We start from the raw sequence: 57,671 nt of genomic DNA, 5'->3' as shown, positions 1-57,671 counted from the left end.
CACCTTGATGGGCGCCGGCAGCAGCGAGATCAGGGCGCGTGTTGCCAGCGTCTTGCCCGATCCGCTTTCTCCGACGATGCCGAAGATCTCGCCCGGCGCGATGTCGAAGCTGACGTCCTTGACGACCTCCACGCCGGTCCCAGTGACCTGAAGCGACAGGTTGCGGACATTCAAAAGCGTTCTATTGGTCATTTCAGCCCCCTCATCCGCGGATCAAGCTTGTCCCGAAGAGCGTCGCCCAGAAGATTGATGCCGAGGAGCGTCAGGGCAATCGCCATGCCCGGGAAGAGACCCAGCCAGACAGCCTGCTCGATGAATGGCCGGCCGGCAGCCAGCATGTTGCCCCAGGTCGGCGCCGGTGGCGGAACGCCGAGACCGAGAAAGCTGAGTGCGCTTTCCGAAAGGATCGCCCAGCCGAACATCGAGGTCGCCAGCACGGTGATCGGGGCGATGCAATTGGGGAGGATATGGCGGAACATGGTGTAGAGCTCGCCATTGCCCATCACCTTGGAGGCCTCGATGAACTCCCGCTCGCGCAGCGATAGGACGGCACCCCGGACAACGCGGGCCATGGAGGGAGAATAGGCAATGCCCAGCGCGAAGATGATGCCATATTGGTTGGCGCCGAAGACGGCGAGCAATCCCAGCGCCAGAAGAATGCCCGGAAAAGCGAGAAGCGCATTGTTGACGGCCATGATGACGGCATCGACCCAACCGCGGGCATAACCGCTGACGAGACCGATCAGCGTGCCGCAGACCGTCGCGAATGTGACCGTCAAGGTGCCGATCCAGACGCTCGCCCGGGCGCCGACGATCAGGCGGCTGAGCACGTCGCGGCCGAATTCGTCGGTTCCGAGCCAGTGGGCGCCGCTTGGTGCCGCCAGCCGTGCCGTGAAGCCGAGCTTCATCGGATCATAAGGGGTCCAGAAAAGGCCGATCGCAGCGGAGATGAGCAATGCGGCAATGAGAATGCTGCCGATGAAGCCGTTGAAGGTGACGTTTTTCATTCGGCCACTACCCGCGGATCGAACAAGGGATAGAGCAGGTCGACGACCAAATTGACCAGCACATAGGAGAGCGAGACGAACAGCAGGCAACCCTGGATCACGGGGTAATCGCGGGCAAAAATACTGTCGACCATCAGTCGCCCGAGCCCCGGAATGGTGAAGACCGTCTCGATGACGGCAATGCCGCCGAGCAGATTGCCGAGGATCAGACCGATGACTGTCCAGGTCGGGCCGAAAGCATTCTTGAAGGCGTGCCGCCAGAGGACGGCGCTCTCGGAAAGCCCCTTGGCCCGGGCGTGGGTGATATAGTCGAGACGCAGCACTTCCAGCGTCGAGGCGCGCGCCATGCGGATCAACACACCCATCTCGTGAATGACCAGGGTCATGATCGGCAGCACGAGGTAAAGCAGGCCGCCGGTGACGTTGCTGCCGATCGAGACATAGCCGAGGACCGGTAGCCAGCTGAGTTTCAAGCCGAAGAAAAGCAGAAGCAGGAGGCCGAGCCAGAATGTCGGGATCGACAGCAGGATCGTGGCCGTGCCGACCAGTGCCAGGTCCGTCAGACTGTTCTGCCGCCAGGCGGCGATGACACCGGCCGGCACGGCGATGAGGCTCGCCAGAAGCACGGCGACGACGACGATTTGGGCACTGACCAGAAAGCGTGATGCGACGAGCGGCAGAACCGGCTCGTCATTGACAATCGAGCGGCCGAAATCACCCTGGACGACATTGGCGGTCCAGATCAGGAACTGTTCCGGCAGCGATTTGTCGAGGCCGAGTTCCGAGCGCATTGCCGCGATCTGAGCCGGCTCAGCCATATCACCCAGCATCAGTGCCGCCGGATCGCCGGGTATGAAGCGGATCAGCGTGAAGACGGTCACCGAAACGAGGACGATCGTCGGCAATGCCATCAACAGGCGGTTTAGAACGAATTTCAGCATTTTTGTTCCCCGCGATGGGCGACGGACAGTGCCCGGCGCCATCGGTTTCGTTGCCGCAAACTATGATCGAATGAGGAAATATCCGCAATATTATGCGATTCTGTCATAAGTCTATGCGGAATACGACCGCAACCAAAACGGCTGCGTTGGCGTAAGTGATAACGCTAAAGATTTGATTTTAAATGTCTTTTTGCGAAAGTTGGATCTGCCGCTTCAAGGCATCGCTCAGAGCGTGGGCGGCAATCGAGAGTGGCGTCCCGACCGCCCTCGCCAATCCGAATTCCTGGGTCGCGCGTGGCACGAAAGGACGGTGAACCACCGGCAGGTGGCGATAGAGATTCGCATAAAAGCTGCTGATGATCGTGACCCCAAGGCCATGCGCGACGTAGGAACAGGCGGAACTATTGGTATGCGTCTCGATCTTGACGATCTGCTTGACGCCGGCCCGCCGGAAGGTCTGGTCGAGTGCCATGCGGTTCGGCCGTTGGCGGCCAATCAGAATGAGGGGCACGTCGCGCAGATTCCTGACTGTGATTTCCTCCAGTTTCGCAAGAGGATGGTCCTTCGGAACGACGCAGACACTTTCGCCGGTGGCGACGCGCTCGACCTCAATGCCCGGTCCGCTCTCGCCCTCCATGCGCAGAAAGCCGAAATCGATCACTCTCTGCTCGACGAGCTTGTTGATCGCGGTCGTCGTCTCGAAGAAGGTTTCGATCCGCACACCGGGGAAATCGCTCATGTAATCGGCCAGCATTGCCGGCGCGAAGTGCTCCCACATGCTGCTCGGCAGGCCGATGCGGACGATCTCCGGGCCGGCGGCGCCGCTTCTTAAGTCCTCCGCATGACCCGACATCCGATCGACCGCGAGCAAGATGTTCTCGGCATCGCGGGCAAGAAGTAGGGCCTCGGGGGTGGGGATGAGACGGCCTTTGTCGCGCACGAAAAGCGACATCGAAAGGTCCGCCTCGAGCTGCTGGAGAAGGCGGCTGACGCCGGACTGGCTGAGCCCCATCGTCTTTGCCGTGGCAATCGTCGATCCTGTCGCCAGAAGCGTGCGCAGGACTTCCAGTTGCTTGATATTCATGCGTTTGCGATCTCCCGGGACGGTTCAAGCACCGTCATCATGCCCAGTCCGAAATGCTTTGAAGGAAGAGGTTGGCGGCCTTGGGCATCGGAAATTTCTCTCCGCTGATCAGCGCGTAGGCAACCGGCAGTTCCGGTTCGAGCGGAATGAACTGCAGCGGCAGCGTCGCATATTCGCGGGCGATGATCTCGCCGACCAGCGCAATGCCGAGCCCCTGCGCGGCCAGCGCGCAGGCACTCGCCACCGAATGCGCTTCGAGCAAGGGGCGTTGGCGGATGCCGGCCTTGTAGAACAACGCCTCAAGCTCATGACGAACCGGTCGCTCCCTGTTCAGCATGATCAGATCCTGCCCCTTCAGGTCGGCGACCGACAATTGGCGGCTGCCGGCCTTGGGATGATCCTTGTGCAGGGCGCAAATGACCCGCGACGACAGGATCTTCTCCTGTTTCAATCCCGGGCTCATCAGCGGCAGACGCGCGAAGCCGAGATCGGCCTCGCCGTCGGCCACCATCCGTTCAATTGCCAGATAGCTGCCGGATGCGACTTCGACGCGCATTGGACCATTCGCCGCGAGAAAGTTCTTCAGCAGCTTCGGAATGCGCGTCGAGGAAAGACTGGAGGGAAAGGCGAGCCGCAGCATGATCTCGCGCGACCGACCGCTCTCGAGCTCCATCGCCGCGGTTTTCAAGGCGCGTAGCCGGTCGGAAATGGCACGGATTTCCGGGCCGAGCTGCAGCCCCTCGCGGGTCGGTTGCAGCCGGTTCTTTTCCCGGTCGAAAAGCCTGACGCCGAGATAGTCTTCCAGTTGCTGCAACAAACGGCTGGCGTTCGATTGCGAGATCCCAAGCTCGACGGAAGCGGCAATCGTCGAGCCCGTCGCGGCGATGGCGTCATAGGCCTCGATATGCTTCAGGCTGATCGCCGCACTCGTGTCTCGCGCCATTCTATCTCCAACATCGATAGCCCTACCCGCAAACCGCATAAGATTGCGGACCTGCGGAAAGTTGAACATTTTCCGCTGAGAACCAAACTCACGGAAAGACTTTCGTCAATGGCCACCATTCTCCGGAAGATCGCGGAACAGCTCCTGTCGCGAACGACGTTCTCAGACCTCGCCATGGACCGGGCAAGAGATGCTGCGGCGGACACCATCGGCTGTATGATTGCAGGCAGCGGCGATGAAAGCGTTGCCGCGCTCACCCGCGCCTTCAACGGGGAAATCGCCGGAGGCGGCGAAGCGCGGCTCGTCACCGGCGGCTCCGCCTCGCCCTCTTTCGCCGCACTCATCAGCGCAACGGCGGCTCATGCGCTCGATTTCGATGACAATTTCCATCCGGCAAGGGCGCATGCTTCCGCGGTGCTGGTGCCTGCGCTGCTGGCGGTTCTGACGCGCGGCAAGGCAACAAGCGGAAGACGGTTTCTCGAGGCCTACCTGGCCGGGCTGGAGGCGCAAGCGGCGGTCGGCTTCGGCGTCAATCCCTCTCACTACAACAGAGGCTGGCACGCAACGGCGACGGTCGGCAGCATCGGGGCCGCGGCTGGCGTGGCACGGCTTCTCGGCGCCGACGAAAACGGCTTAGTCGCGGCGATGAGCCTCGCGGCGAGCTTCGCCTGCGGCCCGAAAGGGCAATTCGGCACGATTGCCAAACCGCTTCACGCCGGGATTGCCGCGCGCAATGCCGTGGATGCGGCGCGCATGGCGCTTGCAGGCATGAGCGGGCGGCCGGATATCCTCGAACGGCCGCAAGGCTTCCTCGATCTTTTCGGCGGCGATGATGCCAAGGGCTGGGAGGGCCTGACATTCGAGGCGGAGCATATCATCGAAAGCCGGGGCGTGGTGACCAAGCGCCATCCCTGCTGCGCCTCGACCCATCGCGTGATCGATGCGCTTCTGGATCTGAAGCAGGAACATGGGCTTTTGGCGCACGACATTGCCAGGATCGAGACGAAAGTCGGAATATCCGCTGCCCGTAACCTCGCCTATCCCGAGCCCACCGACGAGATGCAGGCCCGCTTCTCAATGCAATATTGCCTGGCGACAGCTTTCCTCAAAGGCTCCCTTAGCCTTTCGGATTTTACACGGCAGGAGATTGGGCGGCCGGAAATCCGGGAACTCATGCCGCGCATCGAAATGCAGTCCTATTCGGCTGAGGAGGAAAAAGGCGTGGAGCGCCTCCCACATGTCGTCACGGTCACGATGCGCGACGGGCGCATTTTGAACAAGTCCCGTTTGCATGCGAAGGGATCGCTCGAAGCGCCGATGAGCGTTCATGAACGTGAAGTCAAATTCATCGACTGCTTGCGCTGGGGAAATCGGAATGTGTCCGGCGCCGCTTTCCTGCAGCTTCGCGGGCTTGCCGATTCTGAAAACCTGTCCGGTGACGGGCCCTTCTGGAGCCTGATCACAGGCCATCAGTCGCCTTGACAGGGCCGCGGGAACGGATAGGCGGCGGGGAATGGCTCCCCGCCGCAGCTCGTTCAAGACCGGCCTTCTCAGGCGAGGTATTTCGTAAACCAGTCGACCGTCCGCTGCCAGGCGAGCTTGGCTGCCGCTTCGTCGTAGCGGGGCGTGGAATCATTGTGAAAGCCGTGGTTGACGTCAGGGTAGACGTAGGCCTCGAATGTTTTTCCTGATGACTTCAGCGCAGCTTCATAGGCCGGCCAGCCCTCGTTGATCCCCTTGTCCAGTCCGGCATAATGGAGAAGCAGTGGCGCCTTGATCTTCGGCACGTCTTCGGCGCGCGGTTGCCGGCCGTAGAAGGGCACGGCTGCGGCAAGCTCCGGATAGGCGACCGCCGCGGCGTTGGAGACGCCGCCGCCATAGCAGAAGCCGGTGATGCCGACCTTGCCGGTGGTGAGATCGCTTTGCATCAAAAATTCGACCGCCGCGAAGAAGTCGTTCATCAGCTTTTCCGGGTCGACCTTCTGCTGCAGTTCCCGTCCCTTTTCGTCGTTGCCAGGATAGCCTCCGACTGACGTGAGGCCATCCGGCGCAAGTGCGATGAAACCCGCCTTTGCCACGCGCCGCGCCACATCTTCGATATAGGGGTTCAGGCCCCTATTCTCGTGAACGACCACCACGCCCGCGACTTTGCCGGTCGCGTTTTTGGGCCGGACGAGATAGCCGCGGACATCGCCATTTCCCTTTGGCGAGGGATAGGTGATGTATTCGGCTGATATATCGGGATCAGTGAACTCGACCTGGGTCGCCAGCGCATAGTCAGGGCTCAGCGATGAAAGAATGGCGGCTGCCGTAAGCCCGCCGACGGCGAATTTGCCGGCCCGGTCGAGAAACTCGCGCTTGGTAATTTTCCCGTGCGCGTAATAATCGTAGAGTTCGAGAAGTTCCTGAGGGAAATCCTTGGCTGTCATACGGGTCATGATGGCTCCTCCGTGCCTTCGGGTCTCGCATCATCCTACACACGTAAACTCACGAGTCTTTTCAACATTTCGCGAGTCCCGCGTGTGCTTGCCATAGCGATCGCTGCCTATGGCGACGGGCGCTGAAATCGCCGCCCCTGCTTCAAGCGGCGCGCCCTCTTCCCTTTGGCAATCCGCGTCCGGCCGGTTGCAGCCAGCAATCGACCACCGGCTATCGATCTATGAAAATTAATTTCATGCTCGCGCTTCGATGCCCGTTTTCTATTGACGCCTCCCGATTTTTGTCCCAACTTAAAGAAAATAAATTACTAAATGGGAACTTGATCGGCATGAAAGTGGGAATCATCGGGCTAGGATTCCGGCTCGGCTATCTCGGCTATGTTTTCAAGGCAATCGATGGCAGCTTCGACATTGTCGGCTATGTGGATCCGGAACCCGCCGGACTTCCGGGATTGACGGAAAAGGGAATTTCAGTCGGCAAGGCCTATGGTTCGCCGGAAGAGCTTCTTGCCTCCGAAAAACTCGATCTGCTGATGATCGGCTCCCCCAATCACCTGCATCTCGACCATATCAGGCTCGGGCTTCAAGCCGGTCTCAAGGTCTTTTGCGAAAAACCGATCGTCACGACGATCGCCGAAAGCATCGAACTTGCCCATCTGATGGCAAAATTCGGCCATGAGCGACTGATGGTCGGTCTCGTGTTGCGCTATTCTCCTCTTTATAAGGATCTCCGCGCCATCCAGGCCGAGGGCAAGCTTGGTCAGATCGTGTCGATCGAGGCCTCCGAACATATCGAGCCTTATCACGGCGCCTTCTTCATGCGCGACTGGCGCCGCTATGAGCGCTATTCCGGCAGCTTCATGCTGGAGAAATGCTGCCACGACCTCGATCTCTATAATGGCGTCGCCGGCGCACGGCCGGAGCGCGTCGCCAGTTTCGGCGGCCGCAAGAGCTTCATTCCGGCCAACGACCCGGCGCGCGAGGGCATCAACGACCTCGAGCTTTTCCACCGCAAGCCGAGCGGATGGATGGGATCGGACAAGGTCTTCGACAGCGATGCCGATATCATCGACTATCAGGTCGCGATCGTCGAATATGCCAATGGCGTCGGCATGAACTTCCACACCAATCTGAACGTGCCCGACCAATTCCGCCGTTTCGCCATCATGGGTTCGCGCGGCATGGCCGAAGGCGATTTCGTGCGCGGCTATCTCGACGTTCACGAACAGCTGACCGGCAACAAGATTGTCGAAAACAAATATGCCGCCACCGAGCTCTCCCAGCACTACGGCGCCGATGAACAGATGGCGAGCGACCTGCTTGAAAGCGTGCGCACCGGGCTCGAACTTCCCGTGTCCACCCTGAATGCGCTCGAAGCCGGCATCCTCGCCTTGGCGATGGACGAAGCGAGGATGAAGAAAGCGGTCGTCGATCTCAGACCCATTTGGGATCGCTTCGACGAAGCCCTTCACGCAAGAGCGGCTTGAGGAGGGCGGCAGGATGAGTGTTCAACGAAGCACCTTCATCTTCGCTTGGATCCTCCTTCTTCCGGCTGTGCTCTATGTTCTAGCGATCGTCGCCTATCCGCTGGTCGATACCTTCATCCTCTCCTTCACCGATGCGTCTCTCAGGAAGACCACAAATTGGGTCGGCTGGATCAACTACGAGAAGATCTTCAACGAGCGGTTTGCGGAAGTCATCATCCGCACCTTCATTTGGACGTTCTTCTCGGTCGCCCTGAAAATGGTGATCGGCACGTTCGGCGCATGCATGCTGAATGCTGCCGTACCCGGCCGCTCCCTGTTCCGGCTTTTGACCATGCCGCCATGGATCGTGCCGATGGCGATCGGCATCTTCATGTGGGGCTGGATGTATAATGGCCAGTTCGGGATGATATCAGGCATGCTGCAGCGCTTCGGTCTCGTCGACGGCCCTGTCGCCTTCCTCGCTTATGGAAACACCGCCTTCTGGGCAACGATCATCACCGACGTGTGGATCGGCGTGCCGTTGGTGACGATCTACTTCCTGGCGGCGATCCAATCCATTCCGAAGGATCTCTACGAGGCCGCCTGGACCGACGGCGCCGGCCGCTGGTACCGCTTCCGCCGCATCACGCTGCCGCTGATGGTTCCGGCGATCATCACCATGTCGATGCTGTCGCTGATCGCCACCTTCAACTCGTTCGACATCATCTGGATCCTGACGCAGGGCGGACCGAGCGGCGAGACGACGACGATGATCATCGACACCTATCAGACCGCGATCGGCTCGAAGAAATACGGTGAAGGTGCAGCGCGCGCCGTTTTGATCTGCATCTTCCTGTCGCTCTTCTGCTTCGCTTATTTCCGCGTCACCCGCCGCCTCAATCCGGAGAAGCGCGCATGAGCAATGCAGCCATGATCGACCGTTACCGCTGGTGGGAAATCATCCTGATCTATTGCGGCATTGCGCTGTTTCTTTTCTTCGTGCTGTCGCCCTTCGTCGAAGGTTTCCTGGTTTCGCTGAAGCCGCTCAGCCAGCTCTTCTCCTCGCCCTACCGTTTCTGGCCGGAGAACGGCTCCTTCGAAGCCTACCGGACGATGTGGATCAGCGTGCCGGGCTTCGGGCGCTATATCTTCAACTCGTTCTTCATCTCGATCATCGTCACGCTGATCGTCCTCTGCCTCGTCATTCCCGCGGCCTATGCCTTCGCGAAGTTCGAATTCAGGGGCATGGGCATCCTGCTCGGCGCGTTCCTGACGGTGAACATGTTCTCCGGCGCCGTGCTTTTGATTCCGCTCTTTCGGCTGATGCGCAGCATCGGCGTGCTCAACACCTATCTCGCCATGATCGTGCCGGGCGTCGCCTTCCTGATCCCCTCGGCGATCTGGCTGCTGCGCACCTACATGATCCGCATTCCACAGGAACTCAACGAAGCGGCCTACATGGATGGCGCCAGCCATTTCTACACGCTGCGCCGGGTCATCCTGCCCATTGCGATGCCGGGGATCATCGTCGTCGCCATCACTACCTTCATCGGCGCTTACGCCCAGCAATTCATCTTCGCGCTGACGTTCAACTCGAAGACCGAATACATGCCCTTGCCGGTGGGGCTCTTTGCTTACTTCGGCAAGCAGGAGGTCATCTGGAACGAACTGATGGCGGCTTCCTTCGTCGGTATCGCGCCGGCGATGGTCGTCATCTTCTTCCTTCAGCGCTACCTTGTCGGCGGGCTGACCGCCGGTGCGGTGAAACAATAAGACCAAAAAACGAGTGAACAGCTAACACAAGAATGGGAGTCACGACGTGAGCATTACCATCAAGACAGGCCTTATGGCGCTCGCCCTGCTCGGTTCGACGGCACTGACCGCCGTCACTGCCCAGGCGGCCGACAAGGAAATCAGCTGGATCTATTGCGGCGACACGATCGACCCGGTCCACACCAAATACATCAAGCAATGGGAAGAAAAGAACACAGGCTGGAAGGTCGCTCCCGAGGTCGTCGGATGGGCACAGTGCCAGGACAAGGCAACGACGCTCGCTGCCGCCGGCACGCCGGTGGCGATGGCCTATGTCGGCTCGCGCACGCTGAAGGAATTCGCGCAGAACGACCTTATCGTTCCTGTGCCGATGACGGACGACGAGAAGAAGACCTACTATCCGAACATCGTCAACACCGTGACCTTCGAGGGCACGCAGTGGGGCGTTCCGATCGCCTTCTCCACCAAGGCGCTCTATTGGAACAAGGATCTCTTCAAGCAGGCTGGCCTCGATCCCGAGACGCCGCCGAAGACCTGGGCTGAAGAAATCGAGATGGCAAAGACCATAAAGGAAAAGACCGGCATTCCGGGCTTCGGTCTCTCCGCCAAGACCTTCGACAATACGATGCACCAGTTCATGCATTGGGTTTACACCAACAACGGCACGGTGATCGATGCCGACGGCAAGGTCACGCTCGACAGCCCGCAGATTCTCGCCGCGCTGAAGGCCTACAAGGACATCGTCCCCTACTCCGAAGAAGGCCCGACCGCCTACGAGCAGAACGAAGTCCGCGCCATCTTCCTCGACGGCAAAGTGGCTATGATCCAGGCAGGCTCGGGTGCAGCCGACCGCCTGAAGGCAACGAAGATCAGCTGGGGCATCACGACGCTGCCGCTCGGTCCCGACGCCAAAGGCCCCGGCACGCTGCTGATCACCGACAGTCTGGCGATCTTCAAGGGTTCGGGGGTCGAGGACAAGGCGACGGAATTCGCCAAGTTCATCACCTCGCCGGATGTGCAGTCGGAATACGAACTGCAGGGCGGCGCCGGCCTCACCCCGCTGCGGCCGTCCGCAAAGGTCGATGAATTCGTCGCCAAGGATCCCCACTGGAAGCCGCTCATCGACGGCATCAGCTACGGTGGTCCCGAGCCGCTCTTCACCGACTACAAGGGCTTCCAGAACTCGATGATCGAGATGGTACAGTCCGTGGTGACGGGCAAGGCCGAGCCGGAGGCAGCACTCAAGAAGGCCGCCGGCGAAGTCGAGGCGTTCAAGTAAGCCTCTTTGGGGTCGCGGGATCGCGGACGGCAACAGCCCGCGATCCCCCTCCTGCAGCGCCGCATGTCTTTTCGAAGTGCGGCGCTGTAACACCTTGAATTGCTGCATAATTCCTTAAATCGAATCCAATGTAAGGAATCATGCAGTCACGATGATCGAATGTGCGACGAAGGCCGCCAGCGGAGACAGATTTTTGGGACAGCTCCTTCTCAACAAAGTTCAGAAGTTCTATGGCGACTACGAAGTTCTGAAGGGCGTGCAACTCGATGTGAAGAACGGCGAGTTCGTCGTCTTCGTCGGGCCCTCAGGCTGCGGCAAATCCACCCTGCTGCGCATGATTGCCGGTCTCGACGCGACGACGGCGGGCGACATCGTCATTGATGGTATCAGGGTCAATGATCTGCCGCCGGTCAAGCGCGGCATCGCCATGGTGTTCCAGTCCTACGCGCTTTATCCGCACATGACTGTTTTCGAGAACATCGCCTTCCCGCTTCGGGTCGAAAGGATGGAAGAGGAAAAGCTCAAGGCCAAGGTGGAAAACGCGGCGCGCATCCTTCACCTCGAACAGCGGCTGCAGCAGAAACCCGGCATGCTGTCCGGCGGCCAGCGCCAGCGCGTCGCGATCGGTCGCGCCATCGTGCGCGAACCGAAGATATTCCTGTTCGACGAGCCGCTTTCCAACCTCGACGCAGCACTTCGCGCCGACATGCGTATCGAGCTTGCCAAGCTGCACAGGCAGTTGAAGGCAACGATGATCTATGTGACGCACGACCAAGTCGAGGCGATGACCATGGCCGACCGCATCGTCGTGCTGGATTCCGGCGATATCTCCCAGACGGGCGCGCCGCTGGAGCTTTATCACAAGCCCGCAAATCAGTTTGTCGCCGGCTTCATCGGCAATCCGAAAATGAATTTTCTTCCCGTGACCTGCAAGGGCGTCAGCGCCAATGGCGTCGAGGTGGATTATCAGGGCCAGACAGCCGTGCTGCCGGTGACGCCGCGTGACGGCATGGCCGGCAAGGCTTTGACGCTCGGCATCCGGCCGGAGCATATCCAGCTCGGCGGCGGCGATATCGTCTTTAAGGTGACGCCGACGGTCATCGAGCGCCTCGGAGCAAATACGGTCGCTTACGCCTCGCTGAATGGAGAGTCCGAGAATTTCTGCGCCATGCTGCCGGGCAGCGTCGGCATCCGTGCGGACGCGCCTGTCGCAACCGGCATCAATGCCGCAGATTGCCATCTCTTCGACGAGGCGGGCATTGCTTTCGAGCGGCGCGTCGAGCTGACCGAAATCGATATGAATGTGATCAATCCGACGGCGGCTTGAACCGGCGGCCAGGGCGGCGTTTTTCCTACCGGGGGTCGGCTCCGGATACGGGCCAAACGACGCCCTAAGCAATTTTGGCTGCTCGCCGGTAGGGTTCGGGTGATTTTCACCCCACGAACGTCGTTGGACAATCTCCTGCAGATGGCAGAGTCGGGCCCATTTGCGTCATAACAACCTTCGGCCCAAAGCGGACATTTTTCCGTTGTCGACCTTCGGCGGCTTTGCGCTGTCATTTCGGCCGTTGAAGCATACCTTGCACCTGCCGGAAGGCAGACATCGTCTAGTTTCAAGGTAACGGCATCTTTGCGCCGCCGATAGCGGAAGTAAGCGTCGTCGCCTTCATGTCTCGGCGAAGCTGCTTAAATGTTTCGCAAAGCATCCTGTCTTCATTCTGGGCTACGGGCTCATCGCCACCATGATGCAAGGCGGTCCAGCGGAAAAGTCATGCGAGACTCGGGCTGGTTGACGCGTTTTGTGGAGCGTCTGAATAAGCTTGGCACTGCGATCCAGACCGCCGTTCTCGCACAGCGCATATCCCGTTGATCAAGTCCTCGAACGCGTCGGGATTGTCCCCACCCGCTGTCACATCTCCGGCAGGCCGGCCTTTCGGAAGCCGTCAACAAAGTGGTCTCGTACAGATGCATCGCGCAGCGGCTGGGAGCTGAGCCAATGGCCGATCGTGAAATGAGGGTGGGCGATCAGGAACAATTCTGCTTCTCGCCGCGCCTCCTCATGGTGGCCCAACTGCGCAAGCGTAGCAGCCAGGAATTTGCGTGAGTTGGTACGATACGTGTCTTTCCTGCGGAGCGTAGCGGCTGCCGCCTCATAGTCACGCGCGGCGTATTGCGCCTGCCCAAGATGACAAAGATACCAGCAGGCTGGGTAGGGATTGAGCCGCAGAGCTTTTTCGATCTGCGCCAGTCCGTCGGCAACCCTGCCGTCCAGCACGGACATGTCCGACATGGCGGCCCAGGTGTCGGCGTGGTTGGGGTCCAGCTCCAGGGCCTTGGCGAAGGCGGCCTCCGATTCCTCCCATCGCCGCTCATAAGCCAAAATGGTCCCCAGAACATAACGGCAGCCGGCATCGTTGGGATCCAGGTCGACCGCCTTCTGCGCGAACGTCGCCGCCATCCGACGGTTAGGATCTTCGGGCTCGCCGAAATGAGTCCAGGCAAGCCAACGGTTATAGGCGAGCAGACCGAGCGCCTCGGCATATGATGGCTCGAGCTCAACCGCGCGTTGGAGCAGCATATAGGCCTCACGCTCAGTTTGCGGCGACTCTTCCGTCAGCAGGCGGGCGCGCACACACAGATCGTACGCCTCAAAGTTCTTCGGCCGATTGCGCGGCGTCGGGATGGTCAGCCGGCCAACGAGGGCTTCAACAATCTTGGCGTTAACTTCATCCTGTAGTTCGAAAACATCTTCCACCGTCCTGTCAAACCGGTCGGCCCACAAGTGCTGGCCGGCAAGCGTGTCGACCAATTGGGCATTGATGCGGACACGGCCCATTGCGCGTCTGGCGCTCCCCTCGAGGACATAGCGGACGCCGAGTTCCTGGGCGACCAGCCGGACGTCGACCGGCTTGCCCTTGTAGACGTACACGGAATTGCGCGCGATGACGAACAGACCAGCCGTACGGGAAAGGTCGGTGATCAGGTCTTCGGTCAAGCCGTCGACGAAAGGCGCGTCCGCTTCATCCCCACTCATATTCGTGAACGGCAATACAGCGATCGAGGGACATTCGGGCAGCGGCAATATGCTCTGCAGCGCATCCGGCCAATGCCACACGTGGACCGGGCGAGTCAGGTTCTTCAGGTAGCGTTCGCCTGCATCAATGAACCGGTCGCTAATCTTGCCGACGATCTCGCCGTGAACATTGGCTGAAATGCAGATGCCTCCCGGTGCGGCCTGCGTCTGGAGGCGCGCCGCGACATTGACGTCGTCGCCGAGGACGTCTGAACCGTCGTCAATGACATCTCCCAGATTGACGCCTACACGCAAAAGCAGGCGCCGGTCTCCGGAAGCCTCAACAGCGGTGGTGGCCCGTTGCATTTCCAACGCTGCTGCGACCGCGTCCACCGCGCTACCGAATTCGATTAGGAAGCCGTCGCCCATGACCTTGAAGATGCGACCGTGGTAGCGCATCACAGCCGGCTCGATAACGCCGGAACGGAGTTCCCTGAGGTTCGCCAGCGTTGCGGCTTCATTAGCTTCCATCAGGCGTGAATATCCCACCACATCGGCAACGACGATGGCGGCAAGGCGACGCTGAATAGATTGATCCGTCATGTGAGGACAAGCCTAACGACCGAGTTCGCAAGTTATTGTTCAACCGCGGGTGAGTCAACAAGTGGTAAAGAGGTAATGTCCCGGCGATCTCCACCTCCATCGAGCCGTCATCCTTCTTTGTGACCGACGGCGTCGAGGTGGACGACACGGAAATGAGTATCCACGGAAAGCGGACGGTTCTTGAACGTCTGGCGATGGGCGGCGAGCGAGGGCCTCGGCGGAAGTGCCCAGTTCTGTCCCGGGGGAGACCCGAGCTGCAACTGCGCTAAGTCTGCATTTCTGGCTAACTTTCCAGATGCGGCCAGTCTCCTTCCGGCCCCAAATCGGTCACTCACTCAATCTCGCCAAATGTCAGCCCTTGGCGCAACCAGGTCATCCCTTGCGCGCACGTCTCGCAACATCAGCTACTGTATTTTGCTGATACGGAGATCGCGAGCGATCCACCGATAACCGCAGCCTTCGGCAATCGGCATCATTTTGCTCCAGCCGGAACCGCCCCCTACCAGACGAGACCGCGGGCGGCGACCTGCTCGACGCGGGTGACGATGCCGCCCCGATGGAAGACCATCGTATCGAACAGATTGGACACCACGCAGGTGTGGTTCGGGATGATGAAGAGCTTCTCGCCGATCTGCGGCCGGGGGCCGGTGCAATTCGACAGGTCGATCACGCCGTGTTCTTCCGAGAGGCTGCTGATCCGCGCCTCGGGATAACCGACGATCAGCCCGTAGTCGTTAAAACCCTGAAGATCCGATGTCAGCGCCTTCGACCCGGCATCGATGACGGCGCGGTCGGCGTTTGGCCGCGACACGACGGTCGCCAGCACATGCATGGCGCAATCGTCCTCGGTGCAATGGCCCATGCGCACCATCTGGCGATCGTTGTAAATATAGGTGCCGGCGCGGTGTTCCGTGGCTGAGGTGACGAGATGCGCCTCGAAGAGGCTCGGTGTTCCGCCGTTGCTGACGATCGGGCAGGTTATGCCTTCCGTTTTCAGCTGCTTGAGCGCCTCTGTGATGAAGGCTTCCACGGCGGCGGCCGATTGTGGCTTCGGATAGGTCACGATGCCGCCGAAGGTGAGGCCGTCGGCAGCGGCGATGCGCTTGGCGAGCGAGGCCGCCTCACCCGGCGTCTGCACGCCGCAGCGGCTGCCGCCGGTATCGCATTCGACCAGAACCGTGAGCGGCTTGTGGCCGGAGAAATGTGCTGCCAGCCCGTCGACCGTCACTTCGCTGTCGGCGACGACCTTGAGGGCCGAAATTCTCTCGTTCAACTTGGCCAACCGCTCGAGCTTCTGCGGTCCCAGGATGTTGAAGGTGATGAGGATATCCTCGAAGCCGGCTTCGGCAAAAACTTCGGCTTCCGTCACCTTCTGGCAATTGATGCCCTTGGCGCCCGCGGCAACCTGCGCGACGGCGAGAGCCGGGATCTTGTGCGTCTTGATATGCGGGCGGAAGTTCAGCCCGTGCTGATTCATATAGGATTGAACGCGGTCTATGTTTGCAGCCAGCCTGTCTTCGTCGATCACAGGACGCGGCGTCGAGAGATCGGCGATCCTGTCGCCTGCCTTGGCGATGACGGCAAACCGGTTGTCATGCATCTAGGCGGCTCCGCGTTCTGGTCCATGTGGATCGGCGATGATCGGCCATATGGTCTTCGGTGCCCGCCGGTATGGCGTCGTTGCCGGATTATTGGGATAAGGCGTTCCGGCGGAGCAGTAAAGGATCTCCGCCGCGATCTTCGAGAAGGACGCGAAGAAGTGGTTGGTGGATTTGATCACCAGGATCTTCTGCCTGGCGGGATCGATGCCCATCGCCGAAAAAAGGCTCGGATCGAAGCTTTGAGCGCGCGTCGAATTGAGGATGATGTCGATACCGTTGAGGACGATATGTGCGGCATCGCCGAAAGGTGCGAGGCTCTCGCCGAACTGCATCTCGGCGTTCTTCACCAGCTTGACGACCTTGACGGTGCCGTCGACGGGATTGCCGGTGCCGGGCGCCGACTTGGCGCCGAAGCGCAGTGGAATTTCCGCCCCCTCGCCTGCCGCAAAACAAATCTGGACGGCCACCGGATCCCAGATGGTGCCGATCGCAGCACTCCTGACGCCGTGGGCCATGAGCTCCCCGAGGATGACAGTCGCATCGCCTGCGGTGCCGCCACCCGGATTGTCCCAGACGTCGGCAATGACAACAGGCCATGCGGTGGCAGTCATCGCGCGCGCGACGGCTTCCTTCTCGTCGATCTGCGGGACCATGAAGGTACCGCGCTTCGAAAATAGTTCGAGGCCGAGCTCACGCGCCAAAGCCGCGCCCTTTTCCGGCTTGTTATCAGTTACCACCAGCAGCTTTGTTCCCATTTCGGGAACGTCGCCCACCATGAAGCCGTGGATCACCGAGATCGACAAGACGTCCGGATCATCTTTCTCGATCTGCATGATCTTGTCGACGAAGGAACGCATGGGCTCGCGCGATGTCGGGAAGACGTCGATCATCTTGCAGTCGAACACCGACATAACAGGCTTGATCCTGCCTTCGAGCGTTTCGACCGCAATGCGCCAGAGATCCTCGGCGCGGTCGACAAAGTCCGTATGCGGAAACTCCTTGAAATAGACGGCGAAATTAAGCGCTGCGACACGTTTTGCGGTGAGATGGCTGTGCGGATCGAGTTCGGCGCAGATGAGAACGTCAGGTCCGACGATCTCGCGGATGCGCGAGAGAAGATCGCCTTCCGTATCCTCGTATCCAGCGGCCACCATGGCGCCGTGCAGGCCCATGACGACAGCGTCTACAGGCATTGCCGCGTTGAGTTGGCCGAGGATTTCGTCACGCAATTCCTCGTACGTTGCCCGGTTGACGAGGCCTGCGGGGTCGGCCCAGGTGGCGGTTCCCTCAATCAGTTGCCAGCCCTTTTCAGCCGTGACGCGTCTTCCGACGGTGATCGGCGCAGTGCAGAGCGTTGGCGTTTCGGGATGCTGGCCAGGCGGGGCATAAAGAGAGGCTTCGAATGCGCGACGATCCACGCAGATCGGGGAAAAAGTGTTGGTCTCGGTCGCCAGTGCTGCCGTGAAAATGCGCAAGAAAGTCGCCTTCGTGTTGTCGGCCCCGCGTCAACCCATCGGGTTCGGCAGATAGCCGGTGAAACCTGAGATCTTCCAGCGTCCTTGGTGAAGCCTGCAATAATAGAGCGTCTGCCATTGCATGACGTCTCTGGTCCCGTCAGGCTTGGAAATGCCGCCGTCGAATTTCTTGCGGACAAGCGCCATATCGCCTTCGATTTCGATGTCTTCCAGCGTCGTCGTGGTGAAGATCGCCGTACGAGCATCTTCTGCGAAACTCTGTTTGGCGAAATCCTCCGCCTGCCTCAGCCATTCCTGGCGATAGGCAGACAGCGTCGGAAATGCGAGGCGCCAGTTGTCGGGGCTGACTTCCTTTCGGCCGTCAATGCCGATGAAGCCCTCTTCCACGAAGTCATGTTCGACCATCGACCAATCGGCGGCGAGAAAGGCATCGATATCGCGCGGAACGAGCATCTCCCAGATAGCGTGCCGGGCGCTGTCGGACGGGAAAGGATTCTTGAAAGGATCGCGCATATCTGCCCCAGATTGAAATTCTTTTCATAAATCGCGTTTTTCACTGGTCAAATTCTGCTTTCTATGGTCACTTGTCAACTTATCAAGAAAATAATTTGCAAGGACTTCAGCATGCCGATCAAGCGCTATGGCACTGTTCAAACGGGCGCCGGCGGCAAGGCGCTGCCTTTCGCACGTGCAGTCGAAGCCGACGGATGGCTGTATGTTTCCGGGCAGGTTGCGATGGAAGATGGCGAAATCATCGACGGCAACATCATTGCCCAGACCCACAAGACGATTGCCAATGTCTTTTCGATCCTCGATGAAGCCGGATACGGTGTCGAGGACGTCGTGCGCGTCGGCGTCTGGCTCGATGATCCGCGTGATTTCTGGACCTTCAATAAAATCTATCAGGAGTATTTCGGCGAACATCCGCCGGCACGAGCCTGTGTGCAATCGTCGATGATGGTTGATTGCAAGGTTGAGATCGACTGCGTGGCCTATAAGAAGAAGGATAGATAGCGAACTATCGGGGGGGACGGGCTTGGATATCTTTTCAACGCTGCAGGAAGACAAGGGCCGGCTCTCTCCCTCCGAGAGCCGCATCGCGGAGATCATCGTCAACGACTTCGAGTTTGCCGTGAATGCCTCGATCATCGAGCTCGCGGAACGGGCCGAGGTATCGCCGCCGACCGTTACCCGCTTTTGCCGGCGGCTCGGTTGCGAGAGCTTTTCCGACTTCAAGGTGCAGCTTGCCCGCACCGCCCATATCGGTGTTCGCTATCTGAAGCCGGAATCGAAAAGCACCGATCCGGCCGATGTCGCCCAGGATATCATCACCAAGGCGCAGAACGCGCTCTTTCTGCTGCATCGGTCGCTCGATCTTGCCGCGATCGAAGCCGCCGTTTCGCATATTGCCAAGGCCGATATGATCTATGCGTTCGGGTCGGGCGGCAATTCGTCGATGATCGCCGACGAGCTCCAGAACCGCCTGTTCCGTCTCGGGCTTCGCATCACCGCAAGTTCCGACCACAGCATGCAGCTGATGATGGCTGCCGCGGCAAGGCCCGGCGATGTGCTGATCGGCTCGTCCTTCTCCGGGCGCAATATGGAGCTGGTGCGCGCCTTCGAGCTTGCCCGCCAGACCAAGGTGAAGACGATCGCGCTCACGCAGACGGAAAGTCCGGTTGCCAAGGCCGCCGAAATCGTCGTGCCGATCGACCTTCCCGAGGGCCACAATATCTATCGCCCGACCTCGACGCGCATAGCCTACATCGCGACGATCGATATCCTGTCGAGCCTGGTTGCCTATGCCGTTCAGCCGAAGGCGACGACCACGCTTCGGCGCATCAAGCAGCAGCTGGTCATTCACCGCGATGGCGACGACCGGCAATTGCTTGGAGATTGAGGTTCATGAACGGGAGCGACAGAAAATGACGCAGTCGATAGCCATCGTTACCGGCGCTGCAGGCGATATCGGCGCGGCGATCGCCGCACGGCTTGCCGATGACCACGACGTCGTGTTGCTCGCCGATATCGATGCTGCGGCTGCGGCTGCCGTGGCATTGAAGCTCGGGCCGGATAATCGCTTCGTCGCCATCGAATGCGATGTAACCAGCGAGACGAGCATAGCGGAATTGGCAAGACGCGCCGCCGACGTCGGCGTGGTTAAAACCCTGGTCAACAATGCGGGTGCCGCCCGCGCGACCAGCCTGCACGACACGACGCCCGAGATCTGGCGGGCGGACAATGCGCTCAATCTCGAAGCGGCATTCTTATGTTTCCGCGCATTCGAGCCCATGCTGACGGTTTCGAAGGGGTCAGTCGTCAATATCGCCTCGGTCAACGGCATGCATGTCTTCGGACACCCGGCCTATAGCGCCGCCAAGGCCGGCCTTTTGCATTTCACCCGGCTGGTCGCCGTGGAATACGGCAAGTTCGGCATCCGGTCCAACGCCGTCGCACCCGGCACGGTGAAGACGCAGGCCTGGGAAGCACGCGCGGCCGCCAATCCAAATGTTTTCGAGGAAGCGCGCCGCTGGTATCCGCTGCAGCGCGTCGTCGATCCGAAGGATGTTGCCAATGCCGTGGCCTTCCTCGCCGGCCCCCAGGCCGCCTCTATCACCGGTGTCTGCCTGCCTGTCGACTGCGGCCTCACGGCAGGCCAGGCAGAACTCGCGCGGACCTTCTCCCAATCGGAACATTACTGACATTCAGATGCCCGCATGAGCCGCCTTTTCCCCGACGTCTTCCGCAATCCGGCGATCCGCGCCAGCATGATCGCCATTTTCACCTTCGGAATGGCGGGGGCGATGACCGCACCTTACCGTTCGGTCGTGGGTATCCGCGAATTGGGCTTGAGCGACGGCCTCTATTCCTTCCTGAGTTTCGTCTCGGCGGCGGTGAACGTCGTCATCAGCATTCTGCTCGGCAATCTCGCCGACCGGCTGGGCGAGTACCGCTCGACGATGATCGGCGCCTGCCTCTTCGGCATCGTCGGCTACGGCATGGTCTACGCCTTTCCCACTGCGGCCATATTCGTCATCAGCGGGTTGCTGCCCCTGCCGATCTACGGGGCGCTGAACTCGCTGCTGTTTGCCAATGCGCGCGCGGCCATGCACGGCATGAACCGAAGCGACATGGTGACGGCCAACTCCGGCGTACGCGCCATGATCTCGCTGTCCTGGGTGCTGATCCCAGGGATAACTGGCCTGCTGCTGTCTGGCGCATCGAGCATGCTGCCGGCCTACCTCTTTGCCAGCATCTCATGTCTGCTCTGCCAGGGGATCATCGTCTTCGCCCTGCCGAAGCGGGCGGGAACGGAGATGGCAGCAGTTCATCATCTCAGCTATCTCGGCGCGCTTCGCCAGGTGGTTTCGCCGCGCATCTCGGCGCATATTTGCGGGGTGGCGCTCATCACCAGCACGCTGCATCTCAATGACGCCCTTCTGCCATTGATCGCCACCGGTGCCGCGCATGGCAGGCTGAGCGACGTCGGCATTCTCGTTGGCATAGTCGCATTGCTGGAAGTCGTCTTCATCATCGTCTGGTCGCGGATCGCGCGGAAGACCGGCCAGATGACGGCGCTGGCCGCCGGTACCATCATCTATGCCGTGTTCCTCAGCCTGCTCGGCTTTGCCTCCGAGCCGTGGCACCTCTATGCGCTCACCTTACTTGCAGGCATCGGAGCGTCGGCGATCATCACCATTCCGATCACCTATCTGCAAGATCTGATCGCCGACCGGCCGGGCCTCGGCAGCGCCCTGATCTCCGTCAATATCTTTGCCAGCGCCGGGATCGGCGCGCTGGTCTTTGCCGCAGGCACCTTTGTGACAGGCTATTCGGGAACCGCGATCCTGAGCGCCGTCACCGGATTGTCCGGAATAGCGATCATCGGCCTCTTGCACAGACGCGGTGTCCGTTGAGCAAATAAGTCGTTCCGAAGAATGGAGCTTTCATCGGTGTTCGTCTTGTGACAAGGGTGACGCACCATTTCCTTTGAAGGCGACATGAAGGCGATCTCCGGCACGAATCTCGAGCAGGCCAAGTCTCACAACCGGCGTGTGGTGATCGAGGCTGTCCGCACGAATGGTCCCTTGTCGCGGGCGGCGATCGCCCGGATGACGGCGCTGACCGCCCAGACTGTGTCCAATATCGTCGAGGAACTGGAGAGATCCCACCTTCTCGTCCCGTCCGAGGCGCAGAAGCTGGCGCGCGGCCAGCCGATCATCCCCTACACCATCAATCCGCGCGGCGCCTATTCGATCGGCCTCGAACTTGGCCGCCAGCGCGCAAGTGGGATCCTGACGGATCTCTCCGGCGCCGTTTGCGCGCGCATCGAGCGCCACGTCGAACATCCGGATCCGCAACGGGCCATGCCGGCTCTCCAGTCCATCGTCGAGGATCTCCAGCAAGCCTTCGCATTCGACCGGAATAGGCTGCTCGGCGTCGGGATGGCCCTGCCCGGCCGCTATGCCGATGGCGGCACCACCTCTCTCAGCCCGCTGAACCTGCCCGGCTGGCAGGATTTTCCCGTTGGGCACGAGCTGGAACAGCGGGTAAAAGTGCCGGTGCTGGTCGAGAACGATGCGACGGCAGCAGCGATCGGCGAGCGTCTTCATGGTGTCGCCCGCGGTTTGGGCAGCTTCGTCTATCTGTTTCTCGCCGGCGGCGGGGGCATCGGTGCCGGAATGTTCCTCGACGGCCACCTCTACAAGGGTAGCCGCAACAATGCCGGCGAGATCGGGCATATTATCGTCGAACCGCATGGCAAGCTCTGCAGCTGTGGCAAGCGCGGCTGTCTGGATCGCTACGTCTCGCCGGCCGTTGCCTATGAATACATGGGCATTGCCAACGCCGAGGAGCTGTCGCCCGACGATCTCGACGCGCTGATCGCCAAGGGCAGCGAAGGTCTCGACGCCTGGCTGGATCAGGCCGTCCAGCCGCTACGGCAGACCGTCGATTTTCTGGAGCTGGCCTTCGATCCGCAGACCATCGTACTCGGAGGCAGCATCTCGACGTCGCTGATGCTTCGGCTTGCAGAGCGGCTGGAGCCGTTGCACACCCCGATCGACCCCAATCAAAAACGGGCGGTACCCCGCGTCATGATCGGCACGACCGGCAAGGATACGGCAATCCTCGGCGCCGCCGCCCTGCCGATCTTTTCCGAAACCAATCCGCGCTTCGACGTCCTGCAAAAGCCGCTCGGCTAGCTACCTTCGCCCGGGAGATTGCCGAGGCCAGCCTCTCATCCGCCTGCGGGCAGCCTCGCATCTGACTGCGGCGGGCGACGGGCTAGAGGTCGCGCAAAGATGACCACGTTGCCGAGAAGCGTCAGCGCCAGGCCGATCAGGCCTAGGCCGGTCCAGTGGTAGCCCTCGAATACCGTCGACAATGACAGGGCGACGATCGGGAACAGGACGGTGGCATAGGCGGCGCGTGAGGAGCCGATGCGCGACACCAGCATGAGGTAGGTGGTGAAGCCGATCACCGATCCGATTGCCGCGAGATAGAGCAGGGCGGCAAGATAGGTGATGTTAGGCGGCGCGACGATCGGCGTTTGCGTCACGGCAATTAGGAAGAGGAGGACGATCGCGCCATAGGTCATGCCCCAGGCATTGGCGGTCAGCGGTGAGATTCCGACCGCGCTGTTTCGACGCGATGCCATATTGCCCAGCGAGAAGAACAGCGTGCCAAGCGCTGCGAGCCCGATCCCTTTCAACGTACCCATATCGAAATCGACGACAACGTCCTGTCCGAAAAGGAGGAGAAGGCCGGTTGCTCCGAGCGCCGCTGCGAGAAGCGTGCGGCCTGTAATGCGGTCGCCGAAGAAGAGGCGCGCGTTGACGGCATTGTAGATCGTTGCGAGCGAGAAGATCACGGAGATTAGCCCGGACGGGATAGAGGCGGCGGCGTTGTAGAAACAGATGAAATTGAGGCTAAACAGGCAGAGCGCTTGCGCAAGGATGAAAGGTTGATCGCGCAAGGCAGGGAGCTTGAGCCGCCGCATGACAGCCAGGATGGCGACGAGGATCACGGCTGAAACCGCAAATCTGTAAAAGACAGAGACCAAGACCGGCACGGGACCGACCTGCATCGCAATGGCGATCCAAGTCGTCCCCCATATGAGGACGGTCGCGATGAAGAGAGCGGCATTTGCCATGGAGTGATCCTCGTTTTCCCGACCAATAGGCGAACCGTGCGCAGGCCTCTTGCAGATTCTTGCTATCAAATCGATTTGCCCGGACTTCCGGCTCGCCATGCGGGTCGTCCGCCGTTATTGTTCGCGCGGCATGGTCAGGTGTGGGAAAGAATTGGTGAAATATAGTCACCCCTCGGTTTTCAGGTTTTTGTCCGCATCTCCCACTGCGCGGATGTCACAATCCATCGATTTGGGGTTCGGACGATCAGCTGCCATCTGGAGCAATGCACACGACAGGATGAGCTATCAGCGGCCGAACGGTCATACGTTCAGTCTTTATCTTAAGGGCGGCGTCGGAACGCGTCGTCTGGATGGCAGCCCCGCCGCGCGCGGCCGTCCGGGAGTGCTGTGCATCATGCCACAGGAGCACTCGTCCGAATGGGAAATCACCGACTTCTCTCAATTCGTCCATCTGTATGTTCCCGACGACCAGATGCGCCGGATGTTTGCTGAGACGTTTGACCGCGATGCTCGGCTCATGGCTCTTCCCGAAGTAACCTTCGCAGATGCACCCGCCTTGGCGCACACGCTTCGGCAGATGACGAAAGCGATGTTGGCGGGCGGCCATCTGCTGGCTGAGGAAGCGATGACGCAGGCGATCAACGATTTCTTCGTTGATCCGCGTTATGGAGGGATGCGTCCCTGTGCGATCAGCGGCGGGCTTGCTCCTCATGTGCGGCGCCGGAGTCTGGAGTATATCGAGGCCCATCTCGGTGAGACAATCCGCTTGCAGGATCTGGCGGCGATCGGGCAGCTCAGCGCGTTTCATTTTCAGCGGATGTTCCGGGCAAGCTACGGTGTGTCTCCGCATGGCTGGGTGGCCCACCGGCGTGTCGAGCGCGCCAAATCGATGTTATCAGACATGGACCCAATAGCGCAGATCGCTTCGGCCTGCGGCTTCAGCAGCCAGAGCCACATGACACGGGCATTTAAGTTGGGCACAGGCATCACACCCTCTGCCTACCGGCAACGACAGTGAAGCCCCTTCGCTCGACCGCACTTCTCTTTTCCGAAACCAATCCGCGCTTCGACATCCTGCAAAAGCCGCTTGGCTAAACCTGGGCTCTTCGGCCTTCCCAGGCCTCACTTCACCGCGATGACGACCTTGCCCTTCGCGCGTCCCGTTTCCACATAGTCCAGCGCTTCGTTGGTCTTCTCGAACGGGAAGGCCCGGTCGATGACGGGGCGGATGGCGCCCGCCTCGATCAGCGAAGCGATCTTGCCGAGCTGCGCGCCGTTTGCCGTCATGAAGAGGAAGGAATAGCCGATCCCCCGGCGTTTCGATTTCCGCCGGATGCCGAAGCTCAAGAAGCGCATGACCTGCTGCAGCAGCCAGCCGAAGCCGCTTTCCCTGGCGAAATCGGGATCGGGCGGACCTGATATCGAGATCAGCTTGCCGCCGGGCTTCAGGACGGCGAGCGATTTCTCCAGCGTATCCTTGCCGAGGCTGTTCAGCACGACGTCATAGCCCTTCAGCACCTTTTCGAAGTCGTCCGTCTTGTAGTCGACCACCACGTCAGCGCCGAGGCTTTTCACCAGATCGATATTTGCCGTGCTCGCCGTTGTCGCCACATGAGCGCCGAGATGCTTGGCAAGCTGGATCGCGATGGTGCCGACGCCGCCGGAACCCGCATGGATCAGCACCCTCTGGCCTTTCTGCAGCTTGGCGCGCTCGACCAGCGCCTGCCATGCGGTCAGCGCCACAAGCGGAACGGATGCGGCCTCTTCCATGCTGAGATTGGCGGGCTTCAGCGCAACATCGGCAGCGTCGATGGCGATATACTCGGCGAACGTGCCAATGCGATCCTGATCAGGACGCGCATAGACCTCGTCACCGGGTTTGAATTGCCGGACATTGGCGCCCACCCGGACCACGACGCCGGCGACATCGTTGCCGAGCACCAGCGGAAGCCGGTAGGGCAGGATGAGTTTGAACTCTCCGTCCCGGATCTTGGCATCCAGCGGGTTCACGCTGGCGGCATGGATCTCGACCATGACGTCGTTCTTGCGCAGCTGCGGTTCAGGGCTCTGGCCGAGCCTGAGGGCGCCACCTTTCTTGTAGCGATCGATCAGGAATGCTTTCATGAGGGCGAACTTTCGTTTCTGGGATGAGCCGGCACTGCGGCAAGGCAGGCTCAAGCGGGAAGTTTGTTGAATTTCCGGAGGCTCTTGTCGACGAAGGACTCGGGCAGGAAGCGGCGGATGAAGCGCACCTGGCCTGCTGCTTTCCCGGCCGTGTAGCGTCTTTTCGGCGAGGCCGCATTGGCGGCCCGGATGACGGTTGCGGCGACCACCTCGGGCGCATCGCCTTTTGAGACGATCTCGCGCATCAGCTTCTCCGCGTCGGCGCGCACTGCGTCATAGACGGCAAGCGGCCGGTCGGGGCGCGTGATGTTCTCCTCGAAGGAGGTGCGGGTGACACCCGGTTCGACGAGCACGACGCGGATGCCCTGTGTGCGCACTTCATGATCGAGGGATTCCGAATAACCTTCGACCGCGTGCTTGGTCGCTGCGTAGAGCGCGTTGAAGGGCGCCGGGATCAGCCCAAGGATCGAGCTCAGGTTGATGATCCGACCGCTGCGCTGCCGCCGCATCACCGGCAGCACCGCATTGGTCATGCGCATCGTGCCGAAGACGTTGACGTCGAATACGGCTTTGGCCTGCGCCGTCGTCGATTCCTCGGCGCCGCCGAGCAGGCCGATTCCGGCATTGTTGACCAGAAGATCGATCCGTCCCGTGCGTTTTAGAACCTCGTCGACGACGCTCTGCACGGACTGATCGTCGATGACGTCGCAGACCAGCATGGTGATCCCATCGGCGGTGTCGGCCATCGGCTTTCGGCTGGTGCCGAACACCCGGTAGCCGTCGCGCCGCAGCGCCTTCGCCGTCACCAGCCCGATGCCGGAGGAAGCCCCGGTGACCAGGGCAATGCCGCGTTCTCTTTTGCTCATTGACGTCTACCTTCGTTTTTGTCGTGGAACATCCATGCGCATTCTGTTACTATCAAATCGATAGCAAGTCACTACTAAAAAGATATCAACATGAAGAATCTTTCCGAACAACCCTGCCTGATCGCCCGCAGCCTGGCGCTCGTCGGCGACGCGTGGAGCATGCTGATCATGCGCGACGCCCATGCGGGGCTGACCCGCTTCGATGAATTTCGCAAAAGCCTCGGCATCGTCCCGACAATGCTGACGGGGCGGCTGTCATCGCTGACCGAGGAAGGATTGCTGGAAAAGCGTCGCTATTCCGAGCGTCCGCCGCGCGACGAATATGTGCTGACGGAAGCCGGCCGCGACTTTCTGCCGGTGCTGTTTGCGATCGGCGCCTGGGGCCGCAAGCACCGCGGCGGCGGTGCAGTCACCCGCTTCTTCGACGCCGAGACCGGAACCGAGATCGATCCCGTCACCATCGACCGCGCGACCGGCGCGGAGATTGGAACACGTCCTATTCGTATCGCCGCACCCGAATGTCAGCTGCCAGCGGCAGATGAAGCGGCACCTGACAACACCCGTTGAAAGCGATGTCGGTATCCTTGCCATCGCCGCCTCCGGTGATGGCAAGGGTGATCCTTAAATCAAAATCCAGCCCGATCCGGGCGCTAAGACTGCTGCAGCCCGTAGAGCAGCGGCATCAGTCCTGCGAGCGCCCTGAAACGCTCCCACGACTTGGATGACGGCTTCGTCCAACCCGTTTCGGCAAGCGCGGAAAGGCGCGGGAAGACGAGGCGGTCGAAAACGGCCCGATCCGTCATCGGCTCGGACCAGATGCAGGCCTGGATGCCGAGGAGTTTCTGTTTCTGGCTCGCCGTCCAGCCGCCGATGGGGTCGAAATTGTAGAGCTTCTCGGCATCCGAAGTCCCCGCCCAGCTGGCGCCGGGCTCGTCCCAGTCGGGCCTGAGCGCCATGTCGAGGTAATAGACCTGTCCGGGGCAGACGACGATTTCGTAGCCGCGCTCGGCAAGTTCGGCCGAGACCTCGACATTGCGCCAGCTGCAGAGATAGCTCTTGGATTTGTCGATGACATCGCCGTGGGCCGCCTCTTCCCAGCCGCCGGTGATGCAGCCCTTGCTCGCAAGGAAGCGCTGGACGCGGTTCAGGAATTCCGCCTGCAGGATGGCGGCACCCGAGCCGTGGATGTCGTCGGCGCCATGGGTATTGGTCACGACGTTCAGCCGCTTGGCATGTGCATCGGCAACCTCGTCGCCCGCCACGCTACGCAGGCGTTCGAGCGCTTCCGGCGAACCGGACCATGCACCAAGCGGAACCTCGTCGGCGCCGAGATGGATGATCTTGAACGGAAAGAGCTCGATGAGTTCGGAGAGGATCGTCTCGATGATCTCATAGGTCTTCTCGCGGGCCGGATTGATGCAATTGTCGGGAAAGCCCTGAACCGAATAATAGCTGCCGACCTCGGCTGGATCGCGCAGTTCCGGTATTGCCTGCAGCATGGCGTAGCAATGGCCGGGGACATCAATCTCCGGCACGATCTCCACGCCGAAGCTCTTGGCATGGGCGACGATCTCGCGGATGGCAGCCTTGGTGTAGTAACCGCCGGTGCGGGCCGGGCTCGAACCGAGCAGCGGCGGAACGGCAAGGCCGTGGCCACGCCAGGCGCCGACCGCGGTCAAATCAGGATAGGCGTCGATCTCGACGCGCCAGGCTTCGTCGTCGGAAAGGTGCCAGTGGAAGCGGTTGAGCTTATTCCAGGCAAGCACCGCCAGCAGCTTCTTGACTTCAGCCGCGCCATAGAACTGGCGGGCGACGTCGAGATGCAGGCCGCGCCAACCCATCGACGGCTCATCGACGATCTCGCCGGAGGCCGGAAACTGGAAGACCTCGGGATGCAGCCTTGCACCGCGCCAGATCTGGCCGAGTGTGACGAGGCCGTAGAGGAAGCCGGTCTGGCTGCTTGCCTCGATCGTGATCGTCTCACCCTCGAAGCTCAGCCGATAGGCCTCTGGCCCGAAGCCGGCGGCATCCTTCAGGGCAACCGGAACCGCGCCTTCCGCCTCGCTCCGCACGATGCCTTCGACGGCGAAGAGATGCTCGACCAATGCTGCGAAACTGCGGGCTGCCGCCTCCCCTTCAGCGCTCTGCGCCTGCGGCGCAAAACCGGCCGGCAAGGGCCGACGGGAAGTGACCGCCACATGGTTCGGCCAGGGGATGATCGACACCTGAACGGGCGCATTGACGGGAACCGGATAGATCTCGGCGCCACGCTTCAACGGCGCATTGCTGACCGAAGATCGCGTCGGCTCTATGGTGAGCAGGATCGTGCTGCCGTCGGAAAGCGCGAGATAGCCGCTCGTCGCGCCGTCCGTCCAGTGACGGAACTGCCAGCTCAGCGCGTAGACCGAGATCGTCCACGTCTCGCCGGCGCCGAGAACGAAATTGGCCGGCGGCTGGAATTCGGTGAAATTCGAGAGCCGCTGCGAGACAGTGGCGCCTTCGACGCGCCCGGCCGGATCGACACGACCTGGGCCGCTCACGCACAGCGAAAAATTCGAAAGCGGCTCGGTGCCGAGGTTCTTGAGGCGCAGGACGTAGGAAAATTCCTTACCATCCGCAGGCGGATTCCAAAGGGTTTCAAGCCGCAGGGTTTTCGGTCGCGATGTGGGCATGGTCACTTTTTCCTTTTGAAGATCGGGCTTTTACAAATCAGGTCTTGAGCATTCCGGCGTAAATGCCGGGAGCGGAATTGGGGATCGGCACGACTCCGACCGCCTTTCCGTAAAAGGCCGAGGGGCCGACGTCGCCGATGATCGCATAGGCATAGCCCATCGCTTTCAGGTCGTTCAGGCTGGCAAAAAGCAATGCCCGGCCGATGCCGAGCCCGCGAAGGCCTTCGTCGACGCCGGTCGGTCCGAAGAAGCCGCGCGCCGTCGCTTCATGGCAGGAAAAACCGACGAGCTTCTGCTCGCGCGTGGCGATGAAGCAGGTCGGCGGTTGGCGGGTCATCGCGACGGACGCCTCGCTCGCCCATCCCTCACCGAATTGTTCTGCGATCCAGCCAGTGATCAGCCGGAATTCCGGCGGCAGAGCCCGGCGGATCGTCACACCCTCGCGTGCCATTCGTTCGGGCGACTGCGTGTCTGGCGGCAGGGTGGAGAGGTTAACGAGATAGTCCACTTTGCCATCCTTCAGCTGGAAACGCCGAGTGCGCGTATGAAATGGTTGGAGCCGACCTGCTCGATGACAGCCGATTCCGGACGGCTGAGCGAGCGTACCTTTTCCGCCTGTTCGAGGAAACGCGCGCTTCCGCCGGTCACGAACGGCCGGCTGCCATCCGGAACGGCCGAAAGCAGCAATTTTGTATAGGGATGGCGCGGATCGGACAGAACCGTATCGGTGTCGCCCCATTCGACCATCTGGCCGGCGAACATGACGACGATCTCCTCGGCCACATGTGCGGCCGTCGCAATGTCGTGGGTGATATAGAGCATGGCCAGGTCATTTTCCCGTTTCACCGTCGCGAGCAGATCGAGAATGTCCTTGCGGATGGAGACATCGAGCATCGAGGTCGGCTCATCGGCCACCAGCACGCTCGGCGCAACGGCAAGCGCGCGCGCGATATTCACCCGCTGCCGCTGGCCGCCCGAGAGTTCATGCGGGAATTTCTGCCTGGTCAAATCAGGTTCCAGCCCGACGCTTGTCAGCAGGCGGGCAATCTCTTCGGCAAGATCCGCCCTGGAGCCGCTCTGCCGGTGCAATTGCAGCGGCCGCGCCAGATGATGGCTGACCGTAAAGGCCGGGTTGAGCGATGAGAACGGATCCTGGAAGACCATCTGCACCTCCCTGCGATACTGATGCTCATCTTTTGCCTCGCCGCGGACGGTCAGATCCTGCCCGCGGAAAAACAGCCTGCCGCCCGTCGGTTTGTCCAAGCGCGCGATGATGCGGGCGCAGGTCGTCTTGCCGCAGCCGGATTCGCCGACCAGCGCCAATGCCCGACCGGGAAAGAGCGAGAAGGACACACCTTTCAGCGCGTGTAGCGGGCCGAAGTTACGCTTGATATCTTCGAGCCGGATCACGGCTTCCGCGACCACAGGATTTGCCTCCGCCTTCATGCCAAGACTCCCGATAGATGCGGATTGCCTGGAAGCTGCGGAATGGCATTCCAAAGCTTGCGGGTATAATCGTGCAGCGGCGCCTGGGCGACCTGGCGCACGTCGCCCACTTCGACGAGTTCGCCCTTCAGCATGACACCGATGCGCTGGCAGAGCTGCGCCATCAGATGCAGGTCATGGGTGATGAAGAGCACCGAGAAACCATAGGTCCGCTGCAGATCGACGACCTGCTCGAGGATCTCCCGCTGCACGACCACGTCGAGGGCCGTCGTCGGCTCGTCCATGATAATAAGCTCGGGTCTCAGCGCCAGGCAGATGGCGATGACGATGCGCTGACGCATGCCGCCGGAGAACTGGTGCGGGTAGTCGCCGATGCGATGCGTGGGAATGCCGACGAGGCGGAACATCTCCTCGCCGCGAAGCCGGGATTGCTCGCGCGAGCAACCGGTGTGGCGGTAGAGAACGTCATGGAACTGCGCCTCGACGCGCATCAGCGGATTGAGCGAATTCATCGCGCTCTGGAAGACCATGCCGATGCGCTTCCAGCGGATTTTCTGCAGCTCGCGTTCGGGCAGCCTCAGGAGATCCTGTCCGGCGAGCCGGATGCTGCCGCCGCTGATCCAGGCAGGCGCCTTGGAAAGACGCGTGATGGCATAGGCGATCGTGCTCTTGCCGCAGCCGGATTCACCGGCCAGCCCGAAGATCTCGCCACGGCCGATATTGAAGGAGACATCCTTGACGGCGCGGAACTCTCCCTTGTCGACGAGGTAGTCGACATTGAGCTTGTCGATTTCCAGAAGATTGTCGCTCATCGGCCAAGCTCCAATTCTCTGTTGCGGGCGCGGGTGAGGCGGAACCAGCGTGTCAGCGCCGGGCCGGAGCGAAGCTGCGGATTGGCGATCTCGTCGAAGGTGAAATTCAAAAGCGCAAGGCCAAGGCCGGTGAGCGCGATGCCTGCCGCGGGCACCCCAATATCCCACCAGGCGCCGACCATGATCGCCGAGGAATTCTGGGCGTTGTAAAGCATGGTGCCCCAGGAGACCTTCAAGGGATCCCCGAAGCCGAGATATTCGAGCGTCGTCTGGGCAACGATGGCGTAGATGATGCTGCCGACGAGATTGATGCCGATCAGCGTCGTCAGGTTCGGCAGGATCTCCACGAAGATGATGCGCCAGGCGGGCTCGCCGATCATCTTGGAAGCCGTGACGAAATCACGATTGCGAAGCGCCATCGTCTGTGACCGCGTCATGCGGGCGCCCCAAGGCCAGGAGGTCAGCGCGATGATCGACATGATCGCCATCGGCCCGACCGTGCCGGCGAAGGAGGCGAGCAGGATCAGCAACGGCATGTTCGGGATGACCAGGACGGCATTCGTCGCAAGATCGAGCACCGCATCGGTCTTGCCGCCAGCATAACCGGCGACGAGGCCGATGGCCGTGCCGACAATGGTGATGGCAATGCCCGTGGCAAAGCCGACGGAGAGAGAGCTGCGGGCGCCCCAGACGAACTGGCGATAGACATCCCGCCCCATCTTCGTGGTGCCCATGACATGTTCGATCGACGGCGGTTGGTGCGAGCGTCCGACACGCGCTCCGGGCTCGCCGGGCGCAATGATCGGCGCAAACAACGCCATCAGCCACAGGGCAACAATGATGACGAGGCCGGCCAGGGCTTTCTTCTGGCGGAGGATAGACCGTAGCCCGAAGCCCATTATACGGCCTCCCGCAATCTGGGATCGACGAGCCCGTAAATGATGTCGACGAGGAAATTGGCGCCGAGCGTCGCGAGTGTCATCAGCAGCAGCTGTCCCTGGATGACCGGGTAATCGCGGGCGATGCTCGCGGTATAGAGCGTCAGTCCCAGGCCGGGATAGTTGAAGACGATCTCGGTGACGATCGAGCCGCCAAAGACGGCGCCGAGCATCAGCGCCAGGTTGGTCAGCACCGGAAGCATGGCATTGCGGGCGCCGTAGCCGAACATGACAGTGAGATGGCTGAGCCCCTTGGCGCGCCCCATGGTCACATAGTCTTCGCCGAGCACCGAGATCATCGACGAGCGCATCGTCGTCTGGAATTCGCCGATCAGGAACGGCGAGAGCGTCAGCACCGGCAGGATCGCATGGGCGAAGACGCTGCCGATGAAGGTGAAATTGAAGGCGGGATCGAGGTTCGGATCGTAGGCATAGCCCACGGGAAACCAGCGCAGCGAGACCGCGAAGACGAAAAGCGTCGTCAGCGCCACGATGACAGGCGGCACCGAAATCATGATCACGGAGAGCGGCGAGACGATCGTGTCGAAGCGCCCGCCGCGACGCCAGGCCGAGACCGCGCCAAGCACGACACCGACGCAGAGCGAAAAGATGATCGCGGTCGTCACGAGAAAGACCGTCCAGAGCGTCGACCGGCCAAGAACCTGGACGACGGTCTGGGGATAATATTTGACCGAAACGCCGAGATCCAAGGTCGCAAGCCCCTTGAGGTAATCGACGAATTGCCAGAGCATCGGCTGGTCGACCGCGCCGAAGCGCGCCTTGATCGCCTGGACGGCGGCAGGTGTCGCCCGCGGACCTAGCTGGGCGACCATAGCGTCGACCGGACTCCCCGGCATGAGCCGGGGAAGAATGAAGTTCACGACGATGGCGAACACCAGGGCGACCGCATAGACGCCGAGGCGCCGGCTCGAAATGCGCATTTCCGCTCCCTCGCGAGGCTCAACTGACCGGCTTGAGGCGCAGCAGATGCATCAGGCGCATGCGGTTGTTGTCATGATCCTCGGGGTTCATGACGGGATCCTTGTCGGTGACCCAGCCGGTGAAGCGCTTGCTGGAGAACTGATACCAGGTCGGCCCGTTGAACACCGGCACGACGGGGAAGTCGTCGGCGATCAGCAGCTGGATGTCGTTGAAGATCTTCTTGTGATCGTCCTCCGATGTTGCCTTCAGATACTGATCGAAAAGGGCGTCCAGCTTCGGGTTCGAATAGCGCGAGGGCGCGCCGGTGATGCGCCCGCCATAAGCGGTCGACAGGTTCTGGTAATAGCCGCGGAACGGCGTTGCGCCATCGGCGCGGGAGTTCATGACGACCTCGAAGCTGCCGTCGATGAGCTGCTTGCGCCACTGTTCATATTCCGGGGTCGCGACCGACGCGTTGATGCCGGCGGCGCGCAATCCTTCGACGGCGATCTGCACCGCATCGATCCAGTCGGTCCAGCCGTTCGGAACGATAATCGCGAAGGCGATCGGCTTGCCGCTCGGCGTCGTGCGGAAGCCGTCTGCACCCTTCTTGTAGCCGGCATCGTCGAGGATCTTGTTGGCTTTCTCGGTATCGAAACCCATGAAGGCGTCCTTGTCGCCTTCGGCGCCCTTGTTGCGCCAGGTCTCGAAGCGTGGCGGCAGGCCGGTCGCATGTTCGTTGACGACGGGATAGCCGAAGCCCGCAATATCGACCATCGACGTGCGATCCATGGCGAGGCTGAAGGCATGGCGGAAGTTCAGGTCCTTATAGGCCTCGAGATTGCCTTCATTGCCGCTCTTGAAATTCATCTGGAAAGCGACGGTCTCGGCCGGCGGCTGCCAATAGCCGTTATGGTCGGGATCGAGCGCCACGAAGGTCTTGTCGATCTCGGGAATGAAGGAGCCGATCCAGTCCATGTTGCCTTCCGGCAGGATCGCAAGCATCTGGTCGTTGCCCGAGATCTGCGGCAGCCTGAGGCAATCGACATGCAGCGAGGCGGCATCCCAGTAGTTCGGGTTGCGGCATTGCTCGTAGACCTGCGGCGTGAAACGGCGCAGCTCCGTCATCGGGCCGGACCCCACAGGCTTCTCGTTCTTGAAGGCGACCGGATCGGAAACATCCTTCCAGATATGCTCGGGAACGACGGCGAGGTCGGCGAGCGTTTCCGGAAAATCGGAATTCACCGCCTTGAGATCGATCTTGACTTGGGTTGCCGACGGCGCCTCGACGGAGGCAACGGTCTCGCCGACGCCGACGGTGTCGAGTGCGGCGTTCTTGAGCATGAGATCGATCGTGTATTTCACATCGGCCGACGTCAGCGGCTGACCGTCCGACCATTTCAGGCCTGATCGCAGCGTATAGGTGACGGATTTCATATCCTCGGAAAATTTATAGTCGGTCGCCAGACGAAACACCGGCTTGCCGCCATCCTCCGCATTGAAGATGACCAAGGGTTCGTAGATGAAATCCATGGTGCTCTGCCGGCGGCCGGCAAGGTCGAACGGATTGAAGTTCTGCACCCAGCTGGACTGCTCCTCGATATGTATCGTCAGCACCGACTCTGCGGATGCACTGCCCGCCGCGAAAGCGACAAGCACTGCCCAGCCGGCACGCATGGAAATGTCACGGAATACGCGCTTGCTCGATCTCATCCCAACGTTCCCTTGTTCTTTGTTTTTGAAGTCAATCAAATTGATTTAATATTGATAGTCAGTTTCCCGCCGACACGTCAATTGCCGATTGGAAATTTCTGTAGCGCACTCGGGATCGGCTCTCAGCAGACATTAACCGGGCATGACCTTGACCGAAAAAATGACCGGCAAATCGAGCAGCCGAGCCTTCGCCTCACATTTCTGCAGAAAATATCGCCGCGTCCTTTCGTGTTAACGATTAAGGTACTTTTAAGTACCATAATTGACCCAACGATGGCGAATTGACCTTCCCGAACACGGGTCGATAAGCATGAGGCTGCTCGCCACGGCCCGGATTGACCCGGGATGCAACACATCCAACTTCATGAACGGGTCGAATTTCTATGACGAGCATCAATACGAACAATTCCGCGATGGCTGCCCTTCAGACGCTGCGCAGCATCAACTCCAATCTCGAAACGACACAGAATAGTGTCTCTACCGGCTACCGGGTCGACACCGCATCCGACAACGCCGCCTATTGGTCGATCGCCACCACGATGCGGTCCGACAACAAGGCACTTTCCGCCGTGTCCGACGCCCTTGGCCTCGGCGCAGCAAAGGTCGATACTGCCTATACGGCAATGGAAAATGCGATCGACGTCGTCGACGAGATCAAATCCAAGCTTGTGGCAGCGACTGAAGACGGTGTCGACAAATCCAAGGTCCAGGAAGAAATCACGCAGCTTCAGAATCAGCTGCTGAGCATCGCCCAGTCAGCGTCGTTCTCTGGTGAGAACTGGGTTGCGGGCGAAAGCGGCACGAAAAGCGTCGTGTCGTCCTTTGTTCGCGATGGCTCCGGCGCCGTTTCCGTTAAAGTGACGGATTATGCCCTGGATACCAGCTCCACGGGCAATGTGTTGTTCGGCATGAGCAGCGGGACGATCGATACCGCGTCCGGCATCCTCGGAACGGTGGACGCAAATGGCGATTCTGTCTATTCGCTCGACATTACCGACTTCACCACCGGTCAGATCCAGTCGGCGCTGTCGACCATCGAATCCGCGCTGTCGGCAATGACCTCTGCCGGTGCGCAGCTGGGTTCGATCTCGACGCGCATCGAACTGCAGGAAGACTTCGTCGGCGCGCTGTCGGATTCCATCGAGTCGGGCGTGGGACGACTGGTCGACGCCGACATGGAGGAGGAGTCGAGCAGGCTGTCTGCCTTGCAGACACAACAGCAGCTGGCGATCCAGTCGCTATCGATCGCGAATTCGTCGTCGCAGAATATCCTGTCGCTCTTCCGCAGCTAAGCCCCGGACAAATAGGACGCTTGGACCAAATCCGTTGAACAGAGGATCGAGCCTGACCCACCCGGTCAGGCTCGATTGCAATTGGGGATGGAAATGCCTACAGCGCCGCCGTCTTTCAGACGCGGCGCTGCATCACTTTGAATTGCTGCATATTTTACTCTCGATCGATTCCGATTTAAGGAATTCTGCAGTAGTCTTCGCACCCTGGGCGGAGAATGCAGCGCGCGGGATCATCGCATGTCGGAACGACTTGAATCTGCCCGCCCTGATGAAACACCCGCCATCGTCTGGCTCGGCTTCATGGCGATGTGCGTCGGCATGTTCATGGCGATCCTCGACGTCCAGGTGGTGGCGACATCGCTGCCGACCATCCAGTCGGCGCTGGATATCGATCCGGATCAGATGAGCTGGATACAGACGGCCTATCTCATTGCCGAAGTGGTGGCGATCCCGCTCACCGGCTTCTTGACGCGGCTTCTGACGATGCGATGGCTGTTCGTTACCGCCATCTGCCTGTTCGTCGCAGCCTCCGCCGGCTGTGCAATGAGCGGCAGCTTCGGTGAGCTGGTCGCCTGGCGGGTGCTTCAGGGTTTTTCCGGCGGAACCCTGATCCCCTCGGTGTTTTCGGCCGTGTTCATTCTCTTTCGGAACGAGCGCCAGGCGCTTGCGACGACGATCGCCGGCGTTCTCGCGGTTTTGGCCCCGACCGTCGGACCGATCGTCGGCGGATGGCTGACTGAGACCTATTCCTGGCACTGGCTGTTCCTGATCAACATCCTTCCAGGCATTGCCTCGGCAATCCTGGCGGCACGGTCCCTGCCGAGGCAGGCGACCGATCCGTCCGAACTCAGGCATCTCGACGGCCTGTCGCTTCTGCTGATGGCAACCTCGCTGACGAGCCTGGAACTCAGCCTGAAAGAGGCGCCGACGAGCGGCTGGATCTCAGCCTATGTCCTAAGTCTGCTGGCGGTCTGCCTTGCGTCGGGAGGTGTCTTCATCTGGCGAACGCTGCGCAGAGACCGGCCGATCGTCGATCTCGGAAATTTCGGCGATCGAAACTTTCTCGTCGGTTCGGTTCTGAGCTTCGTGCTCGGCATCGGCCTCTTCGGCTCGGTCTATCTCATGCCGGTCTTTCTCGCTTTCATCAGAGGACACGACGCCCTTCAAATCGGCATGACGATGCTGGTCACCGGCGTCGCGCAATTGATCACGGCGCCGATCGCGGTCGCGCTGGAGAAGCGGATGGACGCGCGCGTGCTGTCGGCCGCCGGTTTCGCGCTCTTTGCGATCGGTGTCGGGATGAGCGCTTTTCAGGACCCTCGTTCGGATTATGACGCGATGTTCTGGCCGCAGGTCGTGCGCGGCGTCGCCATCATGTTCTGCTTGCTGCCACCGACGCGACTGGCGCTCGGCACTCTGCCGCCAGACCGCATTCCCGACGCGAGCGGACTTTTCAACCTGATTCGCAACCTCGGCGGGGCCATCGGCATCGCGCTGATCGACACCATCATCTACACGCGCTCGGAGCCGCTGGGACAGGGCCTCTGGACCCGCCTTCAAGCCGGCGACGTCGAGGCCGCGACATTCGTTGGCGCGCCTCTTCAGACGATATCCGGGCATAGCGGCAGCTTCGACGCGGATACCACGGCGCTGCTCGATCCGCTGGTCCAGACCGCGGCAAGCGTCCAGGCAATCAACGAGGCCTGGATGGTAATTGCCGTCCTGACCGGCTGCGCCCTGCTCTCAGTGCCCTTTGCCAGGCGGCCAACGTCAACGTGAAAACCAGGGTTGACGAAACCGCTCTAAGAGAATCAACTAAGTTGTTGAAAAACCTGGAGCCGAGACTGCAATGGTGCCACCAGCTGTCAGTCTTCGCCGCAAAAATTTATTCTGCGACAAGGTCGAACCTACCCTCCGCCATCCCGAGATGGAGGCCAACGCATCGGTCAAGCGGCTTCTAGGCTAGCGTAGCACTGCGTGTCTCTGCATCGATGAAATACTGCAGCACCTGCCAACAGCAGCAAAGCAGCGAAAATCCCGATGACCAGGCCGAAATCTCTAGTCACAAAAAGACCGATCAACGATGGCGCAAGTAGCCCTCCAAGCCGAGCCATAGCACCGGCGGCACCCATTCCGGTTGCCCTAGATGCAGTGGGATAAAGCTCTGGCGTATAGGCGTAGAGTGCACCCCACGTACCAAGTAGCGCGAAACTCATGATTAGCAGTGACGACGCTACCAAGAGTGCGGATGAGCCGACGACAAACAAAATGGATCCCATCGCAGAAAGGATGCAAAATGCCACAAGCGTTGGACGCCGCCCCCATTTTTCGACGCCGTAGCCAGCGAGCGCATACCCAGGAAGCTGGGCAAGCGCGATCAGCACAAGAAAACCGTAGCCTCGAACGAAGCCAAAGCCGTCCCCGGCAAGTTTCGGAGGTATCCAGGTGAAGACGCCATAGTAAGAAATGGACACCAGAAACCAAACCGCGAGGATCAAAAGGGTTCGACGCCGCAGAGCGTGGGAGAATATTCCGATACTACGCGTCGTTGTCGCAGGCGCGATGTCAACCTCTTGTCCCAGAGCACTGCGGCCATTCACCAGGGCCATCCGGTCGATGATCGCCTTTGCTTCTCCACCCCTTCCCTTGCGCAGAAGATAGAGCGGCGATTCCGGCACGAAAAACCGCAGACCGAAACCGATAATCGCCGGGACCGCTGTTACGGCAAAGATCAATCGCCAGGCTTCGGCCACGTTCCAGAGACTGAGCAGCCAGGCTGCAAGTGCGACAACCAGAGTTCCGACGGCCCAGAAACCCTCCAGCAGCACCAGCCACCTGCCTCGGTTCTTCGCCGGTAGGAATTCGGCCATCATCGCATAGTCCACCGGCAACGTCCCGCCGACTGCTGCACCGGTCAGGAAGCGCATGAACAGGAGGAACGTGAAGTCTGGCGCGAAAATTGACAGCGTGCCAAAGACGGCATCACAGGAGACAGTCGCGATCAAAACGCCGCGACGGCCGATCCTATCGGCAAGCCTACCAAACCCCATTGCGCCCAGAAACATGCCAAGGAAAAACACCGTGCCCGTTGAAGCGCCTGCGGCACCGTTAGTTCGAAGCTCGTGGCGATCGAAGCGGCTGTGAAGCCCACTGCGATGACCTGCATGGCGTCAGCTGCCCAGACCAACCCGAAGATGGCCATCAGCCGTCCCTGATATCGTCCTGCCCCCGCGTGGTTGAGTGCATCGTCGATTGTGATTGTGGTCATTTGTTTTCCATACCCGGCTGCCGTGGTCCGCTCATAGCGCATTCAGCCCAAAAGGTCACAGCCGCAAGCCGCGATGGAGGTCGTCGCCGCGATATAAAGGCGAATCGACCGTCTCCTGTGATGGCACGATGTCTAATGGCCAAAGGTTTTCCGCGAGGTTCACGTCGGACGGTAAACCGCCCACTTGACCACTAGTGGCACCACCCTCCTATCCGACGGCATTGGCCTCGGTCTGTCACAACCGCGATCCTGAAAAGCCCGATGTTGAGATCGGGCTTTTAACTTCCTCGCCGTGAATTAGTCTCGATGCTCAGGCATTTCTTTCAGCTGATCTTTTGTCCAGGACGTAACTGCGTGAACGTCGCCATCTTCATCTCGCATGAAGTCCAGATCGCTGATCGGCACGGAAACAGGTTTCGCGCCAATGCCGAGAACCCCACCGACGTCGATGACGACATTTGCGCTGGTGCCTGAACCGTGCACGTGGTCCACGCTTCCAACCTTGTCGTCATCTGCGCCGTAGACAGTAGCGCCTTCAAGGACTGCGGCCGTTAGTTCGTCGGTGCCCAGTCTTACGTGCTTGCTGTGGTCCATTTCAAACTCCTCCGTTCGAGCCCATGTGAAAGCCGCCGGGGTGCTGTTTGTTCCTGTGTGAGGCTACTGGTTGACGCTCAAAGAGCTATCGGCCTTTGGGGACCGTTGTTGCTCCTCGTTGTTTAAGCTCCTGTAGATGAACGGTTAACTTGGCGAATGGCTTGAAATCGTCGGCCGTGCCGAGCCCCATGGCCCTATCGCGCATCCGTAGCGAAATCTAACCTACGATTTCGGCTTAAAGAACCTATCGGCTTCCTTCATCGCATTCTGCGCCGATCCGTACAGCGCGCTTACGGCATCGCGCATTTCGGCAAACGCCTGCATGGTTCGTGGCGAAATGTAATCGCCTCTTGCTTCAGCATTGAGCCGCAAAGCTCTCTCGCAATCGGCGGCAATTCTATCCAGCTCCGGGGAAACCCGATAGAGCCGTTCCAAAATGGCGTCGATGTCACCCTTGGCGCGTTCAGACATTCGTTCTGTCATCAAACCCTCACCGCTGTGTCCCTTCCCCTGCAGCAGCCGAAGAACTCCTAAAGCAGTGTTCCCTGCTCGGCTTCGTCAGCCACTTTTACGTCCGCGTCACCACGGCGGCGAAGTTCCGTCTCCGCGCTGAAGCGGACGTCGGTATCCCGATCGCGAGCGAACGCCTGCAATACCGCAATATCCACCCGATCCCAGCTTTTTCCACGCTCGGGGCCTGTAGGTACTCGTGGCAAAAGGCCCGGCTCGCTGCTCCATTTCACCAGTTGCTCGAAGGTGGATTCATTCAACATGTCCCGCAAATGGTGTCCGGTTACGTACGCATCGGGCATTGCGCGGTGGGCGGGAAGACCGATCGCGTGCACCAGTCCCTCGGGCATACGCAGATACCGGAGCATCTGGTTGGAGAACCTCGGCAGTTCAGGCCACAGCCGAAGCGCGCATTTCCACGTACATATCCAGGCCGCTCCCCTGGAAAATCTGGGGGTGCAGTAGCGCTGCTCGAAACTTGCCCGATGTGCAGCCAGTGCGATCACTCCACCTTCCGGCCGTAAGACGCTGGAGGCAATTTCTTTCCAAAAAGGTGCCGTCGCGACCTCTGCGTCCACGATGTGATGTATTGCCATCGTCTCAGGAGAGATCGGTCGCCCTGGATTTATAAGCAATGATCCGCGCTCATCATCAACCCGCCATCTCCCGTCATGGCCAAGCACGACGTCCTGCCAGCCGATCTCGCAAACATCATTCGGGCCATTCCCGGCTGTTTCGAGGTCAACGACCCGGATGCGAGATGCATGATCTACAGGTTTTGATAGGATCCCACTGCTCTCAATCAACATATTTAGTTATTTCGACCCGATGCCGTAAAAGTCCAGATATCACTCGGACATGATGCGACAGGCTGCTAACGATTGTCGACATGGTCGACGTGCTTAACCTGAGCGACATGGCTAAAAGAGGCCTGCTCCGCCACTAGCACCGATCATTTTGGAGAATTTTCCCAATGTTCCGTAAAATAACCGGGGCCACTTACCAGGCCCAGGAGATCGGACTTTACGCGACGACGTCTCGCCTGTATTGCAGCACCACTTCAAATCGCCTGCCGACTTGTTGGTTTTCGCGCTTTGAGCAACAAAAAGGGCGCTCCCCGGAAACGGGTTGAGCGCCCTATAACTTTCCTCCATTGCAATCGTGTCTCGACAGCTCGCATATCGCCCGGGTCTCACACAAACTCTATCAATGACTGAATTGCGGTTTAGGACCGAGGCCAGCGCCTGGGACTTGGATGCCCGTCAATCAAACCCGGCGGCAACGCGTGATTTTCGCGGACAAAAAAGAGGGCCGACGGAGAACCGCGGCCCATTAATTGTGAAGGTATAAACCTCCAGAGGGGAACAGCTGAAACGACGGAACTGGGAGGAAAGCCGTCGTGTTGCATCAGCTGTGATCACCATGCTCCTTTTTTGACCGGTTGGAAAACATTTTTTGTGCAATGCAGCTATGCAACAGCGGATCATCCAGCCGAAGTGGTCCGTGGAGGATGGCATCTTGAAGGCTCTCACCGCGACCTCTTGAACTCTTTAGAAGGCGTCGATCCGGAGCCGGACTAGGCCACAGAGAAACGAGCCATCCAATGATGAAGAGGCCATGCGTGAGGAGGCGATGCCTTTGATCGGGTTCGGCGATTTCGCTTGATTTTACTCGGCGTCGTCGTTCGCCTTTGGGAACAGTTGCAGCACATTTGACCCACTCGGGTGCGCGAGAGCGCGCGCCTTTGGGCGCCGCGAGTTGTTTTCTCCAGCCTTTTGGATAGCTGAAACGAGACCTTCCCGCTGGCGATAATAATCTGGCTTGGCAGGCAGGGTGAGGTCAAACTCTTCGAGCATATGCTCAATAATGTCCATCGCTTCAGCCGCCAGACCAGCATAACCTTCTTGGCGTCGCTCGAAGAAGCCATCGTATCCGGGCTTGGAAAGGTCGAGACTATCCAACGCATAAGAAAGGGTCTTCACTCGGTTCGACAACCACAAAATTTCTTCTGAAAGCTCGGTACTAAAAAGTCCCCAGTTCGCGTCGTGCGGAAGTGCAAGGGTTGGATCGCGAACGTGAAACGCGAATTCGCCTTCATCCATAGGATTGAACTCGGGCATGTCGTGAACGGCCGCGTAGCTGGCTCCGACAAAATCGTCTAGGGCCAGCACCGTCAGCATCGCTAGGTTTCTAACCTCGGCTTTCGGGCGTCGGTTGATCCTAGACTTCGCAAGTCGAATGACGATGGGAAGCAAGGAGCCAGCGGCTAAACCGCCAGCGCCGATGAACGCTCCTATTACCATGATCCCTTGAGTGGTTTCGAAGAACTGCGTCAATAGTCACCTCGTTGAATGGGAGCTGCGAGTTGCGTCAAGAAGCACGCACAGACGGAATCAGCGCTTTCCGCCCCAGTTTGCCTTGAACTTAATTGATAGGGAACTCCGTTCCCGCCGTATGGCGCCATTGAGCAACCTGACGGCATCATCGTCTCCGGCGACCTCAGTTCCTTTGACGCCTTGGCAATGACCTCTCGGTGCAACTTTCGAATTGAAACATCAAGTGATATCGGCTGGCCTGTCTTTCAAGGACCTAATCGAGAACCGGCGATAGTGGTAAGATTTCTCTCAACCATTTTACGTCATCCTCCAGTTCCCTTCTGAAGCCAATCGACGAGATCTCAATGGCCACGGACCTTGACCGCAGTTTTCAAATGCCCCGACGCGACGAGCTTGGCCTCTTCACGATTAGCAACGGTTCCGGCCTGTCGATATCGGCCTTGCCGAACGGCACCCTGTTTGCCATCGAATACGCCGACGACAAGGGATCGGTGCAGATCAACCAGATCCAGGGCTCGCCGCTCGCCGGCGGCGTCGGTCGCCTTTATCTGCGCATCGGCGGGGCCGCGCCCGAGGTGGTGGAGCTTGTCGGGCCTCGCGCTAACGGCAGCTTCGGGCACGATGCGACGAGCCTCTCCTGGAGCGGCAAGAGAGGCAATATCGGCTACAATGTCCGCCTCGCGCTTCATCCCTCCGAAACGGCCTGGTTCTGGCGTGCCTCCATCCGGCATCTGAAGGATGGGACGCTGCCGGTCGATCTGGTGCTGATCCAGGACGTCGGTCTCGGCGATCGCGGCTTCCTGATGAACAGCGAAGCCTATGCATCGCAATATGTCGATCATCATATCGCCGATCACGAGACATTCGGCCCTGTCGTGATGAACCGGCAAAATCTCAAGCAGTCGGGCGCCCGCAACCCCTGGCTCGCGCAGGGCTGTGTCGATGGGGCGGCTGCCTATGCCACCGATGCGATCCAGCTGGTGCAGGCGAGCGACCGCGTCGACGACTTGCTGGTCGGCCCTTTCGGCACCAGCCTGCCGAGCAAACGGCGGCAGCAGGAGACGGCATGCCCCGCCATTCAGTCGAAATCGCTTCCTGTGCCGGCGACCGGCGCGACCACGACCTTCTTTGCCGTGTTCGCCGCTGATCATCCCGAGGCGTCGAGCGATGCCGACCTTTCACGGCTTGACGAGCTCGCGGCCACAGACAGTGCGGTCTCCGATATCGAGGAGGCCACGCCGGTCCGCAGCTTGCTGCAGGATGCGGCCCTGCTGAAGGCCGAGGCGCTGGATAAAAAGGCGATCGGCAAGCTCTATCCGGAGCGGAGCCTGGAAGAGCGCGTCGACGGAAAGCTTCTTTCGTTTTTCGTGCCGGACGGCGTTCTGAACCGTCATGTGGTCCTGCGCGACAAGGAGTTGATGGTGGCGCGCCGTCACGGCGCCATCGTCCGCAGCGGCCAGAATATGCTGCTCGATGATGCGACGCTTGCCGCGACCTGCTGGATGCAAGGCATTTTCGCCGCCCAGTTGACGATCGGCAATACGTCTTTCCACAAGCTCTTTTCCGTCTCCCGAGACCCCTACAATCTGACCCGCGCCAGCGGGCTGCGCATCATGGCGGATGTCGGCGCCGGCTGGCAGCTTCTGGCAGTGCCGTCGGCTTTCGAAATGGGGCTCAGCGATTGCCGCTGGATCTATCGTTGCACGGAACGCACGATCATCGTGTCGGCGGTCGCCTCCGGCGAAGATGCGGCTATGCAGTGGACCGTGTCCGTCGAGGGCAAGCCGTGCCGCTTCCTGGTGTTCGGCCACGTCGTGCTTGGCGAGCGCGAATATGACGCGGGCGGGCAGATCGAATTCGACACGTCAGGCAAACGCATTCTTTTCCGGCCGGACCCCACCTGGCTCTGGGGCGAGCGTTATCCCGATGCCGGCTATTGGCTGGTGAGTTCGACGCCCGATGCGATCGAGGAGATCGGCGGCGACGAGCTGCTCTATAGCGACGGGGTAACACGCAACGGCGCCTTCGTCGCGCTCCGATCCCGGCCGACACAGGCGCTCTCTTTCGCCGTCGTCGGCTCGATGACCGATGCTGCGGAAGCCGAGCGGCTGGCGCAGCGTTATGAGGCCGGCGTCACCGACGAAGCCATGCTTGCACCGGCATCGAAATTCTGGCGGAACACCGTGCGCGGCCTGACGATCGCCGGCACGTCGCCTGATCTTGCCGCGCAGACAGCCCTGCTGCCCTGGCTGGCGCATGATGCGATCGTGCATCTGAGCGTACCGCACGGCCTCGAGCAATATACCGGTGCGGCCTGGGGCACACGCGACGCCTGCCAGGGGCCGATCGAATTTCTGCTCGCCTACGAGCATGACCGGGAAGCCCAGGAAGTGCTGAAAACCGTCTTCAGCGAACAATACCTGGAAAAGGGAGACTGGCCGCAATGGTTCATGCTGGAGCCCTATGCCAACATCCGGGCGGGCGATAGTCACGGCGACATCGTCGTCTGGCCGCTAAAGGCGCTCTGCGATTACATCGAAGCGACCGGCGATCTCGCCATCCTCCACGAGAAAGTCTCCTGGCGCGACGAAAAGACGATGGCCCGGGCGCCGGAGCTCGACACCATCGCGATCCATGTCGAGAAGCTGCTTGATACCGTTCGCGAAGCGTTCATCCCCGGAACGCATCTGATCCGCTATGGCGAGGGAGACTGGAACGACTCGCTGCAGCCGGCCGATCCGCATCTGCGCGACTGGATGGTCAGCAGTTGGACCGTTGCCCTGCTCTATGAGCAGATCGTCCGGTATTCCGCGATCCTCCGCCGCCTCGGCCATGGCGGCAAGGCCAAGGGCTTGAGGAAGATCGCAACCGCGATGCGCCGGGATTTCAACCGCCATCTCGTGCGCGACGGCGTCGTTGCCGGCTATGGCATCTTCGATCCCAGCCATGACGGCGTTGAATTGCTGCTGCATCCGAGCGACCGGCGCACCGGCCTGCATTTTTCGCTGATCTCGATGACGCAGGCGATGCTCGGCGGCCTCTTCACGCCGGTTCAAAGACGCGATCATATGAAGCTGATCGAAGAGCATCTGCTCTTCCCCGACGGGGTGCGGCTGATGGAAAAGCCCGCGACCTATGCCGGCGGGCCCGAGACGCTGTTTCGCCGGGCCGAATCCTCCTCCTTCTTCGGCCGCGAGATCGGGCTGATGTATGTCCATGCGCATCTGCGCTACTGCGAGACGTTGGCGCTCGATGCCGAGGCGGAGGACCTCTGGAAGGCGATCGCCGTCGTCAATCCGATTTCTGTCACATCAGCGCTGCCGCATGCATCGCTGCGCCAGCGCAACACCTATTTCAGCAGCAGCGACGCGGCTTTCCATGACCGTTATCAGGCAGCGGCCGAATGGGAACGCGTCAAGGCGGGAGAGATCGCCGTCGACGGCGGATGGCGGATCTATTCAAGCGGCCCCGGGCTCTACACCAGGAGCTTCGTCGAAAATATCCTCGGCTTCAAACGGCGCTTTGGCCGGCGCAAACGCAAACCGCTTCTTCCCGCGGTCCACGCCTCTGTCGATCTGCAAACCGACCAAGCCGCTTGGCGGCGGCTGATGAAGCCGAAGCCCGAGGCGTAACAGTCCAGGACGAGGCGCTGTCTATGCGGTAGCGTCGCGCAGCTCCTCGAAGCGCGCGGCGCTCTTCGATAGGTGGCTTCGGATGGCGCGGCGCGCAGCAAGCTCGTCACGGTCGCGGATCGCCGCGAATATGGCATGGTGTTCCCTGCGCATGCGCGCCGCATGGCGCTTGCGCTCGGCTGATGTCATCTTGTCCAAGCGCGCCCATTGCCGCGGCACCATGATGTTGCCGAACGTGTCGAAGAGGCGACCGTAATAGGAGTTTTGCGTCGCGACCAGAATGGATCTGTGGAAGGCGTAGTCCTCTTGCGCACCGTATCCACCCTCCTCGAGCGCCTTGTCGAGGGCGTCGAGACGATCCTGCATACGCTCGATGTCCTCCTGCGTGCGCCGCAACGCGGCAAGACCGGCAGCTTCGTATTCGACCCCCATGCGCAGCTCCAGCACGCGCAGAACCTCGTCGATCGACTGCAGGTCGTTCGGAATGATCGAGAAGGATCTGGGCGTCGGATCGTTCGAGACGAAAGCCCCAAGGCCTTGACGTGTGGTGATCAACCCCTTCGCGCGCAACGCGGCGAGCGCTTCGCGAACGATCGTCCGGCTGACGCCGGTCGCCGTCATGATCGCCTGTTCGGTGGGCAGGCGCTGGCCGGGCTTCAGGTCGCCTGACTCGATTTGCGCCGTCAACATATCGGCAAGGTTGCTGCGCAGGTTGGGCGCCTGCTGAATGGTGGTAAAAACCGCGTTGTCCTTATCTGCCATCCTGTTTCGAAATCCTGGTGTCGAGGCGGCTGCGCCGACCCGTTTCCTGTTCGCATTCCGCATCCACGCCGATGCGGTGGGCAGTGGCACTAGAGCGGTTCAGCTTTTCATGGAAGCGCTGAACCGCTCTAACCTTTTGTTTTTGCGCAATTCCCGACAGAAAACCGCATCACACCTTTGCGCGACATGCTTCAGGCCTGATCGGTTGGTGAGACCGATCAGCGCGCCAGCCAACCGCCATCGACGGGCAGCACCGTTCCATGCACGTAGTCGGATGCCGACGATGCCAGGAATACGGCCGCACCGCCGAGTTCGGACGGCGTTCCCCAGCGCCCGGCCGGGATGCGGGCAAGGATGGCGGCATTGCGGTCGGCATCCTCGCGCAGCGCCGTGGTGTTGTTGGTCACGAAATAGCCTGGGGCGATGGCGTTGACGTTGACGCCCTTGCCGGCCCATTCGCAGGCCAGCAGCTTGGTCAGTCCGGCGAGGCCGCTTTTCGAGGCGGTATAAGACGGAATCCGGATGCCGCCCTGGAAGGAGAGCAGCGAGGCGATGTTGATGATCTTGCCCCTGCCCTTGTCGACCATGTGGCGGCCGGCGGCCTGCGACAGGAAGAAGGCGGTCTTCAGGTTGACGTCGATCACCGCGTCCCAGTCTTCCTCGGTGAAGTCGAGCGCATCGGCGCGGCGGATGATGCCGGCATTGTTGACGAGGATGTCGAGACCGCCGAAGGTCTGGATGGTCTCTGTGACGATCCCCTTGACCGGCTCGATGCTGGCAAGATCGGCCTTGACGACATGGAAGCGGCTTCCCGCTTCCTTCACCAGCGCTTCGGTTTCGTCCATCGAGGAGCGTCCGACGGCGACGATCGACGCACCGGCCTCTGCCAACGCTGCCGCGATGGCTTGGCCGAGCCCTGTATTGGCGCCGGTGACGACGGCAACCCGGCCGGAAAGGTCGAAGGGATTTGCCACGATGTTCACCTCAGATCCGCAATGGCGATATGGTCCATGTCGGTGAAGCTCTTATTGTCGCCGGCCATCGCCCAGATGAAGCTGTAGTTCTTGGTGCCGGCGCCCGAATGGATCGACCAGGGCGGCGAGATGACTGCCTGTTCGTTGGCGACAAGCATATGCCGGGTCTGCTGCGGCTCGCCCATGAAGTGGAAGACACGCTGCTCCGCTTCCAGATCGAAATAGAGATAGGCTTCCATGCGGCGGTCATGCGTATGGGCAGGCATGGTGTTCCAGACGCTGCCCGGCTCGATCATGGTGAAGCCCAGCGTGAGTTGGCACGACTGGCAGACATCAGGATGGATGAACTGATAGATCGACCGCTTGTTGGCCGTCGCGGCTTCGCCCGGCGTCAGGTGACGGGCCTTTTCGCGGGTGAGCAACACGGTCGGGTGCGTTTGATGCGCTGGCGTCGAGACCAGATAGAACTTTGCCGGATTGGCCGCATCCGCGCTCTCGAACCTGATGTCCTTGGCACCCTTGCCGACATAGAGGCAATCATATTTGGCAAGATCGTAGTTCGTGCCGTCGACGATGATGCGGCCGGCACCACCGATGTTCAGGGCGCCGAGTTCACGCTCGGCAAGGAAGGTTTCCTGTCCGATCGCCGTCGGCGCCGTCAGCGTCAGCCCGGGGGCGAGCGGCGTCGCGCCGCCGATGACCATTCGGTCGTAATGCGAATAGGTGAGCCGGATCTCGCCGCTCGCGAAGACGGTTTCCACCAGAAAGTGACGCCGCAGCGTCTCCGTGTCGAAATCACGCACGGCCTCGGGATGGGAGGCGTGCCTCACGTCGATCTGCATGTCAATTTTCCTTCCGCTTCATTGTCGCTACGGGTCGTCGCTGTTGCGGGAGCCGGTCTTGTCGGCCTCTTCCGCTGCGGCGGTATCCATCCGGTTACATAGTTGTACGACAAGTTTGGTGTCAACAGGTTTGTCGGTGCTCGCTTGAGGAGACGCAAGGCCCGCAAGAGCACGAAAGAAAATCTGGGAATAGACAGGAATTTCTGGAGATGATGACGCCATCATCCAAGCCATGGGTCGCAAGCGGCCGTTCTTGGCGCGATCCGGCAGGGCTATCGGCCAAAACGAAAAAGCCTGCCGCGGGAGGAGGTGCGGCAGGCTTTCGTAAAAAACCGAACGACAGCTGGGAGGAGGAGTGCTGTCATTCCACAGACGACCCTGGGAGGAGGATGGGGCGCCTGTATATCAAAGGGATGCGGGAGGAGGTGCATCGCTTCGATAGAAATAATCATACTTATATTTTGCTCAGTTGATAGGCACTTCTTTGCAGGGCAGCTATGCGTTATGCGAAAAGCGGGAGGCTCGATCACATGGTCCATCTGCCGGAAGCACAAAAGCAAAGCGCCCGCTCGGGAGGAAGCAGGCGCTGGCATAGTCTTTGAAGATGCTTGGTCTAAGCTGCCGTTAGCGGGCGATGGCTGCGCGGGCGACGTTGCGGATTTCGCTGCGGCCGATGCCGAGGTCGTCCAGTTCGCGTGCGGACATACGACCCAGTTCAGCGACCGTCTGACGGTACTTGCGCCAGTTATTAAAAGAGCGTGCTACGTTCATGATGATCCCCTTTCGTGGGCTTTCGAAGCTTAGCTGCCAGTCCTTGGCGCTTCGTTCGCTTCGATGAGTTGTATATAGTATGAGACTGCTGATTATTGCAGCGCCAATGCATCACTGCACCTATGCGGCGCTTGCATGGGTCGCCATATCTAGTAGCCAATCAGTATCCGAACCGCTTCGCGGTCAGGGTTTGAAGCGATCGAAGGCTGTCAGCCGCACGATCGGCGGCTCCGCCTCGGCCCAGCGGTAAATATCCGAGCGCAGATAGGAGAGCTCGTCGTCGAGATCCTCTTCGCCGACTTCGATCCACCAGGACTTCAGGCGACCGTCGCTGCCGTCCGACCAGCGATAACCCCTCGCCTTCAGATGATCCTTCATCTCGAACGGGCTGTGTTCGGCAAAGATACGGATGCGCGAGCGCTGGCTGGCGCGGTAAAGCTCGGTGAACGGGCTTTCACCGTCGCGCTGCTCTCGATCGAGGATTTCCAGCAGTGCGTGGCAGTCGTCGACGGCGCGATGGCCTTCGTGGAAATATCCGGCCTGGCCGACGAGATAGCCGAGCTTCGTACCCTCGAAGCCGCGGGCGCTCCAATCGATCTCCGAAACGGAGCATGCCCAGGCCTTGCCGGTGAAAATCGTCGAAAAGGCCTCGCAGAACGGCCGGTCGAAACCGGCATTGTGGGCAATGATCAGATCCGCCGGCTCGATCAGACTACGCAGCGATTGGATATCGATGAGCTGTCCTTCGACCATCGCATCGGTGATACCAGTCAGCCGGGTGATCTCCGGCGGGATCGGCCGGGACGGCTGTTGCAGGCCGCCGTAAATGCCGACGATATCGCCGATCGCGCCGTCATCGTCGAAGGTAAAGGCGACGGCGCCGATTTCGATGATCTCGTCGCTACGGTGTTTGAGGCCTGTGGTCTCCGTATCGAGAATGACGCCGAGCCGCGAAAACCCCGGCTGCCTGACTGACGCAATCGGCCGGGCGGCCAGTTTTCTCAAGATGCGATAGTTGCCGCTCTCTTCGAGCGCCCGCGCCATGTCTTCATCGGAGTGAACGACCGGCTGCGATGGCCGCCGGTGCAATGGACCGCGCGCCTTGGCCATCGCGGGCGATGCCTTGGCAAACATGTCGAGTTGCGAATCTCTATGCACGCTCATCGAATCTATATGTCACGGAGACGCGATTGAATCCATCACTCGCGCCGGGCGCTGTGGAGTATCCCCACCTGCCGCCCTCTCCGGCGGGAAGCTCAGCCGGCAGACCGCGCCGGGACTGCGGTTGTCGATCGTCACCTCGCCGCCGTGCAAACGCAGGATGTCGCGAACCAGATTGAGGCCGAGGCCGGCGCCGCGTCCGTCGTGATGGCGCTTGAAGAATGGTTCGAATATGCGATCCCGCATATCGGCGGGGACGCCCGGTCCCTCGTCCCTGACCTCGATCCAGTTGCAGCCTGAAGTCAGCGAGATGGTGCCTTTCCTGCCACCGTGGTTGATTGCGTTCTGCAGTATGTTCATCAGGGCGCGCTGCAACGCCAGAGGATCGCCCTCGATCTCGCCGGCTCCGTCGACATCGAACTGCACCATATAGCCCGCGGCAAAGGCCAGCGGCGCCATCTCGATGATGACCTTCCTCGCCAGCTGACCGAGATCGACCTTGGTGAACTGGACCTTGCCCTGTTTCAGTCGCTGAAGATCGAGCATCTGCTCGGTGAGTACGGCGAGCCTTGCTGCATCTTCCAAGAGGTCGGTCTTGATCGAACTGTGCGGCAGGGATCCAATTCTCGTATTCAGAATGGCGATCGGCGTGCGCAGCTCATGGGCGGCGTCGGTCAGAAACCGTTCCTGCCGCTCATAACCCTCGTCGAGACGGCCGAGCGCGCGATTGACGGCGTGCACCAGCGGCGCGATCTCTTCGGGAGTATCGTTTTCCGACAGCCGGCCGCCACGCTGGTCGACATCGATCGTATCGGCCTGGAGCGCGGCCTGGTCGATCCCGACCAGCGACCTTCGCACGACGAGCGGCGTCGCGATCAACGCACCCAACGCCATCACTGCGACGATGGGAATAACAATTTTTACAAGGACCAGCGAAAGCTTGAGCAGGATGAAGGAGGACGAGTTGGGGCCGTCGGTGCCCGTCAGAAACTGCACCTGTCCCCAATCCGTCGCAATCCACATCATCCGGGCAGCCGGACGGTCGTGGTCGCCGAGGTTCGCGCCGAACTTGGCCTGGCCGATATGATCGAGCGTGTTGCCGATTGAGGCATATTCTTCCGGAATCCGGCCCTCGGTCAAAACATGTCCCTGCATGTCGCGAATAGTGTACCAGAGATCGGGCGCGTCCTTCCGCAGCTGTCGCAGATCCTCGGTCTCCCTCAGGCTCAACTCACCGGTGGGCTGGCGGAAAACCGCCTGGCGCAGGATCTCAATCGTGCCCTCCGTCGACCTGAATTCGGATATCTTGCCAACCGAAATCAGCACGATCATCACCAGGATGAGCACGACCGATTGCACGGCAAGAAGCCGCCAGAACAGGCGCTTGCGCAGCGAATAGGAGCATCGTTTGTTCATGATGCTTCACGCAGGAGATAACCCACGCCCCGGATAACGTTGATGACCACGCCTGCTTGCGATGCTGCCAGCTTACGCCGCAACCGCGATATGTGGGAATCGAGCGCGTTCGACTGGATCTCGTCGTCGAAGCCGAAGACTGCTTCCATCAAGGCCGGTCGCGGCACCATGCGACCGGCACGGCGCATGAGGCATTCGAGCACCAGCGCCTCCCGGCGCGGCATTTCCAGACGCAAGCCGGAAACGATGATGTCGCAATAGGTCGGATCGAACGAAAGACGGCCGATCGAGATCAGCGCCGGGCGCAAGGTTTCGGAGCGGCGCATCACGGCGCGCAGCCGCGCCAGAAGTTCGTCGAAGACGAAGGGCTTGGCAAGGTAATCGTCGGCGCCGGTCTCAAGGCCGGTGATCCTGTCTGGAACCTCTCCCTTGGCGGTGATGACGATGATCGGCAGCGTCAGCCCCTTCTTGCGGATCTTCGGAATGAGTTCGAGGCCATCGCCATCCGGCAGTTGCCGATCCAGGAGGACGGCGTCGTAGGCGCCGTCGCCGATCACCAGCTCGGCGTCGCATAGGGTCGAAACGTGATCCATCACCATGTCGTGCCTGGTGAGCGCCCCCCGGAGCGCCACGGCCATTTGAGGTTCATCCTCGATCAGTAATATGCGCATCTCACATTCCTGTCGTGGGGCCTATCGGAGGCCACTATCGGGGTCCATAGGTGGAAACCATATCACCCTCGAGCAAGTCTGCGATGCCTGTTGCGCATCGAACGCCGGATTGCCGCCTCGTAGCGAAGGATCGTATCCGTCATCATGCGCGGCGTTGCTCGATCAATATCATTGGCTGGTACCTGCGGCTGATCCGGTAGACGGCGGCCGGCGGGAGATTGCGCAACGTCCAGCCGATCCTCGTGGCGACAAGGCCGAGGGAGTCGAGGATTTCGACAGGCACCGGGCATTTCGGCCCGTAGGTGAACTGATAGAAGGCACCGTATGGCCTGAGGTTGGAAAAGCAGCCCTCGAGCAGCGCCCGCACATCGTCGGGCCGCATGGCAAGAAGCGGAAGCCCGCTGACGACGCCGCCGAAGAAGCTTCCAGAAAGCGCCGTCTTCCAGATCTGCCGGACGTCCAGCCGCAGCACCCTGGCATCGGGAAAGCGGTCTTGAAGCAGCGTGGCGAAATCCCGCTCGTATTCGACCAGCGTCAGATCGCGCTCTGCAATGCCGCGTTCCAAAAGGGCTGCGGTGAAAACACCGGTGCCCGGGCCGAGCTCGAGGACCGGCCCGGTCAGCGCAGAAATTTCCTTGGTCATCAGGCGCGCAAGGCGGGGACCTGACGGCGTGATCGAGGCGATGCGCAGCGGCGCGCGAAGCCAGGCGAGAAGAAAGCGTCGTCGATCGAAACGTGGCATGGGACCTTCACATTGGCAGATTGGATCCCACCTATGAACCCGCCCAACATTGCAACAGTCTGTCAAATCGCCGCCGATGCAGTTCTTCATGCCGGGGACGAGACCTTCCGGTGCGCTGTTCTGAGCCCCTTTCGGTCGATCCAGCTTTTGATTTCGGTGGCAATCGCCTCGGGCTGGTCCTCGGGGACAATGTGGCGAGCCGGCCCGCAAGCCTTTATCTCGAGGCCTGCGATGCTGTCGCGACACCACGAAATCATCTCGCTGCCGATCAACAGCGTTTCGGAAGGCCCGTCGAAGGTCAGCAGCAGCTTGGGAACCTCAGGACTGGCGGAAAGCCAGCGGTCATAGGCCTCGATCCTGGCAACCACATCGGCCGGCTCGCCGTTGATCGGCATGGCGCGCGGCCACTCCAAAAGCGGGCGCCGGCTGTTACGGTCCGGATAGGGTGCGCGGTAGACATCCCAATTGGCATCGCTGAGCCCTTTCAGCGTGGTCGCGCGCAAGGCCTGTTCGATGAAGAAATTTTCGTCGAGGACCTTGGCCTCGCCGGTTCCGGCACCCCGCAACAGTTCATAACGCGCCTTTCCGCCGCCCGGCAGATCCTCCCAGCTCATCGGCCGCAGGATGGTTTCCATGAAGACGATTCCGCGCACCCGCTCGGCGTGGCGCGAGGCCCAGTCGAATGCCAGCGCGCCGCCCCAGTCGTGGCCGACGAGCACGACGTCGTCGAGGTCAAGCGCATCGAACCAGGCGTCGAGATAGGCGATGTGATCGCCATAGCGATAGCCGATATCCGGTTTGCCGGAGCGTCCCATGCCGATGAGATCGGGCGCCAGGCAGCGGCCGGGCCCGATGCCGGGCATGATGTTGCGCCAGAGATGCGATGAGGTGGGATTGCCGTGAAGGAAGACGATCGGGTCGCCCTCCCCCAGCTCCTCGTAGGAGATGAACGAGGTGAGGATATCGATGATCGGCATATGGAGCTCCACGCTTTCGTGCTATATAGGCAGGCGACTGTCCATCTATCATATAGACAGGTAACTGTCTATATTGCTGCGCGGGGTTTCATGTCGTCGTCTTCCCTTGGCCTGTTGTTGCGTCTGGTCCATCAGCATTGGACACAGGCCGTCGAAGCGGCACTCGATGAGGCCGGCTATGGCGATATCCGCCCGCCGCATGCCAATGTCTTCACTTTCGCGCGGCCGGAGGGCATACAGGTCAGCGAACTGACCAAGCTCGCCCGTGTTCGCAAGCAGACGATGACGCAGGCCGTGGAAGAACTCGAGCGCCTGGGTTATGTCGAGCGCCGGCCCGATCCGAATGACCGGCGCGGCCGGCTGGTGTTTCTGACGGAAAAAGGCCGGGGGGTCAGGCCGATAGCGATGGCGGCGGGCCGCCGCGTCGATGAAAGCTGGGCCGCCTTGACCAGCCAGCAGCAGATGGATGATTTGCGCACAGCACTCCGGCGGCTGCTGGAGCAGCTGCAATAGCAAGGCGGGTTGGCATGAGAGCGACCCTTTCCACTTAACCGTCGCGCGACCGAAGGAGAATGCATGCCTGGTGACAACAGCAAAGGTGCCGACGAGGATGTCGTTATCATCGGCGCCGGCGCCGCCGGCATTGCCGCCGCCCGTCGCCTGCAGGCAATCCGCCCGGATCTTTCCATCCTCCTGCTTGAAGCAGGCGATCGTCTCGGCGGTCGCGCTTGGACAGCCAGCTTGCCTGAAGCTGCCGATATCGGGCTCGATCTCGGCTGCGGCTGGCTGCATGGCGCGCGGACCAATGCCTGGACTGCGATCGCCGGCGAGGTCGGACTGACGGTCGACCACACGCCGGCACCCTGGAACGATGGCGGACGGCGGCTTCAGCGGGATGACGCGGAGGCGCGTGCCGCAAGGCAGGCGATCGGCGCCTACTTCGAGCGCCTCGAGAACCACGAGGGGAATGACGCAGCCATGGCCGATATGCTCGAGCCTGGCAATCCCTGGAACGGCCAGATCCGGGCGGTCGGCACCTATATCACCGGCGCCGAACTGGAGCGGTCGTCGGTCGTCGACTACAACAGATACGATCCCGGCCCTGGCCCTGACTGGCGGGTGCGCGAGGGCTATGGAACCCTGGTCTCGCTTTACGGCAAGCCGGTTCGGGCAAGGCTCGGCACCGAGGTCACGCGCGTCGACCATCGTCACGCCGGCCGTATCGGCATTGAGACGAACCAGGGTGTGCTCAGTGCCCGCGCGGTGCTGGTGAGCGTTTCGACGAATGTGCTTGCCGCCGGAAGGATCGCCTTCGACCCGCCTTTGCCCGACAAGATCGAGGCGGCAGCCCGTTTACCTCTAGGGCTCGCCGACAAGCTGTTCCTGAGGCTCGCAAATCAGGAGGCGCTGCCGGCGGACACGCATATGCTCGGCTCTACCCGTCGCGGCGCGACCGGCACCTATCAGCTCAGGCCGTTTGGCGCTCCCGTCGTCGAGGCCTATTTCGCTGGCGACCTTGCGCATGATCTGGAGGGGCAAGGCAGAGAGGCTGCCTTCTCCTTCGCTGGAGATGAACTGGCGGCACATTTTGGCGCGGACATCCGCAAGGAGCTATCAGTCGCCGCAATGTCGGCCTGGGCCGCAGCGCCGCATATCGGCGGCTCCTATTCCTACGCCGAACCCGGCGCCTCCGATCAACGCGGCCGTCTCGCTGCGCCGCATGACGAGCGGATCTTCTTTGCCGGCGAAGCCTGTTCGAAGTCGCGTTATTCGACGGCGCACGGCGCCTACGAGACCGGTGTCGCCGCAGCCGATCTGATCGCCGGCTCGTTTTCGTAAAATCCGTGATCGTCGCCGGCTGCGGCGGCAGGCGGGAATATTTTTTTCTCACTTGTCGCGCGGGCGGGATTGGTTATGCTGCCCTCGCCTCTGTGCTCCCGGCTCAGGGCGCTATACGTCATCCGGCGGCAAGCGGCCGCCTCAAGCACAATATTGTCATTGTCATTGATTGCAGGAGCCCCGGCTTCTACCCCGACGTTTGCACGTCGGCTGCGGGTATCCGCATGAGGAGGAAGAAATGGATTATCGCAAGCTCGGTCCCAGCGGGACCGTCGTCACCGCCTATTGCCTCGGCACCATGACCTTCGGCGCGGAGGCCGATGAGGCCGCCTCGCACAAGCTGCTCGACGATTATTTCGCCTGGGGCGGCAATTTCATCGATACCGCCGATGTCTACAGCGCCGGCAAGTCGGAAGAGATCATCGGACGCTGGCTGAAGGCGCGCCCGACCGAGGCCCGCCAGGCGATCGTCGCCACCAAGGGGCGCTTCCCGATGGGCAACGGTCCCAACGATATCGGCCTGTCGCGCCGGCATCTTGGCCAGGCTCTCGACGATTCGCTCCGCCGCCTCGGCCTCGAGCAGATCGACCTCTACCAGATGCATGCCTGGGACGC

The 57,671-nt window shown here is 60.7% G+C and carries 52 protein-coding genes and 1 pseudogene (1 of these 53 running past the window's edge); 19 read left to right on the top strand and 34 right to left on the bottom strand.

What is annotated here, in order from left to right:
* The 5 genes from G9X67_RS02715 to G9X67_RS02695 all read right to left on the bottom strand — a co-directional run.
* Positions 1-192: the start of an ABC transporter ATP-binding protein gene (locus tag G9X67_RS02715; RefSeq protein ID WP_171598001.1), read on the bottom strand. 1,437 nt of this gene lie to the left of the window's left edge; the window shows 192 of its 1,629 coding nt (coding positions 1-192); it begins with the start codon at positions 190-192; its stop codon lies beyond the left edge, outside the window.
* The gene (locus tag G9X67_RS02710; protein WP_138331420.1) at positions 189-1,007 is read right to left on the bottom strand and encodes an ABC transporter permease; all 819 of its coding nucleotides are present in this window, start codon (positions 1,005-1,007) and stop codon (positions 189-191) included. The genes G9X67_RS02715 and G9X67_RS02710 overlap by 4 nt, the downstream gene beginning before the upstream one ends.
* Positions 1,004-1,948 (bottom strand): ABC transporter permease, encoded by a 945-nt coding sequence (locus tag G9X67_RS02705; RefSeq protein WP_138331421.1) that lies wholly within the window; start codon positions 1,946-1,948, stop codon positions 1,004-1,006. The genes G9X67_RS02710 and G9X67_RS02705 overlap by 4 nt, the downstream gene beginning before the upstream one ends.
* Before the next feature lie 178 nt (positions 1,949-2,126).
* A complete protein-coding gene (locus G9X67_RS02700) occupies positions 2,127-3,032 on the bottom strand; it encodes a LysR family transcriptional regulator (RefSeq protein WP_138331422.1) in 906 nt (301 codons plus the stop codon).
* Between the two features lie 37 nt (positions 3,033-3,069).
* Entirely contained in the window at positions 3,070-4,044 is a 975-nt protein-coding gene (locus tag G9X67_RS02695; RefSeq protein WP_171598000.1) for a LysR family transcriptional regulator, read from the bottom strand.
* 39 nt (positions 4,045-4,083) lie between these two features.
* Here G9X67_RS02695 and G9X67_RS02690 point away from each other — a divergent pair, with 39 nt between their 5' ends.
* Entirely contained in the window at positions 4,084-5,457 is a 1,374-nt protein-coding gene (locus G9X67_RS02690; protein WP_171597999.1) for an MmgE/PrpD family protein, read from the top strand.
* Positions 5,458-5,525: 68 nt separating this feature from the next.
* On the opposite strand, the gene yghX is transcribed toward G9X67_RS02690, so the two are convergent.
* Positions 5,526-6,413, bottom strand: coding sequence for a YghX family hydrolase (gene yghX / locus G9X67_RS02685; RefSeq protein WP_138331425.1), 888 nt, complete (start codon positions 6,411-6,413; stop codon positions 5,526-5,528).
* Positions 6,414-6,742: 329 nt separating this feature from the next.
* On the opposite strand from yghX, the gene G9X67_RS02680 reads away from it, so the two are divergent.
* From G9X67_RS02680 to ugpC, 5 genes are all read left to right on the top strand, one after another.
* Entirely contained in the window at positions 6,743-7,900 is a 1,158-nt protein-coding gene (locus tag G9X67_RS02680) for a Gfo/Idh/MocA family oxidoreductase (protein ID WP_171597998.1), read from the top strand.
* 13 nt (positions 7,901-7,913) lie between these two features.
* Positions 7,914-8,798 (top strand): sugar ABC transporter permease, encoded by an 885-nt coding sequence (locus tag G9X67_RS02675; protein ID WP_171597997.1) that lies wholly within the window; start codon positions 7,914-7,916, stop codon positions 8,796-8,798.
* Entirely contained in the window at positions 8,795-9,652 is an 858-nt protein-coding gene (locus G9X67_RS02670; protein ID WP_003553169.1) for a carbohydrate ABC transporter permease, read from the top strand. Before G9X67_RS02675 ends, G9X67_RS02670 begins: the two co-directional genes overlap by 4 nt.
* A gap of 73 nt (positions 9,653-9,725) precedes the next feature.
* On the top strand, positions 9,726-10,931 hold the full coding sequence (locus G9X67_RS02665; RefSeq protein WP_138331655.1) for an ABC transporter substrate-binding protein: 1,206 nt from the start codon (positions 9,726-9,728) through the stop codon (positions 10,929-10,931).
* Between the two features lie 193 nt (positions 10,932-11,124).
* A complete protein-coding gene (ugpC, locus tag G9X67_RS02660) occupies positions 11,125-12,258 on the top strand; it encodes a sn-glycerol-3-phosphate ABC transporter ATP-binding protein UgpC (protein WP_164047142.1) in 1,134 nt (377 codons plus the stop codon).
* A gap of 582 nt (positions 12,259-12,840) precedes the next feature.
* Here ugpC and G9X67_RS02655 read toward each other — a convergent pair.
* The 4 genes from G9X67_RS02655 to G9X67_RS02640 all read right to left on the bottom strand — a co-directional run bounded on the left by G9X67_RS02655 (position 12,841) and on the right by G9X67_RS02640 (position 18,136).
* Positions 12,841-14,547 carry an adenylate/guanylate cyclase domain-containing protein gene (locus tag G9X67_RS02655; protein ID WP_138331427.1) on the bottom strand — a complete coding sequence of 569 codons (1,707 nt, stop codon included), beginning with the start codon at positions 14,545-14,547 and terminating at the stop codon, positions 12,841-12,843.
* 499 nt (positions 14,548-15,046) lie between these two features.
* Entirely contained in the window at positions 15,047-16,147 is a 1,101-nt protein-coding gene (locus G9X67_RS02650) for a D-TA family PLP-dependent enzyme (RefSeq protein ID WP_171597996.1), read from the bottom strand.
* On the bottom strand, positions 16,148-17,623 hold the full coding sequence (locus G9X67_RS02645; protein ID WP_171597995.1) for a M81 family metallopeptidase: 1,476 nt from the start codon (positions 17,621-17,623) through the stop codon (positions 16,148-16,150).
* A gap of 30 nt (positions 17,624-17,653) precedes the next feature.
* Positions 17,654-18,136, bottom strand: a complete 483-nt coding sequence (locus tag G9X67_RS02640) for a hypothetical protein (RefSeq protein WP_171597994.1) — start codon at positions 18,134-18,136, stop codon at positions 17,654-17,656.
* A 111-nt stretch (positions 18,137-18,247) separates the two neighbouring features.
* On the opposite strand from G9X67_RS02640, the gene G9X67_RS02635 reads away from it, so the two are divergent.
* From G9X67_RS02635 to G9X67_RS02615, 5 genes are all read left to right on the top strand, one after another.
* Entirely contained in the window at positions 18,248-18,637 is a 390-nt protein-coding gene (locus G9X67_RS02635; protein WP_171597993.1) for a RidA family protein, read from the top strand.
* 22 nt (positions 18,638-18,659) lie between these two features.
* The gene (locus G9X67_RS02630; RefSeq protein ID WP_138331431.1) at positions 18,660-19,523 is read left to right on the top strand and encodes a MurR/RpiR family transcriptional regulator; all 864 of its coding nucleotides are present in this window, start codon (positions 18,660-18,662) and stop codon (positions 19,521-19,523) included.
* Between the two features lie 25 nt (positions 19,524-19,548).
* Positions 19,549-20,325 carry an SDR family oxidoreductase gene (locus tag G9X67_RS02625; protein ID WP_171597992.1) on the top strand — a complete coding sequence of 259 codons (777 nt, stop codon included), beginning with the start codon at positions 19,549-19,551 and terminating at the stop codon, positions 20,323-20,325.
* Positions 20,326-20,340: 15 nt separating this feature from the next.
* A complete protein-coding gene (locus G9X67_RS02620; RefSeq protein WP_171597991.1) occupies positions 20,341-21,540 on the top strand; it encodes an MFS transporter in 1,200 nt (399 codons plus the stop codon).
* 84 nt (positions 21,541-21,624) lie between these two features.
* Complete coding sequence (locus G9X67_RS02615) at positions 21,625-22,827, top strand: ROK family transcriptional regulator (protein WP_171597990.1); 1,203 nt, start codon at positions 21,625-21,627, stop codon at positions 22,825-22,827.
* Positions 22,828-22,862: 35 nt separating this feature from the next.
* Here G9X67_RS02615 and G9X67_RS02610 read toward each other — a convergent pair whose 3' ends face one another.
* A complete protein-coding gene (locus tag G9X67_RS02610; protein WP_171597989.1) occupies positions 22,863-23,777 on the bottom strand; it encodes a DMT family transporter in 915 nt (304 codons plus the stop codon).
* A gap of 277 nt (positions 23,778-24,054) precedes the next feature.
* Here G9X67_RS02610 and G9X67_RS02605 point away from each other — a divergent pair, with 277 nt between their 5' ends.
* Positions 24,055-24,795, top strand: a complete 741-nt coding sequence (locus G9X67_RS02605) for an AraC family transcriptional regulator (protein WP_171598244.1) — start codon at positions 24,055-24,057, stop codon at positions 24,793-24,795.
* Between the two features lie 104 nt (positions 24,796-24,899).
* On the opposite strand, the gene G9X67_RS02600 is transcribed toward G9X67_RS02605, so the two are convergent.
* Together G9X67_RS02600 and G9X67_RS02595 are read right to left on the bottom strand one after the other, a co-directional pair.
* Positions 24,900-25,901: an NADP-dependent oxidoreductase gene (locus G9X67_RS02600; RefSeq protein WP_171597988.1), complete on the bottom strand. Its 1,002-nt coding sequence runs from the start codon at positions 25,899-25,901 to the stop codon at positions 24,900-24,902.
* A 50-nt stretch (positions 25,902-25,951) separates the two neighbouring features.
* On the bottom strand, positions 25,952-26,767 hold the full coding sequence (locus G9X67_RS02595) for an oxidoreductase (protein ID WP_138331437.1): 816 nt from the start codon (positions 26,765-26,767) through the stop codon (positions 25,952-25,954).
* Positions 26,768-26,857: 90 nt separating this feature from the next.
* Here G9X67_RS02595 and G9X67_RS02590 point away from each other — a divergent pair, with 90 nt between their 5' ends.
* Complete coding sequence (locus G9X67_RS02590; protein WP_138331438.1) at positions 26,858-27,334, top strand: helix-turn-helix domain-containing protein; 477 nt, start codon at positions 26,858-26,860, stop codon at positions 27,332-27,334.
* Between the two features lie 83 nt (positions 27,335-27,417).
* Here the strand turns inward: G9X67_RS02590 and G9X67_RS02585 are convergent, their stop codons facing one another.
* From G9X67_RS02585 to G9X67_RS02555, 7 genes are read right to left on the bottom strand one after another with little or no spacing between them, the layout of a single operon-like run.
* Positions 27,418-29,439 (bottom strand): beta-N-acetylhexosaminidase, encoded by a 2,022-nt coding sequence (locus G9X67_RS02585; protein WP_171597987.1) that lies wholly within the window; start codon positions 29,437-29,439, stop codon positions 27,418-27,420.
* Positions 29,440-29,476: 37 nt separating this feature from the next.
* Positions 29,477-29,947 (bottom strand): GNAT family N-acetyltransferase, encoded by a 471-nt coding sequence (locus G9X67_RS02580; protein WP_171597986.1) that lies wholly within the window; start codon positions 29,945-29,947, stop codon positions 29,477-29,479.
* 11 nt (positions 29,948-29,958) lie between these two features.
* On the bottom strand, positions 29,959-30,885 hold the full coding sequence (locus tag G9X67_RS02575) for an ATP-binding cassette domain-containing protein (protein ID WP_171597985.1): 927 nt from the start codon (positions 30,883-30,885) through the stop codon (positions 29,959-29,961).
* Entirely contained in the window at positions 30,882-31,697 is an 816-nt protein-coding gene (locus G9X67_RS02570; RefSeq protein WP_138331442.1) for an ABC transporter ATP-binding protein, read from the bottom strand. Before G9X67_RS02570 ends, G9X67_RS02575 begins: the two co-directional genes overlap by 4 nt.
* Complete coding sequence (locus tag G9X67_RS02565) at positions 31,694-32,596, bottom strand: ABC transporter permease (protein ID WP_138331443.1); 903 nt, start codon at positions 32,594-32,596, stop codon at positions 31,694-31,696. The genes G9X67_RS02570 and G9X67_RS02565 overlap by 4 nt, the downstream gene beginning before the upstream one ends.
* Positions 32,596-33,576 carry an ABC transporter permease gene (locus G9X67_RS02560; protein WP_171597984.1) on the bottom strand — a complete coding sequence of 327 codons (981 nt, stop codon included), beginning with the start codon at positions 33,574-33,576 and terminating at the stop codon, positions 32,596-32,598. Before G9X67_RS02560 ends, G9X67_RS02565 begins: the two co-directional genes overlap by 1 nt.
* Before the next feature lie 19 nt (positions 33,577-33,595).
* Positions 33,596-35,269, bottom strand: a complete 1,674-nt coding sequence (locus G9X67_RS02555; RefSeq protein WP_171597983.1) for an ABC transporter substrate-binding protein — start codon at positions 35,267-35,269, stop codon at positions 33,596-33,598.
* A gap of 383 nt (positions 35,270-35,652) precedes the next feature.
* Here G9X67_RS02555 and G9X67_RS02550 point away from each other — a divergent pair, with 383 nt between their 5' ends.
* Both G9X67_RS02550 and G9X67_RS02545 read left to right on the top strand, forming a co-directional pair.
* Entirely contained in the window at positions 35,653-36,561 is a 909-nt protein-coding gene (locus G9X67_RS02550) for a flagellin (protein ID WP_029874829.1), read from the top strand.
* Between the two features lie 237 nt (positions 36,562-36,798).
* A complete protein-coding gene (locus tag G9X67_RS02545) occupies positions 36,799-38,340 on the top strand; it encodes a DHA2 family efflux MFS transporter permease subunit (RefSeq protein ID WP_171597982.1) in 1,542 nt (513 codons plus the stop codon).
* A gap of 178 nt (positions 38,341-38,518) precedes the next feature.
* On the opposite strand, the pseudogene G9X67_RS02540 reads toward G9X67_RS02545, so the two are convergent.
* From G9X67_RS02540 to G9X67_RS02520, 5 genes and pseudogenes are all read right to left on the bottom strand, one after another.
* Positions 38,519-39,829: pseudogene (locus G9X67_RS02540) on the bottom strand (MFS transporter).
* 297 nt (positions 39,830-40,126) lie between these two features.
* Positions 40,127-40,423: a PRC-barrel domain-containing protein gene (locus G9X67_RS02535; RefSeq protein ID WP_138331448.1), complete on the bottom strand. Its 297-nt coding sequence runs from the start codon at positions 40,421-40,423 to the stop codon at positions 40,127-40,129.
* Positions 40,424-40,645: 222 nt separating this feature from the next.
* The gene (locus G9X67_RS02530; RefSeq protein ID WP_138389874.1) at positions 40,646-40,906 is read right to left on the bottom strand and encodes a hypothetical protein; all 261 of its coding nucleotides are present in this window, start codon (positions 40,904-40,906) and stop codon (positions 40,646-40,648) included.
* Between the two features lie 47 nt (positions 40,907-40,953).
* Positions 40,954-41,742 carry a DNA polymerase III subunit epsilon gene (locus G9X67_RS02525; RefSeq protein ID WP_138331450.1) on the bottom strand — a complete coding sequence of 263 codons (789 nt, stop codon included), beginning with the start codon at positions 41,740-41,742 and terminating at the stop codon, positions 40,954-40,956.
* A gap of 858 nt (positions 41,743-42,600) precedes the next feature.
* Positions 42,601-43,269 (bottom strand): hypothetical protein, encoded by a 669-nt coding sequence (locus tag G9X67_RS02520; protein WP_171597981.1) that lies wholly within the window; start codon positions 43,267-43,269, stop codon positions 42,601-42,603.
* Positions 43,270-43,613: 344 nt separating this feature from the next.
* Here G9X67_RS02520 and G9X67_RS02515 point away from each other — a divergent pair, with 344 nt between their 5' ends.
* The gene (locus G9X67_RS02515; RefSeq protein WP_171597980.1) at positions 43,614-46,901 is read left to right on the top strand and encodes a cellobiose phosphorylase; all 3,288 of its coding nucleotides are present in this window, start codon (positions 43,614-43,616) and stop codon (positions 46,899-46,901) included.
* A gap of 21 nt (positions 46,902-46,922) precedes the next feature.
* Here the strand turns inward: G9X67_RS02515 and G9X67_RS02510 are convergent, their stop codons facing one another.
* The 9 genes from G9X67_RS02510 to G9X67_RS02470 all read right to left on the bottom strand — a co-directional run bounded on the left by G9X67_RS02510 (position 46,923) and on the right by G9X67_RS02470 (position 55,217).
* Positions 46,923-47,663, bottom strand: coding sequence for a FadR/GntR family transcriptional regulator (locus G9X67_RS02510; RefSeq protein WP_138331453.1), 741 nt, complete (start codon positions 47,661-47,663; stop codon positions 46,923-46,925).
* A 218-nt stretch (positions 47,664-47,881) separates the two neighbouring features.
* Complete coding sequence (gene kduD, locus G9X67_RS02505; RefSeq protein WP_281426076.1) at positions 47,882-48,646, bottom strand: 2-dehydro-3-deoxy-D-gluconate 5-dehydrogenase KduD; 765 nt, start codon at positions 48,644-48,646, stop codon at positions 47,882-47,884.
* Positions 48,643-49,479, bottom strand: coding sequence for a 5-dehydro-4-deoxy-D-glucuronate isomerase (kduI, locus tag G9X67_RS02500; RefSeq protein WP_138331454.1), 837 nt, complete (start codon positions 49,477-49,479; stop codon positions 48,643-48,645). The genes kduD and kduI overlap by 4 nt, the downstream gene beginning before the upstream one ends.
* 624 nt (positions 49,480-50,103) lie before the next feature.
* On the bottom strand, positions 50,104-50,250 hold the full coding sequence (locus tag G9X67_RS02495; RefSeq protein WP_003548073.1) for a DUF1127 domain-containing protein: 147 nt from the start codon (positions 50,248-50,250) through the stop codon (positions 50,104-50,106).
* Positions 50,251-50,433: 183 nt separating this feature from the next.
* On the bottom strand, positions 50,434-51,414 hold the full coding sequence (locus G9X67_RS02490) for a 3'-5' exonuclease (protein WP_171597979.1): 981 nt from the start codon (positions 51,412-51,414) through the stop codon (positions 50,434-50,436).
* Between the two features lie 12 nt (positions 51,415-51,426).
* A complete protein-coding gene (locus G9X67_RS02485; RefSeq protein WP_138331456.1) occupies positions 51,427-52,827 on the bottom strand; it encodes a HAMP domain-containing sensor histidine kinase in 1,401 nt (466 codons plus the stop codon).
* Complete coding sequence (locus G9X67_RS02480) at positions 52,824-53,498, bottom strand: response regulator transcription factor (protein WP_011655266.1); 675 nt, start codon at positions 53,496-53,498, stop codon at positions 52,824-52,826. The genes G9X67_RS02485 and G9X67_RS02480 overlap by 4 nt, the downstream gene beginning before the upstream one ends.
* A gap of 142 nt (positions 53,499-53,640) precedes the next feature.
* The gene (locus G9X67_RS02475) at positions 53,641-54,240 is read right to left on the bottom strand and encodes a methyltransferase domain-containing protein (RefSeq protein ID WP_138331457.1); all 600 of its coding nucleotides are present in this window, start codon (positions 54,238-54,240) and stop codon (positions 53,641-53,643) included.
* Positions 54,241-54,326: 86 nt separating this feature from the next.
* On the bottom strand, positions 54,327-55,217 hold the full coding sequence (locus tag G9X67_RS02470; protein ID WP_138331458.1) for a haloalkane dehalogenase: 891 nt from the start codon (positions 55,215-55,217) through the stop codon (positions 54,327-54,329).
* On the opposite strand from G9X67_RS02470, the gene G9X67_RS02465 reads away from it, so the two are divergent.
* From G9X67_RS02465 to G9X67_RS02455, 3 genes are all read left to right on the top strand, one after another.
* Positions 55,218-55,730, top strand: coding sequence for a MarR family transcriptional regulator (locus tag G9X67_RS02465; RefSeq protein ID WP_138331459.1), 513 nt, complete (start codon positions 55,218-55,220; stop codon positions 55,728-55,730). It begins immediately after the preceding gene.
* Positions 55,731-55,793: 63 nt separating this feature from the next.
* Positions 55,794-57,056: an NAD(P)/FAD-dependent oxidoreductase gene (locus G9X67_RS02460; protein WP_138331460.1), complete on the top strand. Its 1,263-nt coding sequence runs from the start codon at positions 55,794-55,796 to the stop codon at positions 57,054-57,056.
* Positions 57,057-57,294: 238 nt separating this feature from the next.
* A partial coding sequence (locus tag G9X67_RS02455) for an aldo/keto reductase (protein WP_171597978.1) occupies positions 57,295-57,671 on the top strand: 377 nt, incomplete at its 3' end.

It is taken from the genome of Rhizobium sp. WYCCWR 11152 (genome assembly GCF_013087615.1).
Lineage (GTDB): Bacteria > Pseudomonadota > Alphaproteobacteria > Rhizobiales > Rhizobiaceae > Rhizobium > Rhizobium indicum.
Note: the sequence above shows the minus strand (reverse complement) of the source record. Positions and strands in the feature narration are given on the sequence as shown.

Excerpts from the sequence above, each read along its gene's own strand:
- G9X67_RS02510 (WP_138331453.1), bottom strand. The coding sequence starts at position 47,663 with ATGGCAGATAAGGACAACGCGGTTTTTACCACCATTCAGCAGGCGCCC.
- G9X67_RS02625 (WP_171597992.1), top strand. The coding sequence starts at position 19,549 with ATGACGCAGTCGATAGCCATCGTTACCGGCGCTGCAGGCGATATCGGC.
- G9X67_RS02615 (WP_171597990.1), top strand. The coding sequence starts at position 21,625 with ATGAAGGCGATCTCCGGCACGAATCTCGAGCAGGCCAAGTCTCACAAC.
- G9X67_RS02475 (WP_138331457.1), bottom strand. The coding sequence starts at position 54,240 with ATGCCACGTTTCGATCGACGACGCTTTCTTCTCGCCTGGCTTCGCGCG.
- G9X67_RS02555 (WP_171597983.1), bottom strand. The coding sequence starts at position 35,269 with ATGAGATCGAGCAAGCGCGTATTCCGTGACATTTCCATGCGTGCCGGC.
- G9X67_RS02495 (WP_003548073.1), bottom strand. The coding sequence starts at position 50,250 with ATGAACGTAGCACGCTCTTTTAATAACTGGCGCAAGTACCGTCAGACG.
- G9X67_RS02480 (WP_011655266.1), bottom strand. The coding sequence starts at position 53,498 with ATGCGCATATTACTGATCGAGGATGAACCTCAAATGGCCGTGGCGCTC.
- G9X67_RS02460 (WP_138331460.1), top strand. The coding sequence starts at position 55,794 with ATGCCTGGTGACAACAGCAAAGGTGCCGACGAGGATGTCGTTATCATC.
- G9X67_RS02560 (WP_171597984.1), bottom strand. The coding sequence starts at position 33,576 with ATGCGCATTTCGAGCCGGCGCCTCGGCGTCTATGCGGTCGCCCTGGTG.
- G9X67_RS02595 (WP_138331437.1), bottom strand. The coding sequence starts at position 26,767 with ATGAGCAAAAGAGAACGCGGCATTGCCCTGGTCACCGGGGCTTCCTCC.
- G9X67_RS02465 (WP_138331459.1), top strand. The coding sequence starts at position 55,218 with ATGGAGCTCCACGCTTTCGTGCTATATAGGCAGGCGACTGTCCATCTA.
- G9X67_RS02610 (WP_171597989.1), bottom strand. The coding sequence starts at position 23,777 with ATGGCAAATGCCGCTCTCTTCATCGCGACCGTCCTCATATGGGGGACG.
- G9X67_RS02535 (WP_138331448.1), bottom strand. The coding sequence starts at position 40,423 with ATGGACCACAGCAAGCACGTAAGACTGGGCACCGACGAACTAACGGCC.
- G9X67_RS02525 (WP_138331450.1), bottom strand. The coding sequence starts at position 41,742 with ATGTTGATTGAGAGCAGTGGGATCCTATCAAAACCTGTAGATCATGCA.
- G9X67_RS02680 (WP_171597998.1), top strand. The coding sequence starts at position 6,743 with ATGAAAGTGGGAATCATCGGGCTAGGATTCCGGCTCGGCTATCTCGGC.
- G9X67_RS02550 (WP_029874829.1), top strand. The coding sequence starts at position 35,653 with ATGACGAGCATCAATACGAACAATTCCGCGATGGCTGCCCTTCAGACG.
- G9X67_RS02655 (WP_138331427.1), bottom strand. The coding sequence starts at position 14,547 with ATGACGGATCAATCTATTCAGCGTCGCCTTGCCGCCATCGTCGTTGCC.
- G9X67_RS02700 (WP_138331422.1), bottom strand. The coding sequence starts at position 3,032 with ATGAATATCAAGCAACTGGAAGTCCTGCGCACGCTTCTGGCGACAGGA.
- G9X67_RS02485 (WP_138331456.1), bottom strand. The coding sequence starts at position 52,827 with ATGAACAAACGATGCTCCTATTCGCTGCGCAAGCGCCTGTTCTGGCGG.
- G9X67_RS02545 (WP_171597982.1), top strand. The coding sequence starts at position 36,799 with ATGTCGGAACGACTTGAATCTGCCCGCCCTGATGAAACACCCGCCATC.
- G9X67_RS02650 (WP_171597996.1), bottom strand. The coding sequence starts at position 16,147 with ATGCATGACAACCGGTTTGCCGTCATCGCCAAGGCAGGCGACAGGATC.
- yghX (WP_138331425.1), bottom strand. The coding sequence starts at position 6,413 with ATGACCCGTATGACAGCCAAGGATTTCCCTCAGGAACTTCTCGAACTC.
- G9X67_RS02690 (WP_171597999.1), top strand. The coding sequence starts at position 4,084 with ATGGCCACCATTCTCCGGAAGATCGCGGAACAGCTCCTGTCGCGAACG.
- G9X67_RS02675 (WP_171597997.1), top strand. The coding sequence starts at position 7,914 with ATGAGTGTTCAACGAAGCACCTTCATCTTCGCTTGGATCCTCCTTCTT.
- G9X67_RS02705 (WP_138331421.1), bottom strand. The coding sequence starts at position 1,948 with ATGCTGAAATTCGTTCTAAACCGCCTGTTGATGGCATTGCCGACGATC.
- G9X67_RS02670 (WP_003553169.1), top strand. The coding sequence starts at position 8,795 with ATGAGCAATGCAGCCATGATCGACCGTTACCGCTGGTGGGAAATCATC.
- G9X67_RS02490 (WP_171597979.1), bottom strand. The coding sequence starts at position 51,414 with ATGAGCGTGCATAGAGATTCGCAACTCGACATGTTTGCCAAGGCATCG.
- G9X67_RS02710 (WP_138331420.1), bottom strand. The coding sequence starts at position 1,007 with ATGAAAAACGTCACCTTCAACGGCTTCATCGGCAGCATTCTCATTGCC.
- G9X67_RS02620 (WP_171597991.1), top strand. The coding sequence starts at position 20,341 with ATGAGCCGCCTTTTCCCCGACGTCTTCCGCAATCCGGCGATCCGCGCC.
- G9X67_RS02600 (WP_171597988.1), bottom strand. The coding sequence starts at position 25,901 with ATGAAAGCATTCCTGATCGATCGCTACAAGAAAGGTGGCGCCCTCAGG.
- G9X67_RS02665 (WP_138331655.1), top strand. The coding sequence starts at position 9,726 with ATGGCGCTCGCCCTGCTCGGTTCGACGGCACTGACCGCCGTCACTGCC.
- G9X67_RS02565 (WP_138331443.1), bottom strand. The coding sequence starts at position 32,596 with ATGGGCTTCGGGCTACGGTCTATCCTCCGCCAGAAGAAAGCCCTGGCC.
- G9X67_RS02470 (WP_138331458.1), bottom strand. The coding sequence starts at position 55,217 with ATGCCGATCATCGATATCCTCACCTCGTTCATCTCCTACGAGGAGCTG.
- G9X67_RS02640 (WP_171597994.1), bottom strand. The coding sequence starts at position 18,136 with ATGCGCGATCCTTTCAAGAATCCTTTCCCGTCCGACAGCGCCCGGCAC.
- G9X67_RS02695 (WP_171598000.1), bottom strand. The coding sequence starts at position 4,044 with ATGTTCAACTTTCCGCAGGTCCGCAATCTTATGCGGTTTGCGGGTAGG.
- G9X67_RS02635 (WP_171597993.1), top strand. The coding sequence starts at position 18,248 with ATGCCGATCAAGCGCTATGGCACTGTTCAAACGGGCGCCGGCGGCAAG.
- G9X67_RS02585 (WP_171597987.1), bottom strand. The coding sequence starts at position 29,439 with ATGCCCACATCGCGACCGAAAACCCTGCGGCTTGAAACCCTTTGGAAT.
- G9X67_RS02590 (WP_138331438.1), top strand. The coding sequence starts at position 26,858 with ATGAAGAATCTTTCCGAACAACCCTGCCTGATCGCCCGCAGCCTGGCG.
- G9X67_RS02515 (WP_171597980.1), top strand. The coding sequence starts at position 43,614 with ATGGCCACGGACCTTGACCGCAGTTTTCAAATGCCCCGACGCGACGAG.
- kduI (WP_138331454.1), bottom strand. The coding sequence starts at position 49,479 with ATGCAGATCGACGTGAGGCACGCCTCCCATCCCGAGGCCGTGCGTGAT.
- G9X67_RS02605 (WP_171598244.1), top strand. The coding sequence starts at position 24,055 with ATGAGCTATCAGCGGCCGAACGGTCATACGTTCAGTCTTTATCTTAAG.
- G9X67_RS02570 (WP_138331442.1), bottom strand. The coding sequence starts at position 31,697 with ATGAGCGACAATCTTCTGGAAATCGACAAGCTCAATGTCGACTACCTC.
- G9X67_RS02530 (WP_138389874.1), bottom strand. The coding sequence starts at position 40,906 with ATGACAGAACGAATGTCTGAACGCGCCAAGGGTGACATCGACGCCATT.
- G9X67_RS02575 (WP_171597985.1), bottom strand. The coding sequence starts at position 30,885 with ATGAAGGCGGAGGCAAATCCTGTGGTCGCGGAAGCCGTGATCCGGCTC.